At 60.8% G+C, this 54536-nt stretch carries 58 protein-coding genes and 1 pseudogene (1 of these 59 running past the window's edge); 41 read left to right on the forward strand and 18 right to left on the reverse strand.

Annotated elements, in window-relative coordinates; translation table 11 throughout:
• Positions 1–71: 71 nt before the first annotated feature.
• The 10 genes and pseudogenes from CWI66_RS04380 to CWI66_RS04435 all read left to right on the forward strand — a co-directional run bounded on the left by CWI66_RS04380 (position 72) and on the right by CWI66_RS04435 (position 5228).
• Entirely contained in the window at positions 72–329 is a 258-nt protein-coding gene (locus tag CWI66_RS04380) for a type II toxin-antitoxin system Phd/YefM family antitoxin (RefSeq protein ID WP_081136158.1), read from the forward strand.
• A complete protein-coding gene (locus CWI66_RS04385) occupies positions 317–619 on the forward strand; it encodes a type II toxin-antitoxin system RelE/ParE family toxin (RefSeq protein ID WP_081136157.1) in 303 nt (100 codons plus the stop codon). The genes CWI66_RS04380 and CWI66_RS04385 overlap by 13 nt, the downstream gene beginning before the upstream one ends.
• 126 nt (positions 620–745) lie before the next feature.
• Positions 746–1027, forward strand: a complete 282-nt coding sequence (locus tag CWI66_RS04390; protein ID WP_100731017.1) for a type II toxin-antitoxin system RelE/ParE family toxin — start codon at positions 746–748, stop codon at positions 1025–1027.
• 14 nt (positions 1028–1041) lie between these two features.
• Positions 1042–1356, forward strand: coding sequence for a HigA family addiction module antitoxin (locus CWI66_RS04395; protein ID WP_008174257.1), 315 nt, complete (start codon positions 1042–1044; stop codon positions 1354–1356).
• Positions 1357–1452: 96 nt separating this feature from the next.
• The gene (locus CWI66_RS04400; RefSeq protein WP_089676070.1) at positions 1453–1677 is read left to right on the forward strand and encodes a hypothetical protein; all 225 of its coding nucleotides are present in this window, start codon (positions 1453–1455) and stop codon (positions 1675–1677) included.
• A gap of 470 nt (positions 1678–2147) precedes the next feature.
• Positions 2148–2405, forward strand: coding sequence for a type II toxin-antitoxin system Phd/YefM family antitoxin (locus CWI66_RS04410; RefSeq protein WP_081136158.1), 258 nt, complete (start codon positions 2148–2150; stop codon positions 2403–2405).
• Positions 2393–2695, forward strand: coding sequence for a type II toxin-antitoxin system RelE/ParE family toxin (locus tag CWI66_RS04415; RefSeq protein ID WP_081136157.1), 303 nt, complete (start codon positions 2393–2395; stop codon positions 2693–2695). The genes CWI66_RS04410 and CWI66_RS04415 overlap by 13 nt, the downstream gene beginning before the upstream one ends.
• A 335-nt stretch (positions 2696–3030) precedes the next feature.
• On the forward strand, positions 3031–4206 hold the full coding sequence (locus tag CWI66_RS04425; protein WP_081192515.1) for an RNA-guided endonuclease InsQ/TnpB family protein: 1176 nt from the start codon (positions 3031–3033) through the stop codon (positions 4204–4206).
• 144 nt (positions 4207–4350) lie between these two features.
• A pseudogene (locus CWI66_RS04430) lies at positions 4351–4452 on the forward strand (IS5/IS1182 family transposase); the annotation flags it as partial.
• 125 nt (positions 4453–4577) lie between these two features.
• Entirely contained in the window at positions 4578–5228 is a 651-nt protein-coding gene (locus CWI66_RS04435) for a peroxiredoxin (RefSeq protein ID WP_081136178.1), read from the forward strand.
• 39 nt (positions 5229–5267) lie between these two features.
• Here the strand turns inward: CWI66_RS04435 and CWI66_RS04440 are convergent, their stop codons facing one another.
• Positions 5268–6536 (reverse strand): methyl-accepting chemotaxis protein, encoded by a 1269-nt coding sequence (locus CWI66_RS04440; protein WP_100731019.1) that lies wholly within the window; start codon positions 6534–6536, stop codon positions 5268–5270.
• A gap of 131 nt (positions 6537–6667) precedes the next feature.
• Positions 6668–7681, reverse strand: coding sequence for an isocitrate dehydrogenase (locus tag CWI66_RS04445; protein ID WP_100731020.1), 1014 nt, complete (start codon positions 7679–7681; stop codon positions 6668–6670).
• A gap of 475 nt (positions 7682–8156) precedes the next feature.
• On the opposite strand from CWI66_RS04445, the gene CWI66_RS04450 reads away from it, so the two are divergent.
• Both CWI66_RS04450 and CWI66_RS04455 read left to right on the forward strand, forming a co-directional pair.
• A complete protein-coding gene (locus CWI66_RS04450; RefSeq protein ID WP_100731021.1) occupies positions 8157–9647 on the forward strand; it encodes a SulP family inorganic anion transporter in 1491 nt (496 codons plus the stop codon).
• Between the two features lie 19 nt (positions 9648–9666).
• Positions 9667–10524 (forward strand): universal stress protein, encoded by an 858-nt coding sequence (locus tag CWI66_RS04455; protein ID WP_100731022.1) that lies wholly within the window; start codon positions 9667–9669, stop codon positions 10522–10524.
• 82 nt (positions 10525–10606) lie between these two features.
• Here CWI66_RS04455 and crcB (CWI66_RS04460) read toward each other — a convergent pair whose 3' ends face one another.
• The 3 genes from crcB (CWI66_RS04460) to CWI66_RS04470 form a co-directional block, all read right to left on the reverse strand.
• The gene (gene crcB, locus CWI66_RS04460) at positions 10607–10996 is read right to left on the reverse strand and encodes a fluoride efflux transporter CrcB (RefSeq protein ID WP_016916285.1); all 390 of its coding nucleotides are present in this window, start codon (positions 10994–10996) and stop codon (positions 10607–10609) included.
• Entirely contained in the window at positions 10993–11364 is a 372-nt protein-coding gene (crcB, locus tag CWI66_RS04465; RefSeq protein ID WP_100731023.1) for a fluoride efflux transporter CrcB, read from the reverse strand. Before crcB (CWI66_RS04465) ends, crcB (CWI66_RS04460) begins: the two co-directional genes overlap by 4 nt.
• 142 nt (positions 11365–11506) lie before the next feature.
• Complete coding sequence (locus CWI66_RS04470) at positions 11507–13201, reverse strand: 2-isopropylmalate synthase (RefSeq protein ID WP_100731024.1); 1695 nt, start codon at positions 13199–13201, stop codon at positions 11507–11509.
• A 219-nt stretch (positions 13202–13420) separates the two neighbouring features.
• Between CWI66_RS04470 and CWI66_RS04475 the strand changes: the two genes are divergently transcribed.
• Together CWI66_RS04475 and CWI66_RS04480 are read left to right on the forward strand one after the other, a co-directional pair.
• Positions 13421–13897, forward strand: coding sequence for an Lrp/AsnC family transcriptional regulator (locus tag CWI66_RS04475; RefSeq protein WP_081192497.1), 477 nt, complete (start codon positions 13421–13423; stop codon positions 13895–13897).
• Between the two features lie 99 nt (positions 13898–13996).
• Positions 13997–14356 (forward strand): RidA family protein, encoded by a 360-nt coding sequence (locus tag CWI66_RS04480; protein WP_039175573.1) that lies wholly within the window; start codon positions 13997–13999, stop codon positions 14354–14356.
• Positions 14357–14364: 8 nt separating this feature from the next.
• Here the strand turns inward: CWI66_RS04480 and CWI66_RS04485 are convergent, their stop codons facing one another.
• Together CWI66_RS04485 and CWI66_RS04490 are read right to left on the reverse strand one after the other, a co-directional pair.
• Positions 14365–15228 (reverse strand): MurR/RpiR family transcriptional regulator, encoded by an 864-nt coding sequence (locus CWI66_RS04485; protein ID WP_100731025.1) that lies wholly within the window; start codon positions 15226–15228, stop codon positions 14365–14367.
• 187 nt (positions 15229–15415) lie between these two features.
• The gene (locus CWI66_RS04490; RefSeq protein ID WP_100731026.1) at positions 15416–16771 is read right to left on the reverse strand and encodes an aldehyde dehydrogenase family protein; all 1356 of its coding nucleotides are present in this window, start codon (positions 16769–16771) and stop codon (positions 15416–15418) included.
• 144 nt (positions 16772–16915) lie between these two features.
• On the opposite strand from CWI66_RS04490, the gene CWI66_RS04495 reads away from it, so the two are divergent.
• The 12 genes from CWI66_RS04495 (at position 16916) to lpxL (ending at position 27551) form a co-directional block, all read left to right on the forward strand.
• Positions 16916–18088: a GNAT family N-acetyltransferase gene (locus CWI66_RS04495; protein WP_100731027.1), complete on the forward strand. Its 1173-nt coding sequence runs from the start codon at positions 16916–16918 to the stop codon at positions 18086–18088.
• Between the two features lie 44 nt (positions 18089–18132).
• Positions 18133–18498, forward strand: coding sequence for a cell division protein FtsB (gene ftsB / locus CWI66_RS04500; protein WP_016916293.1), 366 nt, complete (start codon positions 18133–18135; stop codon positions 18496–18498).
• The gene (ispD, locus tag CWI66_RS04505) at positions 18495–19220 is read left to right on the forward strand and encodes a 2-C-methyl-D-erythritol 4-phosphate cytidylyltransferase (RefSeq protein ID WP_100731028.1); all 726 of its coding nucleotides are present in this window, start codon (positions 18495–18497) and stop codon (positions 19218–19220) included. The genes ftsB and ispD overlap by 4 nt, the downstream gene beginning before the upstream one ends.
• Complete coding sequence (gene ispF, locus CWI66_RS04510) at positions 19220–19708, forward strand: 2-C-methyl-D-erythritol 2,4-cyclodiphosphate synthase (RefSeq protein WP_016916295.1); 489 nt, start codon at positions 19220–19222, stop codon at positions 19706–19708. Before ispD ends, ispF begins: the two co-directional genes overlap by 1 nt.
• Positions 19701–20741 (forward strand): tRNA pseudouridine(13) synthase TruD, encoded by a 1041-nt coding sequence (gene truD / locus CWI66_RS04515; RefSeq protein ID WP_100731029.1) that lies wholly within the window; start codon positions 19701–19703, stop codon positions 20739–20741. The genes ispF and truD overlap by 8 nt, the downstream gene beginning before the upstream one ends.
• 21 nt (positions 20742–20762) lie before the next feature.
• The gene (gene surE / locus CWI66_RS04520; RefSeq protein WP_100731030.1) at positions 20763–21509 is read left to right on the forward strand and encodes a 5'/3'-nucleotidase SurE; all 747 of its coding nucleotides are present in this window, start codon (positions 20763–20765) and stop codon (positions 21507–21509) included.
• Entirely contained in the window at positions 21496–22173 is a 678-nt protein-coding gene (locus tag CWI66_RS04525) for a protein-L-isoaspartate(D-aspartate) O-methyltransferase (protein ID WP_016916298.1), read from the forward strand. The genes surE and CWI66_RS04525 overlap by 14 nt, the downstream gene beginning before the upstream one ends.
• Positions 22174–22211: 38 nt before the next feature.
• Complete coding sequence (locus CWI66_RS04530; protein ID WP_446718678.1) at positions 22212–23123, forward strand: DUF368 domain-containing protein; 912 nt, start codon at positions 22212–22214, stop codon at positions 23121–23123.
• A gap of 56 nt (positions 23124–23179) precedes the next feature.
• Positions 23180–24199: a peptidoglycan DD-metalloendopeptidase family protein gene (locus CWI66_RS04535; protein ID WP_016916300.1), complete on the forward strand. Its 1020-nt coding sequence runs from the start codon at positions 23180–23182 to the stop codon at positions 24197–24199.
• A 152-nt stretch (positions 24200–24351) separates the two neighbouring features.
• The gene (gene rpoS, locus CWI66_RS04540; protein ID WP_081136430.1) at positions 24352–25326 is read left to right on the forward strand and encodes an RNA polymerase sigma factor RpoS; all 975 of its coding nucleotides are present in this window, start codon (positions 24352–24354) and stop codon (positions 25324–25326) included.
• Between the two features lie 200 nt (positions 25327–25526).
• Positions 25527–26627, forward strand: a complete 1101-nt coding sequence (gene alr, locus CWI66_RS04545; RefSeq protein ID WP_100731032.1) for an alanine racemase — start codon at positions 25527–25529, stop codon at positions 26625–26627.
• A gap of 12 nt (positions 26628–26639) precedes the next feature.
• Positions 26640–27551, forward strand: a complete 912-nt coding sequence (gene lpxL, locus CWI66_RS04550; protein WP_039175592.1) for an LpxL/LpxP family Kdo(2)-lipid IV(A) lauroyl/palmitoleoyl acyltransferase — start codon at positions 26640–26642, stop codon at positions 27549–27551.
• Positions 27552–27673: 122 nt separating this feature from the next.
• Here lpxL and speD read toward each other — a convergent pair whose 3' ends face one another.
• The 4 genes from speD to CWI66_RS04570 all read right to left on the reverse strand — a co-directional run bounded on the left by speD (position 27674) and on the right by CWI66_RS04570 (position 30890).
• Positions 27674–28468 carry an adenosylmethionine decarboxylase gene (speD, locus tag CWI66_RS04555; protein ID WP_081136133.1) on the reverse strand — a complete coding sequence of 265 codons (795 nt, stop codon included), beginning with the start codon at positions 28466–28468 and terminating at the stop codon, positions 27674–27676.
• Positions 28469–28696: 228 nt separating this feature from the next.
• Positions 28697–29116 (reverse strand): OsmC family protein, encoded by a 420-nt coding sequence (locus tag CWI66_RS04560; protein WP_016916305.1) that lies wholly within the window; start codon positions 29114–29116, stop codon positions 28697–28699.
• A 110-nt stretch (positions 29117–29226) separates the two neighbouring features.
• Positions 29227–29883 (reverse strand): N-acetylmuramate alpha-1-phosphate uridylyltransferase MurU, encoded by a 657-nt coding sequence (gene murU, locus CWI66_RS04565; protein ID WP_100731033.1) that lies wholly within the window; start codon positions 29881–29883, stop codon positions 29227–29229.
• Positions 29880–30890 carry an aminoglycoside phosphotransferase family protein gene (locus CWI66_RS04570; RefSeq protein ID WP_100731034.1) on the reverse strand — a complete coding sequence of 337 codons (1011 nt, stop codon included), beginning with the start codon at positions 30888–30890 and terminating at the stop codon, positions 29880–29882. The genes murU and CWI66_RS04570 overlap by 4 nt, the downstream gene beginning before the upstream one ends.
• Positions 30891–30960: 70 nt before the next feature.
• On the opposite strand from CWI66_RS04570, the gene CWI66_RS04575 reads away from it, so the two are divergent.
• The 7 genes from CWI66_RS04575 (at position 30961) to CWI66_RS04605 (ending at position 38772) form a co-directional block, all read left to right on the forward strand.
• Positions 30961–33408 carry an LPS-assembly protein LptD gene (locus CWI66_RS04575; RefSeq protein ID WP_100731035.1) on the forward strand — a complete coding sequence of 816 codons (2448 nt, stop codon included), beginning with the start codon at positions 30961–30963 and terminating at the stop codon, positions 33406–33408.
• 35 nt (positions 33409–33443) lie between these two features.
• Positions 33444–34481: a peptidylprolyl isomerase gene (locus CWI66_RS04580; RefSeq protein WP_100731036.1), complete on the forward strand. Its 1038-nt coding sequence runs from the start codon at positions 33444–33446 to the stop codon at positions 34479–34481.
• Entirely contained in the window at positions 34481–35524 is a 1044-nt protein-coding gene (gene pdxA / locus CWI66_RS04585; RefSeq protein ID WP_100731037.1) for a 4-hydroxythreonine-4-phosphate dehydrogenase PdxA, read from the forward strand. The genes CWI66_RS04580 and pdxA overlap by 1 nt, the downstream gene beginning before the upstream one ends.
• 26 nt (positions 35525–35550) lie before the next feature.
• On the forward strand, positions 35551–36378 hold the full coding sequence (gene rsmA / locus CWI66_RS04590) for a 16S rRNA (adenine(1518)-N(6)/adenine(1519)-N(6))-dimethyltransferase RsmA (RefSeq protein WP_100731038.1): 828 nt from the start codon (positions 35551–35553) through the stop codon (positions 36376–36378).
• Positions 36375–36752: a Co2+/Mg2+ efflux protein ApaG gene (gene apaG, locus CWI66_RS04595; protein ID WP_016916312.1), complete on the forward strand. Its 378-nt coding sequence runs from the start codon at positions 36375–36377 to the stop codon at positions 36750–36752. Before rsmA ends, apaG begins: the two co-directional genes overlap by 4 nt.
• An 86-nt stretch (positions 36753–36838) precedes the next feature.
• A complete protein-coding gene (locus CWI66_RS04600; RefSeq protein WP_100731039.1) occupies positions 36839–37654 on the forward strand; it encodes a symmetrical bis(5'-nucleosyl)-tetraphosphatase in 816 nt (271 codons plus the stop codon).
• Positions 37654–38772: a polynucleotide adenylyltransferase gene (locus CWI66_RS04605; protein WP_100731040.1), complete on the forward strand. Its 1119-nt coding sequence runs from the start codon at positions 37654–37656 to the stop codon at positions 38770–38772. The genes CWI66_RS04600 and CWI66_RS04605 overlap by 1 nt, the downstream gene beginning before the upstream one ends.
• Here the strand turns inward: CWI66_RS04605 and folK are convergent.
• Together folK and folB are read right to left on the reverse strand one after the other, a co-directional pair.
• On the reverse strand, positions 38769–39314 hold the full coding sequence (gene folK, locus CWI66_RS04610; RefSeq protein WP_100731041.1) for a 2-amino-4-hydroxy-6-hydroxymethyldihydropteridine diphosphokinase: 546 nt from the start codon (positions 39312–39314) through the stop codon (positions 38769–38771). The two genes, CWI66_RS04605 and folK, sit on opposite strands and share 4 nt — an antisense overlap.
• Complete coding sequence (folB, locus tag CWI66_RS04615) at positions 39311–39691, reverse strand: dihydroneopterin aldolase (RefSeq protein ID WP_100731042.1); 381 nt, start codon at positions 39689–39691, stop codon at positions 39311–39313. Before folB ends, folK begins: the two co-directional genes overlap by 4 nt.
• A gap of 103 nt (positions 39692–39794) precedes the next feature.
• Here folB and CWI66_RS04620 point away from each other — a divergent pair, with 103 nt between their 5' ends.
• The gene (locus CWI66_RS04620; protein ID WP_100731043.1) at positions 39795–40364 is read left to right on the forward strand and encodes a glycerol-3-phosphate acyltransferase; all 570 of its coding nucleotides are present in this window, start codon (positions 39795–39797) and stop codon (positions 40362–40364) included.
• A gap of 9 nt (positions 40365–40373) precedes the next feature.
• Here CWI66_RS04620 and tsaD read toward each other — a convergent pair whose 3' ends face one another.
• Positions 40374–41429, reverse strand: coding sequence for a tRNA (adenosine(37)-N6)-threonylcarbamoyltransferase complex transferase subunit TsaD (gene tsaD, locus CWI66_RS04625; protein ID WP_100731044.1), 1056 nt, complete (start codon positions 41427–41429; stop codon positions 40374–40376).
• A 200-nt stretch (positions 41430–41629) separates the two neighbouring features.
• On the opposite strand from tsaD, the gene rpsU reads away from it, so the two are divergent.
• The 3 genes from rpsU to rpoD all read left to right on the forward strand — a co-directional run bounded on the left by rpsU (position 41630) and on the right by rpoD (position 45967).
• The gene (rpsU, locus tag CWI66_RS04630) at positions 41630–41845 is read left to right on the forward strand and encodes a 30S ribosomal protein S21 (protein WP_016416934.1); all 216 of its coding nucleotides are present in this window, start codon (positions 41630–41632) and stop codon (positions 41843–41845) included.
• Positions 41846–42032: 187 nt separating this feature from the next.
• The gene (gene dnaG, locus CWI66_RS04635) at positions 42033–43880 is read left to right on the forward strand and encodes a DNA primase (protein ID WP_100731045.1); all 1848 of its coding nucleotides are present in this window, start codon (positions 42033–42035) and stop codon (positions 43878–43880) included.
• A 230-nt stretch (positions 43881–44110) separates the two neighbouring features.
• On the forward strand, positions 44111–45967 hold the full coding sequence (rpoD, locus tag CWI66_RS04640; protein ID WP_081192460.1) for an RNA polymerase sigma factor RpoD: 1857 nt from the start codon (positions 44111–44113) through the stop codon (positions 45965–45967).
• A gap of 101 nt (positions 45968–46068) precedes the next feature.
• Here rpoD and CWI66_RS04645 read toward each other — a convergent pair whose 3' ends face one another.
• Positions 46069–47640 carry an AbgT family transporter gene (locus tag CWI66_RS04645; RefSeq protein ID WP_100731046.1) on the reverse strand — a complete coding sequence of 524 codons (1572 nt, stop codon included), beginning with the start codon at positions 47638–47640 and terminating at the stop codon, positions 46069–46071.
• 179 nt (positions 47641–47819) lie between these two features.
• The gene (locus CWI66_RS04650) at positions 47820–48461 is read right to left on the reverse strand and encodes a hypothetical protein (protein ID WP_100731047.1); all 642 of its coding nucleotides are present in this window, start codon (positions 48459–48461) and stop codon (positions 47820–47822) included.
• Between the two features lie 183 nt (positions 48462–48644).
• Here CWI66_RS04650 and CWI66_RS04655 point away from each other — a divergent pair, with 183 nt between their 5' ends.
• Complete coding sequence (locus CWI66_RS04655) at positions 48645–50012, forward strand: L-serine ammonia-lyase (RefSeq protein WP_100731048.1); 1368 nt, start codon at positions 48645–48647, stop codon at positions 50010–50012.
• A 14-nt stretch (positions 50013–50026) separates the two neighbouring features.
• Here CWI66_RS04655 and CWI66_RS04660 read toward each other — a convergent pair whose 3' ends face one another.
• Positions 50027–50914, reverse strand: a complete 888-nt coding sequence (locus CWI66_RS04660; RefSeq protein ID WP_016916324.1) for a LysR family transcriptional regulator — start codon at positions 50912–50914, stop codon at positions 50027–50029.
• A 209-nt stretch (positions 50915–51123) separates the two neighbouring features.
• On the opposite strand from CWI66_RS04660, the gene CWI66_RS04665 reads away from it, so the two are divergent.
• The 3 genes from CWI66_RS04665 (at position 51124) to mtgA (ending at position 53889) form a co-directional block, all read left to right on the forward strand.
• Positions 51124–52233: an S-(hydroxymethyl)glutathione dehydrogenase/class III alcohol dehydrogenase gene (locus CWI66_RS04665; protein ID WP_100731049.1), complete on the forward strand. Its 1110-nt coding sequence runs from the start codon at positions 51124–51126 to the stop codon at positions 52231–52233.
• Between the two features lie 72 nt (positions 52234–52305).
• Complete coding sequence (gene fghA / locus CWI66_RS04670; RefSeq protein ID WP_016916326.1) at positions 52306–53160, forward strand: S-formylglutathione hydrolase; 855 nt, start codon at positions 52306–52308, stop codon at positions 53158–53160.
• A 12-nt stretch (positions 53161–53172) separates the two neighbouring features.
• Complete coding sequence (gene mtgA, locus CWI66_RS04675; RefSeq protein ID WP_039175641.1) at positions 53173–53889, forward strand: monofunctional biosynthetic peptidoglycan transglycosylase; 717 nt, start codon at positions 53173–53175, stop codon at positions 53887–53889.
• A 7-nt stretch (positions 53890–53896) separates the two neighbouring features.
• Here the strand turns inward: mtgA and CWI66_RS04680 are convergent, their stop codons facing one another.
• On the reverse strand, positions 53897–54536 hold the 3' portion of the coding sequence (locus tag CWI66_RS04680) for an EAL domain-containing protein (protein ID WP_446718679.1). 128 nt of this gene lie beyond the right edge of the window; the window shows 640 of its 768 coding nt (coding positions 129–768); its start codon lies off the right edge, out of view; it ends in the stop codon at positions 53897–53899.

Raw genomic sequence — 54536 nt, forward strand, 5'->3', positions numbered from 1 at the left:
GCGTTAGCTGTGATTGCCCTACCTGAAAAGTGATACTATAGTGTCACTATTAGTCGATTCGGGGTGAGCCCATGAAAGTTGAGCTTGTTACGAACCTCAAGCGCCAAGCCACAAAGATTTTGGCAGATCTGCACTTGTCTAAAGAGCCGGTACTGATCACGGAGCATGGTCAGCCATCCGCATACCTTGTTGATGTGCAGGATTACGAGTTCATGCAGCGCCGACTTGAGCTGCTTGAGGGACTCTCACGGGGAGAGCGTGCTGTACTTGAGGGAAGAACTTACAGCCAGAGTGAGGTCAGGGAGAAAATGAGTAAATGGCTGAAGTAATCTGGACGGAGCCCGCCATTCAGGAACTGGATGCCATCGCTGAGTACATTGCTCTGGATAATCCTGTTGCCGCAAGTCATCTGGTCCAGGAAGTTTTCGATAAGATCGAGCGTTTGGAAAATTTTCCCCAATCTGGGCGGTTTCCTCCAGAGCTCCCTGATTCGGTATACAGGGAGGTAGTGGTTCCACCGTGTCGCATTTTTTATCGTGAGGACGGGCAGCGGGTTTTCGTTCTCTATGTCATGCGAGAGGAGCGGCAGCTTCGTGCGTACATGCTTGGGAACAGCTAACCAGGCGCGTCACTCGGACGCCCTTGTCTCCGCTTCGCTGCGTCAAGGTCGCCGGTGCGCTCTGCGTTATGCAGTCACATCCAGGCCGCATTGACAAGTGTCACGTGACGCGATACGCTCTTCTTCATGATTAAATCCTTCGCTGACAAACGGACCCAAGAGCTCTACTCCAAGGGCAAGTCAAAGAAATTTCCTGCGGATGTTGCTCCGAGAGCCGCTAGAAAACTTGAATACGTGGATCTGGCCTTACAGCTTGAGGATTTGAAAGTGCCGCCCGGCAACCGCCTTCACCCACTGTCGGGAAACAGGCAGGGGCAGCACGCAATTTCAATCAATGATCAGTGGCGTATCTGTTTTCGTTTTGAAGGTGGTGATGCGTATGAAGTCGAAGTGTGTGACTACCACTGAGTGAGGTGATGACTATGGCTATTCTTAATACTGCCGGTATGCAGCGCAAACCGACTCATCCTGGTGAAATGCTGAGGGAAGACTTTCTTCCGGACTATGGCCTTACCGTTTCGGGGTTGGCTGAATCTCTGGGCGTCTCTCGTCAGTCAGTTAATGAGTTACTGCGCGAGCGTCGTGCTGTGAGTCCTGAAATGGCGCTCCGGCTTGCGCGTTTGTTTGGTAATTCGCCGGAGTTCTGGCTGAACGCACAGCGGTCTGTTGATCTTTGGACTGCCGCGCAGTCGGTCAAGGAAGAAGTGGATCGAATCAAGCCGCTACATGCTGCATAACCAGGCCGTGCACCGGATGCCAAAACCTCCGCTTCGCTCTGGCTTTGTCACCGGTGACGGCAGGCGTTATGTTCACAAAGAGTCAGGTTTCGTCATATGAAACTCGAGAATATTGAACTGCTGATTGATGGCTCAGGCGAAATCACTATTGGTAGGGTTGGCCCGGTTAGCTGTGCGGCGACTGCATCTGATGAAGATCAATGCCTTGCAATGTTAGTCCGCCGGCCTGAAGAGTCATTCGAAGATTTGCTTACACGATTGGATCGCGCCATTGCAGATGCCGTAGAGGACCAGATATTTGTGGATGAAATAAATGGATAGCCTGTCAAATCTCATACACTGTTGTGACGAGATGCCGAGTGATGGCGTTTCAATCTGTTGGGGGCCAGCCCGTTTTGGCTCTGAAGACCTTGGTTGGTGTTTGGTTATTGAGCGGGTAGCAACAGAGGATGACTTACAGGAAAATCAATATCTTGAGGAAGTGGGTGATACGCTCTGGACTACAGCAGTCGAAATTAAGTGCTGTCCGTATTGTGGTGTTGGGCTCACTGATGCGCGATCCGTCATGTCCTCTGAGGACTTCGGTTATTTTATCCACATTGATTCTTCGGGGTGGCTGGGTAGGCGCTGCTAACACGAAGAAGAACATAACCAGTGCAGGCACGGCGACACCCACTACATTGCGCCTTCGGCTCCATTTCATGGGCGCGCATGCTGCAAGCGTTAGCTGTGATTGCCCTACCTGAAAAGTGATACTATAGTGTCACTATTAGTCGATTCGGGGTGAGCCCATGAAAGTTGAGCTTGTTACGAACCTCAAGCGCCAAGCCACAAAGATTTTGGCAGATCTGCACTTGTCTAAAGAGCCGGTACTGATCACGGAGCATGGTCAGCCATCCGCATACCTTGTTGATGTGCAGGATTACGAGTTCATGCAGCGCCGACTTGAGCTGCTTGAGGGACTCTCACGGGGAGAGCGTGCTGTACTTGAGGGAAGAACTTACAGCCAGAGTGAGGTCAGGGAGAAAATGAGTAAATGGCTGAAGTAATCTGGACGGAGCCCGCCATTCAGGAACTGGATGCCATCGCTGAGTACATTGCTCTGGATAATCCTGTTGCCGCAAGTCATCTGGTCCAGGAAGTTTTCGATAAGATCGAGCGTTTGGAAAATTTTCCCCAATCTGGGCGGTTTCCTCCAGAGCTCCCTGATTCGGTATACAGGGAGGTAGTGGTTCCACCGTGTCGCATTTTTTATCGTGAGGACGGGCAGCGGGTTTTCGTTCTCTATGTCATGCGAGAGGAGCGGCAGCTTCGTGCGTACATGCTTGGGAACAGCTAACCAGGCGCGTCACTCGGACGCCCTTGTCTCCGCTTCGCTGCGTCAAGGTCGCCGGTGCGCTTTGCGTTATGTTTTAGCAAAAAATCCGCGTAAACCTCCGCCCAATGCGGGCGGAGATACAAGCGGGAACGGCGCTAGCCGTTCTTCTTTTCCATGTATGCCTTTAGCACAGTCTCGACCAAGTTCGACAGGTTTCGATTCTGTCTTTCCGCCTCATCTTGCAAAGCTTTCTTTAACTCGCCGTCGATCTTCATGTGGAGGATGTCTTTCTTCATTGTGTTGCCGCCATGTTTTTGCTGGTATATATTGGCTACATTGTAGCAAGGAACACTGGCATGCTGAAAGCCACCAAGGTACGCATCTATCCCACGTCCGAGCAGGCGGAGTTTCTGAACCGCCAGTTCGGCGCGGTGCGGTTTGCGTATAACACTGGCCTTCGGATCATGTCCCATCGCTACAAGCGTCACGGCCAGTCGTTGAGCGCCAAGCACGACATCAAGAAGCTGCTGCCGATTGCCAAGAGGTCTCGAAAGTATGGCTGGCTGAAAGAAGCTGATTCCGTTGCGCTAGCCCAGGCGTGTATCAACCTAGACAAAGCCTTCCAGCGATTCTTCGATCCCAAGCAGAAAGCCGGCTACCCGCGCTTCAAGAGCAAGCGTGGCAAGCAGTCGAGCTACCACTGCATGAGCGTCAAGGCCGGCGAGAACTGGATCAAGATTCCCAAGCTCGACCCCATCAAGGCCAAGGTTCACCGCCCGGTAGAAGGCAAGCTCAAGAGCATCACGCTGTCACGCACCGTCACCGGCAAGCACTACGCCTCGCTGCTGTATGAAACAGAGCAAGCGACCCTAGCGCCGCTGGTGAATGTGGACGCGGCCAATATCGTCGGCCTCGATATGGGGCTGTCGCATCTAGCGATTGATTCCACCGGGCGCAAGACCGCCAACCCGCGCTTTCTCAAGCAGGCGCAGAAGAACCTCAAGCGCAAACAACAGGCGTTGTCACGCAAGACGAAAGGCAGCGCCAATCGAGCCAAAGCACGCTTGCTCGTCGCTAAGGCTCACGAGCGGGTAGCCAATGCCCGCAACGACTTCCAGCACAAACTGTCCCGACAGATCGTTGACGACAACCAAGCGGTGATCGTCGAGACGCTGAAAGTCAAAAACATGATGAAGAATGCCAAGCTCGCCAAACACATCGGCGATGCGTCCTGGCATGCCTTGATCACCAAGCTGGAATACAAGGCCAAAGAGCAAGGCAAACATCTGGTCAAGATCGACCCGTGGTTTGCCAGCTCCAAGACGTGCCATGTCTGCCAGCACAGACTGGGTGGGATGACGCTGAGCGTCCGAGAGTGGACGTGTACCTCTTGCGGGTCTCACCACGATCGCGACATCAACGCGGCGCTGAACATCAAGCATCAAGGAATTTTGAAGTTGAAGGCGGAAGGGCTGTCCGTCTCTGCCCATCGAGGCTCGCGTAAATCCGGCATGTCGCCGGTTGCTGCCTGAGAAGTGGGAAGCTCCGTCCGATAGGGCGGAGAGCAGTCACGAGGCTTAGGGAAACGCTGCATAAATCCCGTCGGAGCTGCCTCATAGCCACCGACGAGGTAAAATCTGACCTGTCGTCCAACACCCGCTGACAGAGCCACTCCGATGAAACAGATCTCATTCGCCCAGGCTGAGCACCAGAACAAGAAGAAGGTCACCCGCCGCGAGCGGTTTCTTGCCAGGATGGAGAAGCTGGTGCCGTGGCAACCGCGGGCATTTGTGTGTTTCCATCATGAACGCCGTTTACCTGCTTAGCTCAAAAAGTTCTATAGTGAAGGGCGGTAAAGTCATATAAGGTATGAAAACCGGATACCCTTACTTGAGGAGCCACCATGTCACTACGTATCAATGCCGTTGTACCTGACTTCGAAGCGGAAACCAGCCAGGGGCCGATTCGCTTTCATGAATGGATAGGCGACAGCTGGGCGATTCTGTTTTCCCACCCCAAGGATTTCACTCCTGTCTGCACCACCGAGTTTGGCGCGGTGGCTACCCTGAGCGCTGAATGGGAAAAGCGTGGCACCAAGGTGATCGGGGTGTCCGTGGACGGTGTCGAGGATCACAAGCGCTGGGCGGGCGATATCGAGACCGTCAGCGGCAGTGCCGTGAGCTTCCCTATCATCGCCGATGAAGGGCTCAAGGTCTCCAAACTGTTCGACATGCTGCCGGAAGACGCCTACTTGCCCGATGGCCGCACGCCTGCCGATAGCGCGACGGTGCGCTCGGTTTTCATCATTGGCCCGGACAAGCAGCTGAAGCTCTCGATGACCTACCCGATGACCGTCGGACGCAATTTTGCCGAGATCCTGCGCGCGCTGGATGCTCTGCAAACCACCGCCAAGCACGGCGTGGCCACGCCTGCGGATTGGAGTGTAGGGCAGGATGTCATCATTCCTCCCAGCGTTTCCAATGAAGATGCTCAGCAGAAATTTGGTGAATTCGACGCGGTACTGCCGTACCTGCGTAAAACCAAACTGCGCTAAACCGTAGCACGCCCCGCCAGCCTGAGCTGGCGGGGTAGCTCAGCTCGCTTCGAGCGCGAGTCGCTCGATCGAGTGAGATACGCTTTGCGCTCCCTGCAATATCTCGTTAACGATCGCCTCGATCTCCTTCACGCTGTTCTGGCTATTCTGGCCCTGTTCCACCACCTGCTGCATGGCTTGTGTCGTCTTGCTCACTAGGGCGTTGTTCTCCTTGAGCACTCGGGTAATCTCACTCACGGCATCGCTGGAGCCCTTGGCCAGTTGGCGCACCTCGTTGGCCACTACGGCAAAACCTCGCCCCTGTTCACCGGCACGTGCGGCCTCCACGGCGGCATTTAGCGACAACAAGTTGGTCTGGCTGGCAATCCGAGCGATGGAGCTGGTGATGCTATTGATCTGGGCAGCCTGCTGGTTGAGGGCGTTGATTAGTTGCTGTGCGTCGACCAGCGTCGAGGCGGCCTGCTGCGAGTCGGCAAGCACCTTCTGCAGATGCGATAGTCCTTCCTGAGCGATGCGCTCGGTTTGGCTGGATGACGTTCTGGCGCTGCCGACGGTCGCCCTCGCGGCCTCGGTGGCAGTCATTTCTGCCGTGATGTCGGTGGCGAACTTGACCACTTTAACCACGCGCCCTTCGGCATCGAAGATGGGGTTGTAGGTCGCTTCCAGCCAGACCACCTGCCCTTGGGCATTGAGCCGGACGAACTTGCCCTGCTTGAACTCGCCGCGGGCCAGCTCTTGCCAGAAGTGGGGGTGCTGTTGATAAAACTGGGGCTCACAAAACAGGCGATGGTGTTCACCGCGAATGCGGCTCAGCGGATAGCCCATGGCCTGCTCGAAATTGTGGTTGGCTTCCAGAATGTAGCCATCAGGGGTGAACTCGATGACCGCCATGGAGCTGTCGAGCGCTGCCAGAATGGCCCGCTCCCGTGCCGCCCTCTGGTGTTTCTCGGTCACGTCGCTGGCTACCTTGAACACCTGCACCACCTTGCCACGGCGGTTCTTGATCGGCAGGTAAGTGGCTTCCAGCCAGACCTCTTCCCCTTGTGCATTTACCCGCCGAAAGCGCCCCTGCTGGCTCTCTCCTGCGGCCAGCGCTTGCCAGAAAGCCTGGTACTCCTGGCGGTTGGCATCTTCGGGAAAGCAGAACATTCGGTGGTGCTGCCCTTTAACCTGCGCCAGTGAATAACCTACCGTACTCAGAAACAGATGGCTGGCATCTTGAATCACGCCCTCAGGAGTAAAGTAGATGCAAGCGGTGTGTTGTGACAGTGCACTACGCAGCTGGTCAGATTTCAGGGAGGTAAGCATGGCCGTAAAATTCCGGGAGCGTTGTTATAAACGCTCCTAGAATAGACCAGTTGCTTATAAAAAACACTGTTTTGTATCTTTATGGCACAAAATGTCAAATTGGTAATATAAGGTATCTATTTTAATAATTATCAATGATTGACCTGCTCCACCAAGGCTTGAGCAAAGGTCGACGTCGTGCCAGTGCCGCCCATGTCGGGGGTGATCATGTCTCGGCGGGTTTCGAGTACCGCACGGATGCCGTTGCGAATGGCGTCTCCTTTTTGCTGCATGCCCAGGTGGTCCAGCATTTGTGCTGCTGCCAGCAGCAGCGCACAGGGGTTGGCCATATTCTTGCCCGCAATGTCGGGAGCTGAGCCGTGTACGGCTTCGAAGATAGCGGCCTTTTCACCGATGTTGGCGCCCGGGGCAAGGCCAAGACCGCCCACGAGCCCGGCGCACAGGTCCGAGAGAATGTCGCCGAACAGGTTGGTGGTCACCACTACATCGAACTGATGCGGGTTCATGACCAGCTGCATGCAGGCGTTATCCACGATCATTTCCTGAAATTCGATCTCCGGATACTCACTGGCGACTTCTCGGGCCACGTCCAGAAACAGGCCGGAGCTGGTCTTGATGATGTTGGCCTTGTGGACAGCCGTCACCTTTTTACGCCCGTTCTGCTTGGCCAGCTCGAAAGCGTAACGCACGATGCGCTCGGAGCCCTGGCGGGTCACCTTGATCACGGAAAGCCCGGTATTGCCGTCGTCCACCATTTCCTGGCCATCGGAGAGGTAGGCACCTTCGGTATTTTCCCGCACGGTGATCATGTCGATGCCATCGTAGCGTGAGCGAGTGCCGGGAAAACTGATGGCCGGGCGAACGTTGGCATAAAGGTCAAAATGACGGCGCAACTGAACGTTGATGGAGGAGAAGCCCTTGCCAATCGGCGTTGTCAGCGGCCCTTTCAGAGCAACACCGTGTTTCTCGATGGCATCCAGCGATGCTTGAGGCACCAGCGTGCCGTGCTTCTCGAGCGCGACCAGTCCTGCATCGATAAACTCATAGGCCAGCCCGCACTCGAGGGCCTCCAGCACCTTCAGGGTGGCGTCCATGATTTCGGGGCCGATGCCGTCGCCTTTGATCACTGCTACTGTCTGGCTCATGTGCGGATCCTCTCGTGACGTGGTTGAAAAGTGATGGAGAGCAGGCGATGGGCCCGCTATTTGAGTGCCATGGTAAGCGATACTTAGGGGGCGGGGCATCGTCTAAACGTCCAGGGAGATGGGTGCGAAGGCCCCTGTTTACTGATAAAATGCCGCGCTCATGGCGGCTTCTCCCTCGCCGGACACGATAAAGCAGCAAGGTTTCTGTGTAATGAACAACACCATGGCAGCCATCGTCCTGCCGATATCAGGGCTGATGACTCCACCCTAGGTTCTCCCTCCTTTTCGGCGCCATGACGCGCTTCGCGTCATCTCGGTGCCGTGGCATTCCGTTGCCGTTATTTGGCTATCGGCGCGCCAGCGTCTTCGTTTGGTAGTCTTCCTTCAACAAACTTTGACAACGCTATGCCCACATGCTGCCTCCGTGCGGTCCTGGTGTGCATTGTCGATCACCCTCAAACCATGGATTCCCTGAATGGCACTTTTCAGCAAGCAAGAATGGTTCTCCAATATCAAGGGCGATACGCTCTCAGGTATTGTCGTCGCGCTGGCGCTAATTCCTGAAGCCATCGCATTTTCGATCATTGCTGGCGTCGACCCCAAGGTGGGGCTGTATGCCTCGTTCTGTATTGCCGTCATCATCGCCTTTACCGGTGGTCGCCCCGGCATGATTTCTGCCGCCACCGGAGCGATGGCGCTGCTGATGGTGACGTTGGTGAGAGAGCATGGCCTGGAGTATCTGCTGGCGGCCACGCTATTGACGGGTGTATTACAAATCATCGCGGGCTACCTGAAGCTGGCGGAGCTGATGCGCTTCGTCTCCCGCTCGGTGGTCACCGGGTTTGTGAACGCGCTGGCGATTCTGATTTTCATGGCCCAGTTGCCGGAGCTTACCAACGTGACCTGGCATGTTTATGCCATGACAGCCGCAGGGCTGGGCATCATCTATCTGTTTCCCTATTTACCGGTGGTGGGTAAGTCGATTCCGTCACCGCTGGTGTGCATCGTGGTATTGACCGTAGTGTACATGGTCAGCGGTATGGAAATTCGCAGCGTCGGCGATATGGGCGAACTGCCGGATACGCTGCCCGTTTTCCTGTGGCCGAACGTGCCGCTGACTCTTGAAACGCTGATGATCATTTTCCCTTATGCGGTCATGCTGGCGGTCGTGGGCCTGCTGGAATCGATGATGACGGCCACGATCGTGGATGACCTCACCGATACCTCCAGCGATAAGAATCGCGAGTGTAAAGGCCAGGGCGCCGCCAACATTGGTGCCGGACTGATGGGCGGTATGGCGGGCTGTGCCATGATTGGCCAATCGGTGATCAACATCAAATCCGGTGGTCGTACGCGCTTATCCACGCTGATTGCCGGTGTCGTGCTGCTGCTGATGGTGGTGTTTCTGTCGGAATGGGTGTCGCAAATCCCCATGGCCGCGCTGGTGGCGGTGATGATCATGGTGTCGATTGGTACCTTTAGCTGGGAGTCCATTCGCGATCTGAAGAAACACCCGATGAGCACCAATATCGTCATGCTGGCAACCGTCGCCGTTACGGTGAGCACTCATAACCTGGCGATGGGTGTCTTTGTGGGTGTACTGCTGGCGGCCATGTTCTTCGCCAATAAAGTCGGCAACATCATGTACGTGGGCTCCAAAGAGCTCGTGCCTGGAGAGAAGCGCGAATATCAAGTGGTCGGGCAAGTGTTCTTTGCGTCGTCCGAGCGCTTCATGGCTGCGTTCGATTTCAAAGAGAGCGTCGACAAGGTCACCATTGATCTATCGAAAGCGCACTTCTGGGATGTGACCGCCGTGCAGGCCCTCGATCGCGTGGTGATCAAATTCCGCCGTGAAGGCACCGAGGTCGAGCTGGTAGGCCTGAACGAAGCTAGCGCCACCGTGGTAGACCGCTACGCGGTGCATAACGACCCGGAAGCGGTTGAAAAGCTGATGGGCGGCCACTGAGCACGGTAAGGAGAACAACATGACTGAACAGGTAATCGCCGCCATTGACGGCTCCCAATTTGCCGAAGGCGTTTGTGACTATGCCGCCTGGGCCAGCCTGGCCCTGGAAGCACCTTTGACGCTTGTGCACATCGTGGATAACCACGCAGGCGCACCCGAAGCGCAGGATTTGTCCGGCAGCCTGCGTTTTGGTGCCCGCGAAAAGTTGATGGAAGAGCTTTCGGCGCTGGATGAGCAGCGTGCCAGGGTAAACCGAGAGCAAGGCAAGCTGATGCTTGAAGCTGCCAGTGCCAGAGCGGTAGAAGGCGGTGTGAGTGCGCCCACTCTCCGCCAACTGAATGGCACGCTGGTGGAAACGCTGGTGGCGTTGGAGAAAGAGATGCGCTTGCTGGTAGTGGGCAAGCGTGGTGAAACCGACCATCAGGCAAGCGGGCATCTGGGCGCCCACCTGGAGCGTATGGTGCGTGAAATGCACCGTCCGATTTTGATGGTGCCCAGAGCCTTCAAGCGTCCAGAGCAGGTGCTGATAGCCTTCGACGGCAGCAAAACGGCCAAAAAGGGTATCGAGATGTTGGCCCGCTCCCCGCTGTTCGTGGGGGTCACCTGCCATGTGCTGATTGTCGGGTCATACACGGCGGAACATCGCAGCGAGCTGGCATGGGCGCTTGGCACCTTACGCGATGCGGGACATCATGTGCAGGGAGAAGTTCGTGCCGGGGAAGTGGATGACGTTTTACAGGCGTATGAGCAAGAAAACGCCATCGACCTGCTGGTCATGGGCGCTTACGGGCACTCGCGAATTCGTCATTTGTTGGTCGGCAGCACAACCACGACCATGCTGCGCAATAGCCGAATTCCGGTACTGATTCTGCGCTGACCTACCATCTGCCGTCAGGAGTGCCATGCACGCCAGTCTTTATTCGAGACTGGCGTGTGCCTGTGCGCTTGGCACACAGACGTCACGGTGTGGGCGAGGAGGCAAGCGCCCAGCGCTCTCCGGCCCAGGCGGCCAGCAGCCATAGCGGGACGCTGACCAGCACGTAGAGCGGTGCCAACCACCACTGGGGCTGTTGGGCGAGGTAGAGCGTTTCCAGGCTGAACAGTGAAAAGGTGGTGAAGCCGCCACAAAAGCCTGCTACCAGCAGAGGTTGGTGGCGTGCCAGCGCTCGGTGAGGAAAGCGCGAGGCGGTGGCTGCCAGCCAGCCGATCAGCAGCGAGCCCACGATATTGACCAGTAGCGTGCCCCAGGGGAAGTAGCTGCCAAGCGCTGACAGGGAGGCCAGTGACACCCCGTAACGCAGCAGGCTGCCTACGGCGCTGCCGAGCCCAACGGCCAGATAGGCGTTCATGACAACCCCCCGCCCAGCCACCAGCCCAGGGTAGCCATCAAAAGCCCCAAACCTAACGTACTGGCAACGTTAAGTGCCGCCCGAGCGGCTTGGCCCGACTGGTAAAGCTCCAGGGTTTGCAGGCTGAAGGAGGAGACGGTGGTATAGCCGCCCAGCAGGCCGATGATGGCGAATATCCAGGTGGGGTCGTGATGCTGCAAGCCATAACGTGCCAGCAGCCAGCCCGCCACGAGCGCGCCGCTGGCATTGACCATGAGCGTACCCCAGGGGAAGGCTTTGCCTAGCCGTTTCGCGGCGGCATTGGACACGGCAAAGCGGCCCATGCCGCCAAGCGCGCCTCCCAGCGCAATCAGAAAAAGACTGGCCATGCAGTGTCCATGGTGGCCTCGTGTGGAGAGCAGAATCAAGGCCGGAAAGTGTAGCATGTTCGGCAAGGCCCTGAGGGCGGGCCTTGCTCACTTTCATGCCTCAATCTTCATATCTCAGCCGTCATGTCTCAACTGGCGAAGATCAAGCGGTGGCCATGGAGGAGTGCTCGACGGGGGCCTCGCTGGATGCTGCCATGCTGGCCATATTGATGCCTGACAGCACGGCCTTGAGCGAGGCACTCACCGTGTCGCTGTCCTCTGCCACGGCACATACCCGTTGGCCGTCGATATTCAACTGCACGAAGGCAATGGCATTGGCCTCGCTGCTGCCCCCCAGGGAGTGCTCGCTGTAGTCCAGAATGGCCACGTGGCTGCCGGTATGCTGTTTCCAGGCGTCGGTGAACGATGACATGGCCCCGTTACCCGTGCCGGAAAGGCGCAGCGTTTCAGTACCGTGCCGCAGGGTGATGTCGATGCCTTCCTGATGGCCTTTGGAGAGCCGGTAATCCGCCAGGGAGAGCGGGGCATCCAGGGCAAACTGATCGAACATCACCTGGCGGACCATGGCGCTGGAGAGTTCGCTGTTGCGCCGCTCGCTCTCTTTCTGCACGTGGGGGGCCAGTGCCAGCATCATCCAGCGGGGCAGGTGAATGCCGTAGTCCCGCTCCAGCAAAAAGGCCATGCCGCCTTTGCCTGACTGGCTGTTGACCCGGATCACTGCCTGGTAGTCGCGGCCGATGTCATGGGGGTCAATGGGCAGATAGGCCACTTGCCACGGCTCATCGGGCTTCTGATGCTTGAGCGATTTACGAATGGCATCCTGGTGGCTGCCGGAAAACGCGGTGTAGACCATCTCGCCCACCCAGGGGTGGCGGGGGTGAATGGCAATGCCGGTGCACTCATGCACGACCTGGATGATCTCGTCGGGGTTGGAGAGATCCAGCGCCGGGTCGATGCCCTGGCTGTACAGGTTCATGGCCAGCGTCACGATATCCATGTTGCCGGTACGCTCGCCGTTGCCCAGCAGCGTGCCCTCGACGCGATCGGCACCCGCCAGCAGGGCCAGCTCGGCAGAAGCCACTGCGCCGCCCCGGTCGTTATGGGTGTGTACCGAAATGATCACGCTATCCCGACGGCTGATATGCTGGCAGAAGTACTCGATCTGGTCGGCGTGATGGTGCGGGCCTGCCACTTCTACGGTGGTGGGCAAGTTGAGAATGCACGGGTTGTCCGGCGTGGGCTGCCACACATCCATGACCGCTTCGCAGATGGCCAGTGAAAAATCGATCTCCGTGCTGGAGAAGCTTTCAGGGGAGTACTGGAAACGCCAATCGACGTTGGGGTACTGCGCGGCATGAGTCTTGACCCAGGTCGCCCCTTGAACGGCGATGTCGGTAATACCCTCGCGATCCATCTCGAAGACCCGTTCGCGCTGAATGGTCGACGTGGAGTTGTACAGGTGGATGATGGCGCGCTTGACGCCCACCAGCGAGGCAAAGGTTTTCTCGATCAAATGCTCTCGGCACTGCACCAGCACGGCAATGGTGACGTCATCGGGAATCTGATCCTCTTCGATCAACCAGCGCACGAAGTCGTAATCCGGCTGGCTGGCGGAGGGAAAGCCGACCATCACTTCCTTGATACCGACCTTGATGATCTGGTGCCAAAAGCGCTGCTTCTGCTCGACGGTCATCGGCTCCAGTAGCGCCTGGTTGCCATCGCGCAGGTCCTCGCTCACCCAGATGGGAGCGTGGGTCAGTTCCCGGTCGGGCCACTGGCGATTGAACGCGGGTACCCGCGGGGCAGGGCGATACTTGCGATGATCGAAGGCAGACATGGTGAGTTTCCTGAAAGCATGAGGTTGTTTGAGGCGGCCGCTTGTGGCGTGAGCCGCTGACCAGGCCTCCGGGTAAGAGGCCCTGGGAGCAGCTGCTTTTGGCAGCCATGCTAGTGTAACCATAACGCCGCGAAAGGTTATTGCGAAAATAGGTCAGTAGGCAAAAAAAGTGGCAGAATATGGCGGGTTTATGGATTTCATTAGTAGAGGCTGTCGAGTATGTCGGTGACTCCCCTTACGCTGGATCGTTATGACCGTCGTATCCTGGCTATCCTTCAGCAGGAAGGGCGCATCAGTAACCAGGAGCTGGCCGAACGCATAGGCCTCTCGCCATCCCCCTGCCTGCGCCGGGTTCGGGCGCTGGAAACCCATGGGCTGATTACTCAGTACCGGGCCGTGGTGGACGCTCGGCCGCTGGGCTATCAGCTGATGGCGCTGCTGCATATTTCCATGGACCAACACACCCCCGAGCGCTTCGATAACTTCGAGCGCCACGTGCGTGACATCCCCAACGTGGTGGAGTGCTTGATCATCACGGGTCAAGCCGCCGACTTTCAGCTCAAGATTCTGGTCAAGGACATGGATGACTACCAGCATCTGCTGCTGCATGTCATCAATCGGATCGAAGGGGTCACGGGGGCGCATACCAGCTTTGTGTTGCGCCGCGTCTTCGAGCACCGCCCGGTACCTACCTGAGACGGGCTGTTCGATATGACCGGGCAGTTCGATATGGCATAGGCAGTGGCTTGCTGGCGGTTTACACTGCTTTTTTTAATCGATACAGGAGATTGAACCATGAGTATTCAGCGTCATGATACAAAAGCCCGTATGAGCCGTGCCGTGATCCATGGTGGCGTGGCGTATCTGTGTGGCCAGGTGGCGGGGCCCGAGGCGCGCCATGGCGATATCAAGGAGCAGACCGAGAGCATGCTGGCGCGAGTGGATGCGCTGTTGAAGGAGATCGGCTCCAGCCGCGAGCAGTTGCTCAGCGCGACGATCTACCTCAAGGAGGGCAGTGATTTTGCGGCCATGAACGAGGTTTGGGATGCCTGGGTGCCGGAAGGCCATGCACCGGCACGCACCTGCGTGTGTGCACCGATGCCAGCCGATGAGTTGAAAGTCGAGATTACCGTGACCACGGCAGTGGATGCGTAGTCGCCGCGTTACTTGGCTGGCTTTTCGGCCGGAAAACGGGTATCGCGCAGGCTGTCCTTGATCTTCTTCAGGTGCGGCAAGAAGTCTTCGCCGCGCCTGAGGGTGACCCCCGTGGCCAGCGCATCGATCAAGGTGAGCTGAATCATTCGGGAGGTCATGGGCATGTAGTGGTCGGTATCTTCGGGGGTGGCGACTTCCAGGGTCGCGGTGCACTCTCGTGAGAGCGGAGAGTCCGGTGCGGTAATCCCCAGCACCACGGCGCCTGCTTCGCGTGCCACCCTGGCGATATCGACCAACTCCCGCGTGCGGCCCGTGTAGGAAATGATCACCACCACATCGCCCGTATGGCAGGCGGCAGCCACCATGCGTTGCATCAGCACATCCACATATGCCATGACCGGCAAGTTGAAGCGGAAGAACTTGTGCTGCGCATCCTGGGCCACGGCACCGGAGGCACCCAAGCCAAAAAAGTGAATCTGCTTGGCCTGGGTCAGGTAATCCACCATGCGCTCGACGGCGGCCATGTCCACCTCGCGCTGGGCTTCGTCCAGGGCGGCAATGGTGGCTCCGAAAATCTTGTGCGTGTACTGGGTGGCCGTATCGCCGGGCTCGACGGCACGGGTCACGTAAGGCGTTCCGCCGGCCAGGCTCTGCGCCAGCTTGATCTTGAAATCGGGATAACCCTTGGCGCCGAAGTTGCGGCAAAACCGGTTCACGGTAGGCTCGCTGACGCTGGCCGCCTGGGCGAGGCTGGCAATGCTCAGGCTGGTGGCGGCTGCCGGGTCGTCGAGGATCACGTTCGCCACCTTGCGCTCCGAACGATTCAGCTCTTCGAGACGTTCCCTTAGGCGGTCTAGCAGGTCATGCGCCATTGACTGACTCCGTGGCAGGCGTTGAGGGTAAACGAGGCGTCCACTGGCTGCACCAGTGATAAAACTCATCTGCAGGCAGTGGACGAGCATAGTAATACCCTTGCGCCGCTTCGCAACCTATCCCTGAGTGTGTGAGCGTATCCAATCAAAGTATATTAGATAAATATCGGGCGTTGGCCTGTAATCTTTAACCGAGCCTGAGCAATTTCAGCAGCCAGCGGCGATAAGGCGGTCGCAGCCAGCGGCTGTTGGCGCGTTTGGATTGATAGAACTCCCCCCGCAAGTGGCTGAAACGTTCGAAGCCGTGGCGGCCGTGGTACGCCCCTGTGCCGCTTTCACCGACGCCCCCAAAAGGCAGCGAGGGTACGGCGTGGTGCAGCAATGTTTCGTTGAACACCAGCGCGCCCGAGCGAGTGCCCTCAAGCAGCCGCTGCTGCAGCGCCTTGTCATGGGTAAAGGCATACAGCACCAGCGGCGCTGGGCGAGCGTTGATGAAGCGCAGCGCGTCCTCCTGATGCTGTACGCTGATGATCGGCAAGGCACGGCCAAAGATCTCCTCTTGCATGAGAGCAAGCCCCTGATGGGGGTCGATCACCAGCGCGGGAGCATGCGAGCCGTGATCGATCACGCGGCAGCCTTGATCACGCGCTTGCTCGATCAGGCGCTCACTGCGTGTGGCGAAGTGTTCACTGACATGGCCGGTGGCTTCCCTGGCATTGGGGCGCTGCTGGCGTATGGCCTGCTCCAGTGCCTTGATCAGCGCTTCCAGGCGGCTGGCTTCTACAAGAACATAATCGGGAGCCAGGCAGGTTTGGCCGTTGTTGAATCCTTTGCCGAACACGATGGCTTCGGCAGCGCTCCCCATCTCCGCATCGCTGGCAACCAGCGCAGGCGACTTGCCGCCCAGCTCCAGCGTCACCGGGGTCAAGTTGGTCGCAGCGGCGGCTGCGACCAGACGGCCCACGCGGCTCGAGCCGGTAAAGACCAGGTGGTCGAACGGCAGTGCGCTGAAGGCGGCGGCAACGTCCTCGCCTCCCTCGATCACCACGAACTCGTCATCGGTAAAGTATTGCGGCACCAGCTGGGCCAGCAGCGCGCTGGTATGCGGCGCCTGCTCGCTGGGCTTGAGGAGCACGGTATTACCCGCGGCCAGCGCGTCCACGATGGGCATTAGCGCCAGGCACCAGGGGTAGTTCCAGGCAGACATGACGCCCACCACCCCCAGCGGCTGGGGCGAGATGCGCGCGCGCGCTGGCCACAGCCGCCAAGGCATGGTGGCGACTTGCGGGCGCATCCAGTGCCACAAATGCAAGCGGGCGTGGCGAATGGCATGCAGCACCGAGCTGATCTCGGCCAGGCGAATTTCCACTTCACTGCGCTGACCAAAATCCGCCTGAATCGCTTGGATGATCGCCCGTTGATGGCGCCGTGTCATGAGTGCCAAGCGTGCCAGCCGCTCGCGCCGAATGGCGAGGGTCGGGTAGGGCGCGGTGGCGGCGGTTTCCCGCTGCGCGGTCAATAGGGACGTGAGATCACGCTTCATGGCCACTCCTTGGAATCGTTCGACATTGACCATACTGGCAGGTTGTTGCAGGTGGAACCATCGCCGCCAGACATTGACAATTGTTCACATCGTTAATGGTAAAGTAAGCCATCCACGGCGTCTGCCCGTGCCCTGGGAGCTGTCATGCCTTCACTGTCGTTGACCATTCTACCTGCCATCGAGGCCGTTTCGGCAAGCCAGTGGGATGCATTGGCGGCACCGGGCCAGCCGTTTCTGCGTTATGCGTTTCTCCAGGCGCTGGAGCAGAGCGGCTCGGTCAGTGCCGCCACGGGATGGCAGCCCAGCCACCTGTGCGTCTGGCAAGGGCAGCAGCTCGTCGGGGCGCTGCCGCTGTATCGCAAATACCACTCCTACGGTGAGTACGTGTTCGACTGGGGCTGGGCCGACGCGCTGGAACGGGCGGGAGGGCAGTATTACCCCAAGGCGCTGAGTGCGGTGCCGTTTACCCCCGTGCCTGGGCCACGCACTCTGATCGCTGTGGAGGCACCTGCTGCTGAGGTATACGCCTGTCTGGCCCAGGGCATCGAGCAGCTGTGTGAAGCCCGGGAGCTCTCCAGCTGGCATCTGCTGTTTGCCCATGAGCAGGAGGTGGGTGCCTGGCAACGCCAGTGGCCGCAACTTATCACTCGTGAAGGCGTACAGTTTCAGTGGCGTGACCAGGGGTTTGGGGATTTCGAAGGCTTTCTGGCCTCGCTGGCCTCCAAGCGCCGCAAGATGATCAAACGTGAGCGCCGATTGGTGGCCGAGCAGGGGATTACCCTGACGCGTTTGGTGGGCAGTGAGATCAGTGACGCAGACATGGCACACTTCTACCGCTGCTACACCATTACCTACCATGAGCGTGGTCGCCCACCGTATTTGAATCGCGCCTTTTTCGAGCGCCTGCGTCATACCATGAGCGAGTCGCTGGTGCTGATCCAGGCCCGGTTGGAAGACCGCCCGGTGGCAGCGGCGCTCTGTTTTCAGGATGCCACGACCCTCTATGGCCGTTACTGGGGAAGCGAAGTGGTCGCCGACTGCCTGCACTTCGAAGCTTGCTACTATCAAGGTATCGAGTACTGCCTGGAAGCCGGGTTGACGCTGTTCGACCCCGGCACGCAGGGAGAGCACAAACTGGTGCGCGGCTTTGCCCCGCAGCGCGTGCGTTCGCTGCACTACATCGTTCACCCCGGGTTGGCTGCCGGAGTAGGGCAGTTTTGCCAGCAGGAAGCCGAGCATGTTCAGGCGTATCGGCAGGCGGCCAGCCAGTCTTTACCCTATAAGTCGTCTCTGGCGTCGCAGGACCCTGCGGCTTGATGGCATAATGCGCGCCGCTCTGGCTTTTATACAGGAACACTCTCATGCACAGATGGCTCTTGGTGATACTGCTGGCAGTGCTTGGCCTGATGCAGTACCAGTTGTGGCTGGGCAACGGCGGCTGGCGCGACCTTCAGCGGGTCGAAGAGCGTGTGGCTGAACAGGAAGCGGCCAATCAGCCCCTGCGCGAGCGTAACGCCCGACTGGCGGCCGAGGTCACGGATTTGAAAACCGGGCTGGCCGCCATCGAAGAGCGTGCACGCAGCGATATGGGCATGGTGCGTTCCGACGAGCAATTTTTCTGGGTGCCTGGTGTCGCCATCGAAAACGAGCTGCTGGGGATTCATGCGGGGTTGATCGCCCAGCCGGGAGTCATTCCACCGCGTGAGCGCGAAGGCGGTGAGCCATGAGTGAAACGCTCTGGCTGGTGGTGCCCGCCGCAGGGCAGGGCAAGCGCATGGGGGCTGATCGGCCCAAGCAGTATTTGTCGCTTGATGGGCAGCCGATCCTGGCCCATACCCTGGCCAGGCTAGCCCAGGCTTTTCCCGAGGCCCATCTGGTACTCTGCCTGGATCGCGACGACGGCTGGTTCGACCCGCATAGCGTACCGTTCAAGCGCTGGCAGCGGGTCGATGGCGGCCAGGAGCGCATGCATAGTGTGCTCAACGCGCTGCGTGCCATTCCCGCTCGTGCGGATGACATCGTCATGGTTCATGACGTGGCGCGCCCCTGTATCACCCAGCAGGATTTGCTGGCGCTGCATGCGGCCATCCAGCGCCACTCGGCCGGTGCGCTGTTGGCCATGCCGGTGGCCGACACCATGAAGCGTGACCGAGGTGATCAGTGCAGCCTGCGCACCGAACCCCGCGACGGGCTGTGGCATGCGCTGACTCCGCAAGGCTTTCGTTACGCGCTGCTGCTGCGCGCCCTGGAGCAGGCTGTAGAGCACGGTACGCTGGTCACCGACGAAGCCTCTGCCGTCGAAGCATTGGGAGAAGCCCCGCGGCTGGTCAACGGTCGTCGCGACAACCTGAAAGTGACCCACCCCGGCGATCTGGCGCTGGCGGGTGCCATCTTACACACTCAACAAGCCGCCGCGTCGATGGCGGATAACGGCAACAGGAGCGCCTAATGCGAATTGGCCATGGATTTGACGTGCATCGCTTTGGTCCCGGCGACCATCTCATGATTGGAGGCGTCGTGCTGCCCTTCGAGCAGGGGTTCGTGGCGCACTCCGATGGTGATGTGCTGCTGCATGCCATCAGCGATGCGCTGCTGGGTGCCTGCGCGCTGGGCGATATCGGCCATCATTTCCCGGATACCGACCCCGCCTGGAAAGGCGCCGACAGCCGTGGCCTGCTGCGTCACGTCATGTCGCTGGTGCGCCATGCCGGCTACGAGGTGGGCAATCTCGATGCCACTTTGATGGCACAGGCCCCTAAAATGGCGCCTCATATCCAGGCCATGCGAACCGTCATTGCCCAGGATCTGGAAATCGCCCTGGGCCAGGTGAACGTCAAAGCCACCACTACCGAACGGTTGGGCTTTACCGGGCGGGGTGAAGGTATCGCTGCCGAGGCCGTGGTGCTGCTGACCCCGCGAGCGTCAGCAGATGCTTGAACTTCCTGATTGGCAGCGCAGCCTGACGGCCGATTTCGGCCTGCCCGCCCCAGGCCACTACCGCACCGCGCCGGAAGATTTTCGGGTCGACGAGCAGCTCGACTTCATCCCCGAAGGGCAGGGTGAGCATCTCTGGCTGCGGGTGGAGAAGCGCAACCTGACCACGCTGGAGGTGGTCAGACAGCTCAGCCGACTATGCAGCGTGGGGCAGCGCGACATCGGCTACTCAGGAATGAAAGACCGGGTCGCCGTCACGCGGCAGTGGCTCAGCGTACATCTGCCGGGGCGCCAAGCGCCTGAAGGGCTGGCAGGTGCCCTGGCCGAGCTGGGCATTCAGGTGCTGGAGCAGGCGCGCCACCCGCGCAAGCTGAAGCGCGGCGTGCATCGCACCAACCATTTTCAACTGCGGCTCAGTGGCGACGCCGTGCAGCGGGAAGACTTTACCGCGCGTTGGGAAGCACTGTGCCGTCACGGCGTCCCCAACTATTTTGGCCATCAGCGCTTTGGCGCGGGTGCCCGCAACTTGCAGCGAGCCCAGGCGGTGCTGGCCAAGGGCTGGCGCAAACGCGATGACCGTCAGGGCATGATGCTCTCCACCGCCCGCAGCTTTCTGTTCAACGAACTGCTCAGCGTGCGCTTGCAGGACGGCAGTTGGTGCTGCCCGCTGGCAGGCGACACGCTGATGCTGGAAGGCACCCAGAGCGTGTTTGCCGTCGATTCAGTGGATAAGACGCTGATCGAGCGGGCCGCCGCGATGGACCTTCACCCCACCGGGGTGTTGTGGGGCGTTGGTGAGTTGGCGCAGGGGGCGGCGGCGAAGTATGAAACTCTGCTTCGACAGCGGCATCCAGCGCTGTGTGAAGGGCTTGAAAAAAGTGGCGTCAAGCGAGCCCAGCGGGCCCTGCGCGCCTGCCTGATATCACCCAGCATCACCCATGAAGACAACGCTGTGCTACTCTCATTTGCCCTGCCGCGAGGCAGCTTTGCCACGGCGGTGATCGGCGAGCTGATCCACCACCCCGACACCGCCTGATGCACGTGTAAGGAGACCAACATGCGGCGACTGCTGCTTTCCAATGACGATGGCGTTCACGCCCCCGGCCTGAAGGCGCTGCATGATGCGCTCACGGCCCATGCGCACTTGCGCGTGGTTGCCCCTGACCGCGATCGTAGCGGGGCCAGCAATTCGCTGACCCTGTCTCGGCCGCTGTCGCTGACCGCACTGGACAGCGGTTTCTATAGCGTCGATGGCACCCCGGCCGACTGCGTCTATCTGGGGGTGAACGGGCTGTGGGACGAACGGCCAGACCTGGTCATCTCCGGCATCAATCATGGCAGCAACCTGGGCGATGACGTGCTCTACTCCGGGACGGTAGCCGCCGCCATGGAGGGCCGTAACCTGGGCATGACGGCCATCGCCATGTCGCTGTGCGGCACCCAGCACTTCGCTACGGCCGCGCACGTGGCGGCCAGCCTGGTGGGGGCCTCTGATCGACTGTCGCTGCCGCCGCGTACACTGCTCAACGTCAATGTGCCCGATTTGCCCTGGGAAGCCATCAAAGGCGTCAAGGTCACCCGGCTGGGATATCGCGGCCCCGCTGAAAAGCCCGTGCCGGTGCAAGACCCCCGTGGCCGCACGCGCTACTGGATTGCCCCGGTGGCGGCCAACGCCGATGATGGCGAGGATACCGATTTTGCGGCGGTCGAGGCGGGCTATGTCTCGATTACCCCGCTGCAAACTGACCTGACGCGCCACCCGGCGCGCCGTGATGTACAGGACTGGTTGGATGCCTTTGCCTGATCTATCGCCTGGCGAGTTGAGAGGGCGTGGTATGACCTCTCAGCGCACCCGAGATCGCATGATCGAACGGCTGCAGCAGCAGGGCGTACAGGATACGCGGGTGCTGGAGGTCATGGCCCGTGAGCCACGCCACTTGTTCGTGGACGAAGCACTGGCGCACCGCGCCTATGAAGACACCGCGCTGCCGATTGGTTTTGGACAGACCCTGTCGCAACCCCTGACCGTAGCGCGCATGACCGAGCTGGTCTTGAAGGCGTCGCCCCGGCGTGTGCTGGAGGTCGGAACGGGTTCCGGCTACCAAACGCTGATTCTGTCGCGCCTGGTCGACACTCTCTACTCCGTAGAGCGCATCCACGCGCTGCACGCGCGTGCGGCAGAGCGGCTGTGGCGGCTGGATGCTCCGGCGACTCTCGCCGTGGCCGATGGGGGCGAAGGGTGGCCGGAAGCCGCCCCTTTCGATGTGATTTTGCTCACTGCCTGTGCGCAAACGCTACCCCAGGCATTGCTTGAGCAGTTGACGCCAGAAGGCGCATTGATTGCGCCGCTGGAAGAGTCCGACGGCAGCCAATGGCTGACCCAGGTCAAGCGCATTGGCTGTGCATTTGAAAAGCGCCGGCTCGAACCCGTGCGCTTTGTTCCCCTGTTGCAAGGAGTTGTGGATTGAAGCGTCGAGCGATAGAACTTTTTTTCAAAGGCACTGGCATGGGAGCCGCCGATGCCGTTCCCGGGGTGTCCGGTGGCACCATTGCGTTCATTACCGGTATCTATGAAGAGCTGATCAACACCATCAAACAGTTTGGCCCCAGCGCCCTGGGGGCCTGGCGTCATGGTGGGCTGCGCGGGCTTTATATCCACCTCAACCTGGCCTTCCTGACGCCTCTGCTGGCCGGTGTCGCCATCAGCCTGTTCAGCGTCGCGCACTTGGCGCTTTGGCTCATGGAGGCCCATCCACTGCTGCTGCAGGGCTTCTTTTTCGGGCTGGTGGCGGCCTCGGGGCTGGTCGTCGGCCAGGCGGGGGAGCGCTGGAAAATAGCCTATCTGCTGCCGCTCGCCCTGGGGTTGCTGCTGGCTCAACTGCTGCCGGGCATGATGCCGCTGGTGTTGATGATCGGTAATGAAGCCATGGTCGTGGTGGTCGCAGGCGCCATCGCCATCAGTGCCATGCTGCTGCCGGGCGTGTCGGGGAGTTTTCTATTGCTCACCATGGGCCTCTACGGCACCATCATGGGCGCGATTCGCAGCTTCGACCTGGGGATCATCATCCTGTTCGGCATGGGTTGCCTGCTGGGTCTTGCCCTGTCCTCACGGCTACTGTCATGGCTATTGAAGCGCTATCATGGGGCAACTCTGCAGCTGCTACTAGGGTTTATCGTCGGTTCGTTGCCGGTTCTCTGGCCCTGGCGTGAGCTGTTACGCTACCAGCTGGGCTCGGAGGGGCAAATGATTCCGCTGGCCTATCGCTATCTGTTACCCAGCGACTACGCCGTGCTGACCGGCGAGTCCGCGCAGGTCGCTGGTGTCGTATCGTTGATGGTCTTTGGAGCGCTGCTGGTCGTACTATTGAATCGTCGCGCAGTGACGCACTCCTCACGCTCAACGACCCCGAGCCATTGAGCGGGAATCGAATCAGTGAGTGTGAGCGCACGGCATTGAAAAGGAGTAGGGATTGCATGCGTAAGGTTTTTATCGTGTCGGTGTTGGCGCTGGCGATCAGCGGCTGTGCCAACCAACAGCAGGGTACGCCACAGGTACGCGATTTGAGTGAAGCACGTCGCGTGGTTGAAAATACCCCTCAATACACCGTCAAGGCAGGCGATACCCTGTATGGCATTGCCTGGCAGCACAACCTGGATTATCGCCAGTTGGCGGCCCTGAACAACATCAGCCCTCCTTATCAAATTCACCCGGGACAAACCATCGCCCTGCGGGAAGGCGCGGGTGCCAGCACGGCCCCCAGTCAGGCACCTGCCACGGCGTCGCGGGGTGTGGTGGCCACTGGGTTACAGCCTCAGGCCACGGCCGTTGCCAGTAACGAGCAGGAACTGGACTGGCTGTTGCCCGATGAGAGCGCCATCGAGCGTAACCAGCGCCTGACGGCGGAGCCTCGCGCCGTGGAAGCTGCGCAGCAGGTGGCTGCCAATACAGCGCCGTCAGAACCGCCTGCATCGGCTGCTGCTGAGCCGCCGTCTGAACCTGCCGCCGAGCCCGAGCCGGCTCCCGAGCCCGCGCCCGCCGCAACGCCAGAGCCAACGCCTGCGGCGCAGCCTGCTCAGGCCGCTCGCCCGGATCGCTCCTCGCGTACCTTCACGCCTGTCGATAATGTCGACTGGCGCTGGCCTACCGATGGAGAGATTACCGGTGAGTTTGGTCAGGGTGGGAGCATTACTGCCGGGATTGATATCGCGGGGCAAAAGGGGCAACCTGTGCGAGCGGCAGGCCCCGGTATCGTGGTGTACGCGGGCAGCGGTGTGCGTGGCTACGGTAACCTGATATTGTTGAAGCACAACGATCAATACCTCAGCGCCTACGCACACAACGACAGTTTAAGTGTCAAAGAGAACGATGTCGTCGAGGCCGGTGAGGTCATTGCCACCATGGGCGATAGCGACGCAGATAGTGTCAAGCTGCATTTTGAGGTGCGCCGCGATGGCCAGCCACAGAATCCACTCGACTATTTGCCCGCTCGCTAGGCACCACGCTCTGAAGGTAACGTATTAGCTCGATCAAGGTAACCCGGACAGCTAACTAAGGCGTCATATAACAATAAGGTGCACGCGCACAGGGAGTGCGACCACCCGGACTTTTTCGAATGGCGGATAGGTGAGACAACGGGGGTATGACCATGAGTATGCTGGAGAAGGACCTACAGGAAATCGACCTCGACGAGGTTGAGGAAGCGCTGGATGAGGCCGATGACGATGCCACGGCTGAGGAGGCAGAGTTCGAGAAAGCGCTGGGTCGGGACGACCGCCAATCCACTCAGAGCCTCGACGCTACCCAGATCTACCTCAATGAAATAGGCTTTTCGCCGCTACTGACGCCGGAAGAAGAGGTCTATTACGGACGCCTGGCGCGCAAGGGTGATGCCCTGGGGCGCTCACGGATGATCGAGTCCAACCTGCGTTTGGTGGTCAAGATTGCTCGGCGTTATTTGAACCGTGGCTTGACGCTGCTGGATTTGATCGAAGAAGGTAATCTCGGGTTGATTCGCGCGGTGGAAAAGTTCGACCCTGAGCGCGGCTTTCGCTTTTCCACTTATGCCACCTGGTGGATTCGTCAAACCATCGAACGCGCCTTGATGAACCAGACACGCACCATTCGTCTGCCGATTCATGTGGTCAAGGAACTGAACATCTACCTGCGCGCGGCCCGTGAGTTGACCCAAAAACTCGACCACGAAGCCACCGCAGAAGAGATTGCCGAGCATCTCGACAAGCCGGTGGAGACCGTCAAGAAGATGTTGGGGCTCAACGAACGTGTGTCTTCGGTGGACTACCCGATGGGCGGTGAAAGTGACAAGCCTCTCATCGATACTCTCACCGATGATGACGTGCAAGGACCTGAGGCGTGCCTCGTGGATGGCGACGTGCGTGAGCATGTCGACCACTGGCTGGACGAGCTCAGCGAGAAACAGCGTGAGGTGGTGGTGCGCCGCTTTGGCCTGCGAGGGCATGAAGCCGCCACGCTGGAAGAAGTGGGCGCCGAAATTGGCTTGACCCGTGAGCGCGTTCGTCAGATCCAGGTGGAAGCGTTAAAGAAGCTACGACGCTCGCTGGAAAAACAGGGCCTGTCTCTGGATTCGATTTTCGAGGCGTAGCCTCGTCGAAGCCACTTGCCCCGGCCAGCACGTTCGACATGCTAGTCTACAGCGCACCGAGCATTTCACTCGGTGCGCTGTTTTTGATAGCCAGTTTGTCTGGCAACCGGGTAACACCCGCTAAACCCATATCCGTTCGCTAGCCGTGCGGATTATCAGCATCGCGCTGTCGTACGAGCGCTCTGATAAGTGAGATAGCCATGCGCCCGTTAGTGGCCCATATCGATCTGGACGCGCTGCGTCACAATTACCAATTAGCCTGCCGCTGTGCGCCTCAGAGCCGCTCGGTAGCCGTCATCAAGGCCGATGCCTATGGTCACGGTGCGCTGGCCTGTGCCAACGCCCTGGAAGCCGAGGTGCCCGCGTTTGCGGTGGCCTGTATCGAAGAGGCGTTGAGCCTGCGTGAAGGCGGCATCAAGGCCCCCATCATCCTGTTGGAAGGTATCTTTAGCGCTGACGAGCTGGCGCTGGTCGACTGCCATGGTCTGTGGATCAGCGTGCACAGCCACTGGCAGGTAGAGGCGCTTTTGGCCTACTCCCCGCAGCGGCCGATTCCCGTCTGGTTGAAGGTCGATTCCGGCATGCACCGACTGGGGTTCTCTCCTCAGGAGGCGCCTGCGGTATGGCAGCGTCTGCACAGTGCCCCACAGGTCACCGCGCTGCACCTGATGAGCCACTTCGCCAACGCCGATGCCCAGGATGCCAGCTACTTCGAGCATCAGATGGGCGTGTTGCAGACCCTGGCGGCCACGTTGAAGGCACCGCTTTGTCTGGCCAACTCACCTGCCACCCTGGCCCGGCCAACGGCCCATGGCGACTGGAACCGGCCGGGTATCATGCTGTATGGCAGCGACCCCTTGGAAGTCGCCAGCGAGCTGACCCGGCAGCTGCGCCCGGTAATGACGCTGCGCTCGGAAATCATCGCCCTGCGTGAGCTGGCCGTCGGCGAACCAGTGGGCTATAGCGGACGCTGGAAGGCGCCGCGCCCCTCGAAGATTGCCGTCGTCGCCGCAGGCTATGGGGATGGTTATGATCGCCATGCCGTGGATGGCACCCCGGTACTGGTCAACGGCCAGCGCTGTCCCATCGCCGGTAAGGTCTCCATGGACATGCTCACGGTGGATGTCACCGAGGTGCCCGACGCCGCCATTGGTAGCGAGGTCGTGCTGTGGGGGCGCGCCTCCCAGGGCAGCGTGCTGTCGGTGGACGAAGTGGCCCGCCACTGCGATACCATCAGCTATACCTTGCTGACCGGCGTGCTGCCCAGAGCGCCTCGGCAGTACCATGGTGCCAACGTCTAAACGGTTATTCGTATGTCGAAATCTTATCCGCGCTCCTTTGCGCACCCCCGCTACTGGCCTACCTGGCTGGCCATTGGTGCCATGTACGTGGCGGCCTGGTTACCCTGGCGGGTCAAGCTTTGGGTAGGCAAGATGATAGGCCTGCTGGCGTGGCGGCTTGCCAAGCGTCGGCGGCACATCACGGCCACCAATCTGGCGCTCTGCTTTCCCGAGAAAAGCGCCGAGCAGCAGCGCCAGCTGGTCAAGGAGACCTTCATTGCCAACGGTATCGGGCTGGTGGAAACCGCTACCGGCTGGTGTCGCGATGCCGAAGGCCTGCGTCATCGCGTGGCCTATCATGGCCAGGAGCATCTGGCCCATGCCAAAGCTCAGGGCAAGGGCGTGCTGGTGGTCGGTATTCACTTCTCGACGCTGGATCTGGGTGGCGCGCTGCACTCGCTGTTTTTCCCGGCGGACGTGGTCTATCGCCCCCATAACAACCCGCTGTTCGAACGCTTCATGACCCGGGCACGCTCGCGCATTTTTGGCCAGGCCATCGACCGTCACGACCTGCGTGGCGTGGTGCGGCGGATCAAGGCGGGGCATATCGTATGGTACTCCCCGGACCAGGATTTCGGTCGCGATGTCAGCGTCTTCGCTCCGCTGTTTGGTCAGCAGGCGGCCACCATTCGCCTGACGGCCAAGATCGCCCGCATGACCGGAGCGCCGGTGGTACCGCTGATGTTTCACCGCAACCCGGACAACCGTACCTACACCATCGAATGCCTGCCCGCCTTCGAAGGCTTCCCCAGCGGCGACGAAGTGGCCGATGCCACCCGGGTGAACGAATTCATCGAGCGGGCCATTCGCAAGCACCCCGAGCAGTACCTGTGGCTGCACCGGCGCTTCAAGACGCGCCCTGAAGGCGACGCCGGGTTTTATTAGCGCGACCCCGGGTGTCGAGTACTGATGTCGAGTACTGATGTCGAGCACTGAACAAGCATGAAAAAAGCCGCCCGGAAGAGGGCGGCTTTGCGTTGTGCCAGCGGAATCTTTTGCCAGCAACCTCAGTCGAGGTTGCGCGAGTAGAAGATTTCCAGCATCTCTTTGCGCAGACGGCCTTCGATATCGCGGGCTTCTTCGAAGGTGATGTCGCGGCGCGACGTGCCGAACAGGTAGTTGTCCAGCTCGAAGTCCTTGAGCAGCATCTTGGTGTGGAACATGTTTTCCTGATACACGTTCACGTCGATCATCTGGTAGGCCTGCTTGGTATCTTCTGCCAGATAGTCCTGAATCGAGGTGATGTCGTGATCGATGAACAGCTTCTTGCCATCGACGTCACGGGTGAAACCGCGCACGCGGTAGTCCATGGTGACGATGTCGGAGTCGAAGCTGTGGATCAGGTAGTTCAACGCTTTCAATGGGCTGATATGCCCACAGGTGGATACATCGATATCCAGCCGGAAGGTACTGATGCCGTTGTCGGGATGCGACTCGGGGTAGCTGTGTACCGTCACATGGCTTTTGTCCAGGTGGGCCACGACCGTTTCCGGAAGTGGGCCAGGTCCTGGCTCGGTTTGCCCTGGCGTCGGTTCATCCAGCTCGTGCTCGGCAATCAGAATGGTCACACTCGCGCCATGGGGCTCATAATCCTGACGCGAGATGTTCAGTACATGAGCGCCAATGATGTTGGTGACGTCTTTCAGGATCTGCGTCAAACGTTCGGCGTTGTAAAGCTCATCGATATAGTCGATATAAGCCGCACGCTGCTCTTCGGTTTTGGCGTAACAGATGTCGTAAATATTGAAGCTCAAAGAGCTGGTCAGGTTGTTGAACCCGTGGAGTCGGAGATTATCTGACACTTCCGAACCTCCCTATGGCAGATGAGGACACCCCGACGAGCCAGCGCCGGAACCGATAAACACTTGTCACCGTGCTAACGCAGCCGCCTTGTAAGCGACCCCGCACTACGCAGTAAAGGGAAAAACAAGCGGGCGTATTATGCCCGCCCAGGGCGTGGCTTGCATCCAGCCACGCCATTTTTTTTGATGCTGCAGCGTCACCCGCGTGGTCAGCCGACCTGTGACGGCTCAAGCTTCGCGGATCTCATAGGAGTGAGTGATGTCGACACCGCCTTTGACCAGCATGATCGACGCGCTGCAATACTTCTCGGCAGAAAGCTCCACGGCGCGCTGGACCTGCTTCTCTTTCAAGCCGCGACCAGTGACCACGAAGTGGACGTGGATTTTGGTGAAGACGGCGGGAACTTCATCGGCGCGCTCGGCATCCAGCTCGGCCACGCAGTCGGTGACCTCTGCCCGTGCCTTGTCGAGAATGTTGAGAATATCAAAAGCGGTACAGCTGCCCATGCCCATCAGCAGCATTTCCATGGGGCGAGGCCCCGTATTACGGCCACCGTGGTCAGGTGGGCCGTCGATCACAACGCTGTGTCCGCTTCCAGACTCCGCCACGAACTGGCGTCCATCGGTCCATGCTACCCGTGCTTTCACGTTGCTCTCCTCATGCTGGCGACGAAAGGTAAGTCGCGCAGCATAACATTTCCAGGCGCAGACGCACGGCTTCTCTCCATGTCGCCTGCACGTCCTCTATCGCAAACCCGTCAGGCAAGGTGGCGTTCCAGCACCGCAAGGCGCTCTGGCGTGCCCACGTCTACCCAGTGGCCAGCGAAATGCTCGCCCGAGACACGCCCTGCGTCCATGGCCCGGCGCAGCAGCGGCGCCAGGGCAAACGCCCCAGGCGGCTCGCTGGCCACCAGAGCGGGGCGCAGCAGGCTGATGCCCGCAAAGGTCAGGCGTGACGCTCCAGCGCTCGCCACCCGGCCCTGATGCAGCGCGAAGTCGCCCTCAGGGTGTTGCACCGGGTTGTCCACCAGCACCAGATGCGCCAGATCCTCGGCGGCCAGCGCGGCAGCGTCCGGCAGGTAGTCGCACCACACATCGCCGTTGATCAACAGAAAAGGCGCCTCGCCCAGCAGCGGCAGTGCCTGGCGAATACCGCCGCCGGTTTCTAGCGGAGATGGCTCGTGGCTCCACTGGATGGATACCTGATGGGCGCTGCCGTCGCCCAGCGCGGCCATGATCTGCTCGGCACGATAGCTGACATTGATGACCAACTCATGAATGCCCGCCTGCCGCAGGCGCTCGATGTGATGCACGATCAGCGGCTTGCCCGCGACGGGCAGCAGCGGCTTGGGGCAGTGGTCGGTGAGCGGGCGCATGCGCTTGCCAAGGCCTGCGGCCAGGATCATGGCCTTCATGCGCTCTGCTCCGCCAGGCGCTGCATGATGGCGGGGCGCAGTACGCTGCTGGCCCACTCGGCAAACGTGCGATGTTCAGGCAGGGCCGCCAGGCTATCTTCCAGGTGATCGAGGAAGTGGGGCAGGCGGGCCAGGTAGCCCTGCTTGGCGTCGCGTAGCGTCAACCGACAAAAAATGCCCAGTACCTTGAGCGAACGTTGGGCTGCCATGGCATGGCACTGGACCAGAAAGTCCGCTTCCGAGGTGGTGCGGAGCAGTCGCCCCTCCTGGCGAGCCTGCTGGTAGAATAGCGATACCAGCTCGGCAAACTGGCTGGCGCTGAAACGGCAGTAACGCCCCCGCAGCAGCGAGATCAGGTCGTAGCTGAGCGGACCAGCCACGGCATCCTGAAAGTCGATCATCGTCAGCTGCTGAGCCTGGCACATGAGGTTCATGGCATCGAAGTCCCGATGCACGCTGACCACGGGCTGTGCCAGCGCGCTATGGATCAACGCCTGACGCAGCGCGGGCCACGACTCGGGGGCGGCCAGCCCTAGCCAGTGTTCCAGGCACCATTCGGGGAACAGGTCGAGTTCACGCCCCAGTAGGGCTTCATCGTAGGCGGGTAGCGCCGCAGGGTCGGCACGATTCTGCAGCTGAGCAATCAGCGCCATGGCTTCCAGGTGGCGCTGACGAGTGCTGTCAGGGTCCGTGAAAGTGTCCTGAAGCGGGGTGTCGCCCAAGTCCTCCAGCAGCAGGAATCCTTCGTCGAGGTCGCTGGCGTGGATGTAGGGAACCGCTAGCCCGGCGGCATGCCAGCGTTTGCCGATGGCTACGAAAGGCGCCGAGTCCTCCTGGGCGGGCGGCGCGTCCATGACGATACGCGTGCTGCCATCGGGAAGCGTGAGGCGAAAATAGCGCCGAAAACTGGCGTCACCGCCCGCCGGTGCTAATTGAATATGCGCGGGCTCAAGGCCATGATGCTGCGCTGCCCACTGGGTGAGGGCGTCAATCCTGGAAGAGGACATGCAAGCTCCTTGCTGGTCGGGCATGATGCGGGCTGTATAATACCGATTCTGGATGCCAAGGATAACGAACATGGGCAAGCGAATCTCGCGCACCACTCCGGTTGCGCAAACGCTGTTGGGCAGTGTGCTCGCCGGTGCCTCGCTGTCAGCGGTGGCGCAGGGTCAGCCATTGCCTGCTGACGCGCTGGACTGGCAGCCCTGGGGGCAGGACGAAGCACGCCAACAGCTGTGCCGTGGGCGCTATGTGATGCCCGACTATCGTTTGCCTGCGCAAGAGAACCCGGAAACGCTCTTGGTGGAAACCGATGAAGCGGATTATGCCGCGGATGGCGAAGCGCTGCTGCGCGGCGATGTGGTCTTGCGTCGCGGCAATACCGAGCTGCAGGCCGATCAGGTCTTTGTTCCGGCGGACCGCCAACGCGTCGATGCCGAAGGTGACCTGGTCATCCGTGACGGTCAGGCCATGGTGCGTGGTGAGCAGGCCACGCTGATGCTCAACGAGGATCGTGCCTCGCTGCGCAATAGCCATTACGTGCTCTATGAGCAGCACCTGCGCGGCCAGGCCAGCCAGCTGGAGCAAACCGGAGAGGAGCAGTATCGCCTGCGCGATGCCACTTTCACTACCTGTGATCCGGGTGCCAACAGCTGGCAACTGGTGGGTAGCGATATCCAGTTGAACCAGGCCACCGGATTCGGCACGGCACGCCACGCGCGCCTGCAGGTCAAGGACGTACCGATTTTTTACTGGCCCTGGCTGCGTTTTCCCATCGATGACCGCCGCCACACGGGGCTGCTGTCGCCCACGCTGAGCTTCTCCAGTGACGGCTTTGACTATGCTCAGCCGTTTTACTGGAACATTGCGCCTAACCATGACGCCACCATTACACCGCGCTGGATGTCGGACCGTGGGCTGCTGCTCAATGGCGAGTATCGCTACCTGTTCGAGCAAAGCCAGGGGATCGTGGAGGGTGGTTTCCTGGGCAGCGATGGTGGCAGCAGCACCGGAGACAATCGCTTCGAAGGCGAAGAGCGCTGGTACATCGATGCGCAGCACGCCGGTGCCTTGGCCCCGCGCAGCGACTATCAATTGCGCTACGGAGCGGCCAGCGATGGGCGCTATTTCGACGACTTTGGTGGTGAGTTCGGCAGCGGTGATCGGGTCAGCATGGAGCGTCTGGCGCAGGTGGACTACCGCGGCGAGCGCTGGCAGCTGGACGCCAGGGCCCAGGGGTTTCAGCGCCTGGAAGACCCGCTCAGCGATACCGATCGCCCTTTCTACCGCCTGCCCAGCCTGACCGCCAACTCGGACTGGCAGTTGGGCAGCGGGTTTTATACCCAGTGGCGCTCCAACGCGACCTATTTCTGGCGTGACGTGGACGAACGGCGGGTCCCCGAGCGGGAAGCCGCCATTGGTACCCGCCTGCACCTGACCCCCAGCGTGGGCTGGCGCTATGAGCAGCCCTGGGGCTATATCGAACCGCGCAGCGAGCTGTGGCATACCGCCTACGAACTGGATTACGGCGACCGTATCACGGACCGCGATACGTCGCCCTCGCGTAGCGTCGCCATCACCTCCATCGACGGTGGGCTGGTCTTCGAGCGTGAGCTTGAGCTGGGCGGGCGTGACTATCGCCAGACTCTCGAGCCCCGTATCAACTACGCCTACGTGCCGCGTACCAACCAGACCCAACTGCCGGACTTCGATAGCCGTGAACGGGCATTCTCCTGGGATCAGCTCTGGTCCCCGCACCGCTTCTCGGGGGCTGACCGGGTCGGTGATCTGAATCGCGTCTCGTTGGGCGTGCAGTCTCGGTTGATCGAAGACAGCGCCGGGCGTGATCGCTTGACGCTGGGCGTTGGCCAGAGCCTCTACTTTGCCGAGCGGCGCATCGACAGTGACGGTGACCCGAGCACGCTGCCGCCGCGTCCGGAAGATGCCCCCGACGCCAATCCGCTGAGCCGCTATCAGGCCACGCGGGATCGCTCGCCGCTGGTGACACGGCTGGAGTGGCAGATCAATGACCGTTGGAGTACGGGCTATGAATGGCTCTATGACGACGAGCGTGAGCAGACCGAACGCTCCAGCGTCGACCTGCGTTATCGTCATCCTGATGGCCACGTAGTGAACCTTGGCTACCGCTGGGAGATCGAAGGGTTCGATCCTTCCGTGGTGCCCGGTGACGACGGCTTCCGCGACTACAGTCGTGAAGAGTGGGACCTGTCGCTGGCCTGGAAAGCCAGCCCAAGGATTGATTTGATTGGCCGCTACCTGCACGATCAAACCAACGATCGTCCTCTGGAGCAGTTGGCGGGCTTGCAGTGGAACGACTGCTGCTACGGCGTACAGCTTGTCTGGCGGGAGTGGATAGACGACAACGATACCGCCAGAGTGGAAGACGACTTTAGCGACCGTGGCCTGTTCCTGCGCTTTGTCTTCCGTGGTCTTGGCGGTGTTGGCCAGGAAGCCGACAGCTACTTTGAACAGGCGATCCCAGGCTACCGCCCCACACCCCTTTAACGATCACCTTGAATGGCGACTGAAAGAGACTTTTTATGACGATCAGAAAGACCCTGCGGACCCGCAAGCTCACCCAGCGGGCAAGACAGCTTTCAGCGGGCACCATGATGACGCTTTGCCTGGGCGCTGGCGCTGCCCTGGTACCCTTGACCGTTCAGGCCCAGAGCTTCGAGTCCACACAGCGTCAGCCGCTGGATAGCGTCGTGGCCGTGGTCAACGATGGTGTCATCATGCGCAGCGAGTTGAACGAACGCATCGCGGAAATCGAGCAGCAGGCGGCCGCTCAAGGCGGCCAACTGCCGCCCCGCAGCCAGCTGGCCCGGCAGGTGCTGGAGCGCATGGTGATGGACGAAATTCAGCTGCAGATGGCCAGCCGTGCCAACCTGAGCGTGGACGACACCGAGCTGAATCGTCAGCTGCGTAGCATTGCCGAGTCCAATGGCATGAGCCTGGATCAGTTTGCCGATGCCGTGGAAGCCGATGGCATGAGCCTGGCCAGCGTGCGTGAGGAAGTGCGGCGCGAAATGTTGATGCGTCAGGTGCAGCAGCGTCAGATCAGCCAGCGGGTTTCCGTGTCGGACCGGGAAGTGGAGCGCTTTCTCGAGCAGCAGCCCTCTCAGCAGGGCCAGTCGTTCATCGAAGAGACCCGTGCGCGCCACGTGCTGGTCGAGCTGACGCCCACCCGTGGCGAAGCGCAAGCACGTAGCCGTGCAGAGCAGGCTCGCCAGCGCCTGCAGCAGGGCGAAGACTTTGCCACCGTTGCCCGTGAACTCAGCGATGACCGGGGAAGCGGCATGAACGGCGGCGACCTGGGCTGGGTGCGCCCCGGCCAGACGGTGCCTGCCTTCGAAGAGGCCATGAACTCGCTTGGCCCCAACCAGCTGTCCGAGCCGGTGCGCTCGCAGTTTGGCTACCACGTGATCGAAGTGCTGGAGCGTCGTCGTCAGGACGTGACCGAAGAGAGCCGTCGCGAGCAGGTGCGCCAGGCCATCTTCCAGCGTCGAGCCAATGAAGAGCTGGAAGTATGGCGGCGTGAAATTCGCGAACAGGCCTTCGTGGACATTCGCCTGTAATGGCGCTGCCGCTGCTGATCACCACCGGAGAGCCCGCCGGTATCGGCCCCGAGCTGACGCTGATGCTGGCGGCCCAGGGGCGTCTGAACAACACCGTGGCGGTAGGCGACCCGACGCTGCTCGCCCAGCGGGCGGCGTTGCTCGCGCTCACGGTGGAGATCGTGGTCGCCGCGCCGGGCAGCCAGCAGGTCTCCTCGCCAGGGCGCCTGGTGGTATGGCCGGTCGCCTTGCGCGCACCGGCCACACCCGGCGTGCTGGACCCTGCCAATGCAGGCTATGTGCTGGACACCCTGCAGACGGCAGTGGATGCCTGCCTGGCCGGACACGCGGCGGCCATGGTGACTGCCCCGCTGCACAAGGGGGTGATCATCGAAGGCGGCTACCCGCACTTCACGGGCCACACCGAGTGGCTGCGGGACGCCTGCGGCGTGGATGAGGTGGTCATGCTGTTGGCCACGGACGCTGCGCTGCACGCCACGTCGCCACAGTGGCAGGGCGAAAGCGACCTGCGGGTTGCTCTGGTGACCACCCATCTTCCGCTGCGCGATGTGGCGGATGCCATCACCGGCGAGCGCATTGCGCGCATCAGCCGCCTGCTGGTGGCGGACCTGCAGCGTCAATTTGGTATCGCCCAGCCCAGGGTGGCGGTGTGTGGGCTCAACCCCCATGCGGGTGAAGATGGTCACCTGGGCCGCGAAGAGCTGGAAATCATCACGCCCACCCTGCAGGCGCTGCGTGCCGAGGGCCTGAACGTGGAAGGCCCGTTCCCGGCCGATACCCTGTTTACCCCACGCCATCTGGCGGGGGTCGATGCGGTACTGGCGATGTACCACGACCAGGGCCTGGCAGTGCTAAAATACGCGGGCTTTGGTCAGGCTGCCAACATCACCCTGGGGCTGCCGCTGGTACGCACCTCGGTAGACCATGGCACGGCGCTGGACCTGGCAGGCCGCGGCATTGCCAACCCCTCCAGCCTGGGCGTGGCGGTGGCACTCGCCCAGCGGCTGGCCACCCAGCGTGCCTCCTCTCAGGCCGCCCCATGAATCAACCCTCCAAGGAACCCTGTTAGATGTCTCAAGTGCCCCAGCAGCACCGTGCTCGTAAACGCTTCGGTCAAAACTTTCTCCGTGATCTCGGGATCATTTCACGGATTGTCCGTGCCATCGGGCCGCGTGAAGGCGATCGGCTGGTCGAAATCGGTCCCGGCCAGGGCGCGCTCACTGCTCCCTTGCTGGAAGCTACCGGCAAGCTGGAAGTCATCGAGCTGGATAGAGATCTGATTCCGGGGTTGCGGGTGCAGTTTTTCAACTACCCCGAATTCGTGATTCACGAAGGCGACGCACTGAAGTTCGATTTTGCCGCCCTCAAGGGCGACGGTCAGCCGCTGCGCGTGGTGGGGAATCTGCCTTACAACATTTCGACGCCGCTGATCGTGCACCTGCTGACCATGGGGCCAGCCATCGCCGATATGCACTTCATGCTGCAAAAAGAGGTGGTGGAGCGCCTGGCGGCCGAGCCCGGCAGCACCGATTGGGGGCGGCTCTCGGTGATGGCGCAGTATTACTGTCAGGTGGACCAGCTGTTCATCGTGCCACCGGAAGCCTTCGTGCCCCGTCCCAAGGTCGATTCCGCCATCGTGCGGCTGACGCCCCATGCATCGCTACCCCAGGTGGCCGATGATCCGGCCCTGCTTTTCGAGCTGGTCAAGCTGGCCTTTGGGCAGCGCCGCAAGACGCTGCGCAACAACCTGAAGGGGCGGGTCAGTGCAGAGGCCCTGGAAGCGTTGGGCATCGACCCTGCCCGGCGCCCGCAAACCCTGACCGTGGCGGAATACGTGACCATCGCCAATCATGTGGCCGCCAATGAGGACGTGGAACAGCGGAGTGGTGACGCGTGAGCGGGCTGGAGATCGAGGTCAGCGTCACGCCAGAGTTTCAGGACGCCGAGTCGAGTGCCAGCGAGGCCCGCTACGTGTTCAGCTACACCGTGACGGTGCACAACCAAAGCCCCCATAGCGTGCAGCTGATGGCACGCTACTGGAAAATCACCCAGGGCAATGGCGACAGCCAGGAAGTGCGCGGCAAGGGCGTGGTGGGTCAGCAGCCGCTGATTGGCCCGGGGCAACGGTTCCGCTATACCAGCCGAGCGATACTGCAAACCCCGGTAGGTGTCATGGAGGGGGCTTACACCTTGTTGAACACCTACACCCAGCGGGCGTTCGATGTGCCCGTCTCGCCCTTTCGGTTAGCGGTGCCCCGCCAGCTGCATTGAGGCGGGAGCCTTCGTCGGCGGTTTTCCATGCTCGGCAAGCCGCCCACGCCAGCCAACTCCGTCAATGCGTTAACAGGCCTTTACCCATGAGCACTTATGTCATTGGCGACCTGCATGGATGTCATGCCGAGTTTGTCGCCTTGCTGGATAAAATCAGCTTTGATCCCGCCCGCGATACGCTCTGGCTGGTGGGCGATTTGATCAACCGAGGGCCTGGCTCCCTGGCCTGCCTGCAGGAAGTGAAAGCGCTGGGCAGCGCCGCACGCAGCGTGCTGGGGAACCACGATTTCCACCTGCTGGTGGTGGCACGGGGGGGCGGCAAGCTCAAGCGCCACGACACGCTGGACGACATTCTGTCTTCGCCCCACCGTGACGATTTGCTGGACTGGCTGCAAAGCCTTCCTCTTGCGGTACAGGCCGATAACACGCTGATGACCCACGCCGGGCTGCTGCCCAGTTGGAGCGCTGAACGGGCGCTGGCACTGAGCGGAGAAGTACAAGCGGCACTGGGCAGCGAGCAGGCGGGAGCTTTCCTGAGTCAACTGTTCGGCAATCAGCCTGACCGCTTTCACGACCAGCTCGAAGGCATGGACAGGCTGCGCTGCATCGTCAATGTGTTTACTCGGATGCGCTTCATCGATGCCCAGGAGCGGCTCGATTTTGCTGCCAAGGAGGGGCTGGAGAGCGCGCCTGCGGGCTTTGCGCCCTGGTTCCAGTTTCCCCGTGCCGACGACCTGCGCCTGCTGTTTGGCCATTGGGCGGCGCTAGAGGGGTGCACCCCTGGCGCGAAGGTGGATGTGCACGGGATCGATACCGGGTGCGTGTGGGGTGGTTCGCTGAGCGCGCTGGTGCTGGAGAGCGGCCAGCGTGTCAGCGTGCCCAGCCAGCAGGGAGGCCGCTGATGTTTCAGCTGGATGCATACACCCAAGGGCTGGAGGTCTACCGCGTGGGTGGGGCCGTGCGGGACGAGCTGTTGGGGTGGCCCGTGGTGGATCACGACTGGGTGGTGGTGGGGGCAACCCCCGACATGATGCAGCAGCGTGGATTCAAACCTGTAGGGCGCGATTTTCCGGTGTTCCTGCACCCGGCTACCCAGGAGGAGTACGCGCTGGCGCGTACCGAGCGCAAGTCGGGCCATGGGTATGGCGGGTTCGAGGTGCACGCCAGCCCCGACGTGACGCTGGAAGAGGATCTCTCCCGTCGGGATCTGACCATCAATGCCATCGCCCAGGCGGCGGATGGGCATTTGACCGACCCTTATCACGGACAGCGGGACATCGAGCAACGCTGGCTTCGCCATGTCTCCCCCGCCTTCAGTGAAGACCCCTTGCGCGTACTGCGGACTGCGCGTTTTTTAGCCCGCTATGCCTCCATGGGGTTTGCCGTTGCGCCGGACACTCTGGACTTGATGCGCGCGGTCAGCCGCAGCGGAGAGCTGGCGCATCTGGCAGCCGAGCGCGTGTGGGTCGAGACCGAAAAAGCGCTGGCCGAACCCAGCCCCGAGTGCTATTTCACGACCCTGGCCGCGTGTGATGCGTTGGCGGCGTGGTGGCCTGAGCTGGCAGCGAAAGCGTGTCTGGCTCAGGCCCTGGAGGCCATGCAGGCAGCTCCCGAACAGCGCGAGCCGCCGCTGGCGCACTGGCGCTATGCGCTGCTGGTGTCGGTGCTGAGCGAGTCACAGCGCGAGGCCCTGACCGTGCGTTTGAAGCTGCCCAATAGCGTTGCGCAGCTGGCACGCCATGCCGCCTCGACCAAGGCGCTGCTGGCAGCCCCACTGGAAGCCGAGAAAGTGCTGTGCTGGCTGGAGCGTCTGGATGGCTGGCGCAAGCCTACCCAGGTCAGCGCGCAACTGCAGTTGCTGGAGCGGCTTTCGCCTGGCTTGCGCCCCGTGCTGGAGGCGGCCTGGCAAGCCGCCTGCGCGGTCAGCCCTCAGGTGTTGATGGGCGAAGGCTACCGAGGGGCAGCCTTGGGAGAAGCGCTGCGTCAACGGCGGCGCGAGGCCGTGGCGGCAGCGCTTTAGCGGGCGTGGACCTTGCGCGGCAAGGGGTCGGCCTGGGAAACGAAGCGCCCTTGCCAATGAAAGTCGATGGCCCACAGTCGCTGATGGCCCAGGGAAAAGCGTTGCCACAGCGTGGCGTAAGGCGTATCGCAGCGAGGGTGTCGCTCGTCGGGCAGCAGCTCTGCCAGCGGTTGCAGTACGAAAGCGTTCTGGGTGATTTCAGCCCGGGGCAGGGCTACGTCATCGACCACACCACAGGCATTTCCCACGGTCAGCAGGTCGATATCCAGGGCGCGCGGGCTACACTTGACCATGTCAGGCGTCCGCCCATGGGCCATTTCCAATGCCTTGGCCCAGGCCTGTAGTCTGGCCACAGACCAGTCGCTGTGGAACGCCACCACCAGATTGTAAAAATTGCGGCTATCCTTGAATCCGACCGGCTCGCTCTCGAAAATGCGCGATATCTGCAGTTCGCCAAACGTCTCTGCCAGGGCGTCCAGGCACAGGCGGATGTGTTTTTCCGGGTCGATATTGCTGCCCAGGCTAAGCGTGACCAGGTTCATGGGTCGCTATCCTTGCTAGCCTTTGGCAGGCTGCCGCGGGTGATTTCCAGTCCGACGCTGGTCGCCTGGGGCACTGCACCGGGCTTGCGCACACGCAGCTGCAGCCAGCTAATCGGAAACTCGTGCTGTAAACAGGCGGCCAGCCGCTCGGCAAAGGTTTCGACCAGCGCAAACTGGTGCTCATCGGCGAACTGCTGGATTCGCTGGCAGATCGCGGCATAATCGAGGGTCAGACGCAAATCATCGGTGACGGCGGCAGGCCGGATATCGGTGGCCAGCGAGAGATCCAGGCTCAGCGATTGCGTGATGGTGCGCTCCCAATCGTATACGCCAATCACGGTATCTACGGTGAGTGCTTCAATCAATATGCGGTCCACAGGCCATTCCCCAGCGTCGACAAGCGGGCGATTGTACTTGAGGACGACCATAAACGACAGTCAGGCGGCGGCGCTGGCTGATGAGAGGCAGGGTGAGCAGGGGATGCTGTGGATCGTCTTGGGGTACTTGAGCGGCAGTTGGCTGGCGGCAGTGAGTGTCTGTCGCTGGGCAGGCGTGGCCGACCCGCGCTTTTGCGGTTCCTGTAACCCCGGATTTTCCAACGTGTTACGGCTGTATGGCCCCCGGCTGGCGGCGGCCACCCTGGCGCTGGATGCCTTGAAGGCGGTGCCGGTGGTCTTGGCCGCCAAGTGGCTGGCCTTGCCGATTATGTGGCAGGGGCTGGTAGGGCTGGCGGTGCTGCTGGGCCACAGTTTCCCGCTCTGGTATGGGTTTCGAGGTGGCAAGGCCGTCGCCAGCGCCTTCGGGGTGTTGCTGGTGCTGGTGCCCAGCGTTGCGCTGCTCAGCGCCCTTTCCTGGGCGCTGATGGCGTGGCGGTTGGGTACCGCCGCGCTGGCGTCGGTTGCGAGCGCGCTGTTGGCGCCCCTGCTGTGCGCTTGGCTGGCGCCAGCCTACACCGGCGTGGTGGGCGGGTTCAGCTTGCTGGTACTGACCCGCCACGTGCTCAATATTCGTCGCTGGCGGCAGGGGAAAGAGCCTCCGCTGCGCAAATAGGCCAACGGCTTATCGGGTGGTACTGAGGGGCGCTGTCAGCGTGTCCAGTGGCCAGCGCGGGGTGGCCTGCATGATACCGCTTTCGTCGCGCTCTCCTGCCGCCAGACGCTGGGCGCCCACGTAGGCAATCATGGCGCCATTGTCGGTACAGAAGCGCCCACGGGGGTAGTAGGCACGGGCCTGGCGCTTTTGGGTCTCCAGGGCCAGACGCTCGCGCAGCCGCGTATTGGCACTCACACCCCCCGCCATCACGATGCGTTTCAGGCCGGTCTCGTCCAGGGCTCGGCGGCATTTGATGACCAGCGTGTCCACGACGGCCTCTTCGAAGGCGCGTGCCACGTCGGCTTTGGCCTGTTCGTCCAGCTCGCCTGCGGCTTCCAGCTGGCGAATCGTCGTCAAGGTGTGGGTCTTCAGGCCTGAAAAGCTGAAATCGAGCCCGGGGCGGTCGGTCATGGGGCGCGGGAAGCGAAAGCGTTTAGGGTCGCCCTGTTCGGCCAGTTTGGCCACCAGCGGGCCGCCTGGGTACGCCAGGCCCAGCATCTTGGCGGCCTTGTCGAAGGCCTCACCGGCCGCATCGTCTACCGATTCGCCCAGGAGTCGATAGCAACCCAGCCCCTGTACTTCCACCAGCTGGGTGTGGCCGCCGGAGACCAGCAGGGCCACGAAGGGAAAGGCAGGAGCCTCCTCCTCCAGCATGGGGGCCAGCAGGTGGCCTTCCATGTGATGCACCCCCAATACGGGGATGTTCAGCGCCCTGGCCATGCCATGGGCGGTGCTGGCACCGACCATCAGCGCCCCCACCAATCCCGGGCCCGCCGTATAGGCGATGCCGTCCAGGTCGTGGCGGGAAAGGTTGGCCTCTTTCAATACCTGTTCGATGAGCGGCAGCAGCTTGCGTGTGTGATCCCGAGAGGCCAGTTCGGGCACTACGCCGCCATATTCGGCGTGCATGGCGATCTGGCTATACAGGGCATCGGCCAGCAGACCCTGACCGCCGGTGTAGGCCGTGTCGTAAATGGCGACGCCGGTTTCGTCGCAGGATGTCTCGATGCCCAGTACACGCATGGCAAAAGCACTCATCTGATTGAAAAGGCAGGTACCCGAAACCGGCTAGTCTAGCATTGTCGTGCCCGCTGGGCGTAAGCATTTGCAAAGATGGCCAACCACGACTAGACTACTGTGCGCTGTAAAACTGGGTCGTACACCGTCTTGTTCGGTGTGCGTACTATCCGAACTCAAGACTCCTTAAGGTAGGTGAGTGCTTAATGCCTTCTGTAAAAGTACGTGATAACGAGCCGTTTGACGTCGCCCTGCGTCGCTTCAAGCGTTCTTGCGAAAAAGCTGGCGTTCTGTCTGAAGTACGTCGTCGCGAGCACTACGAGAAGCCGACTGCTGAGCGCAAGCGCAAAGCGGCAGCTGCCGTAAAGCGTCACGCCAAGAAGTTGCAGCGTGAGCGTAAGCGTTTCGAACGGCTCTATTGATCCGTACCTGGAGAGAGCCAGAGCAGTTGGCTGGTTGTCTCAAGAGGGATGCCAAGCGGCCGCCACCAGGTGGCCGTTTGTTTTTCGTTTCGTGTTGTCTGTTTTGCGCGGTTTAAGGTGATCAGGCGCGTGGCCTGATGACGTTAGACCCGCCCACAAGCGTGTTACGCGAGGATGCCCTCAGCCCATGGCAGGTCAAATTCCACAGCGATTTATCGACGATCTGCTTGGCCGCGTCGACGTGGTCGAGGTGGTGGGGGAGCGCGTACAGCTCAAGAAAGCGGGCCGTAATTTTTCCGGCCTGTGTCCTTTTCATCAGGAAAAAACACCTTCGTTTACCGTTAGTGCCGACAAGCAGTTTTATCACTGCTTTGGCTGTGGTGCCCACGGTAATGCGCTACGCTTTTTGATGGAATACGACAAGCTGCCCTTTCCCGAGGCAGTCGAGCAACTGGCCGGACGGCTGGGGCTGGACGTGCCCAGGGAAGGGGCGGACGACCCGCGTGCCCAGCAGCGGGAGAAAAAGCGCAAGGAAGGGGTCAATCTTCTCGAGGTGGCGGCCAGCTTCTATCGCGAGCGATTGAAGATGCAGGAGGGCCAGGCGGCCCAGCGCTACTTGCAGGGGCGCGGCCTCTCGCCAGATGTGATGACCACCTACGGGATTGGTTATGCCCCCGGCGGGTGGGAGGCGCTGAAGCAGCATCTGAGCGCCAAGGGCATCGGTGAGCCGGTGCAGATCGAGTACGGTCTGCTGATTCATCGCGAGGACACCGGGCGTACCTATGATCGCTTCCGCGACCGGGTGATGTTCCCGATACGCGATTTGCGCGGTCGGACCATCGCCTTTGGCGGTCGGGTCATGGGGGATGAGCAGCCCAAATACCTCAACTCGCCGGAGACGCCTGTCTTTCACAAGGGGCGCGAGCTCTACGGCCTGTACGAGGCGCGTCAGGCGACCAGCAAGCTGGAACAGCTGGTGATGGTCGAGGGCTACATGGACGTGGTGGCGCTGGCGCAGTACGGCATTCACAACGCCGTGGCCACGCTGGGCACCGCCACCACCGAAGATCATCTGTTGCGGCTGTTTCGTCTGGTCAGTCGCGTGGTGTTCTGTTTCGACGGTGACCGCGCCGGGCGTCAGGCGGCCAGCCGTGCGCTGGAAACCGCGCTGCCGCAGATGATCGATGGCCGCGAGGCGCGGTTTCTGTTTTTGCCGGAAGGGGACGACCCGGACTCGCTGGTGCGCCGCGAGGGTCGCGAGGCCTTCGAAGACCGCGTGACCTGTGCCATGCCGCTGTCGGAGTTTCTGTTCGAACAGGCTGCCCAGGGGCGCGACTTGCAGACGGTGGAAGGGCGCGAGCGCTTCGCCAGTCACGTGCTGGAGGCGCTGCAGAAGGTCCCGGAAGGCATACTGAAGTCGCTGCTGCTGGAGACGCTCGCCAAGCGAAGTGGGTTGGCCCAGGCGCAGTTGCAGGGGTTGCTGGACAAACGCGTGGCGGCGGCCTCCAGGGCGTCGCCGCAGTGGGAACCGGTCGATGCGCAGGCGATGCCGGAAGAGCAGGCCCGCCCGCGCGGCGGTCGGCCATCGCGACAGGCGAGCACCTCGCGGACGCTCTCCACCGTGGGACGCATCGTGCAGCTGTTGCTGCATGAGCCGACGCTGGTGGCCGTTCTGCCGGAAACGCAGGATTGGCTGCCTGGTCAGGATCCGCAGGCATCGCTGTGCCGCGACCTGATTGCCCTGCTGCGCGCCGGACGCTACCGCAGCCCGCAAGTGGTGCTGGCGCACTTTCAGGGCAGTGATGAGGGGCGTGTGCTGGCAGAGTTGGCCGCGCGTGAGCTGCTGATTCCCAGGGCGACCCGTGAAGCCGAGCTGACCGGGCTGGTCGAACACTTGGTCGAGCAGCAGCGCAAGCGTTCGCCTCAGGAAGAGTACGATGCCTTGCTGGCGCTGGAGCGCTCAGGGCAAAAACTGGATAAGGAGCAGCGGCAGCGGTTGGCCGGGTTGGTGATGGAGTTGACCCAGGGCCGCTAATGCACAAGGTGGTTGCAAGAGGTGAGGGGTTGAAATCTCGAACTTCAGGGCCACATAGAGGTTATGCCGCCAAGTATTGGCTAACCGAACAACCTAACACACCTGAATGACCGCGCAAATACGTTTCGCTGGAAAAAATCCCGCTATTTACGCTATACTGTTCGGCTTGTTGAGTTTAATCGATTCAGCGCCCCAGGTGTTTCATTCTTCTTCGTCGAGATAGGGTTTCTATGGCTGGAAATGCGCAGCAGCAGTCACGTCTGAAGGAGTTGATCGCGCGCGGCAAGGAACAGGGCTACCTGACCTATGCCGAGGTCAACGACCATCTACCCGAGGATATCGCCGACCCGGATCAAGTGGAAGACATCATTGGCATGATCAACGACATGGGTATCAGTGTCGTTGAAGAAGCGCCAGATGAAGACACTTTGATGATGTCGGATCACTCCACGGACGAATCCGCTGCGGAAGAGGCCGTTGCGGCACTCGCCGCCGTGGAAAGCGACGTCGGTCGCACTACCGACCCGGTCCGCATGTACATGCGCGAGATGGGCACGGTGGAGCTGCTGACCCGTGAAGGCGAAATCGAAATCGCCAAGCGGATCGAAGAGGGCACGCGGGAGGTCATGTCGGCGCTTGCGTACCTGCCCGGTGCCGTTGCCTCCATCCTCGAAGCCTACGACGCAACCCAGGACGAGGAAGCGCCAGGGCGCCTTTCCGACCTGTTCTCTGGCTTCATCGACCCCGATGAAGGCATTCCTGGGGTGGCCGAAGCGGAAACCCCCGAGCCGGAAGTCGATGCCGAGCTGAGCGATGACGATGATATCGACAGCGACGATGACGACGATGACGAGGACACCAACGCCAGCGAAGGTGGCCCGGACCCGGAAGAAGCCAAGGCGCGTTTCGAGCAGATCCGTGAGCAGAACGCCGCCGTCGAAGCGGCGCTGGCCAAGTTTGGCCGTGGCAGTAGCGAGCTGAAAGCCGAGCAGGCACGTCTGGCCGAGCTGTTCTCACCCATCAAACTGGTGCCCAAGCACTTCGAGCGCCTGGTGGGGCAGATCCGCATCAGCGTGGAGCAGGTGCGTGCCCAGGAAAAGGCGGTCATGCAGCTGTGCGTCAAGAAAGCCAAGGTGCCGCGCAAGACCTTCATCAAGTCCTTTCCGGGGCATGAGTCGGATTCGTCGTGGCTGGACGCTTTCCAGGAAGCGCAGCCCAAGTATGCCGACCGTCTTGAGCCACTGCGTGCCGACATCGCACGCTCTCAGCGCAAAATTGCGTTCGAGGAAGACATGGTGCAGCTGACGGTGGCGGACCTGAAGGAAGTCAACCGCAAGCTCTCCATCGGTGAAGCGAAGGCGCGCCGGGCCAAGAAAGAGATGGTCGAGGCCAACCTGCGTCTGGTGATCTCGATCGCCAAGAAGTACACCAACCGTGGCCTGCAGTTCCTGGATCTGATTCAGGAAGGCAATATCGGTCTGATGAAAGCGGTGGACAAGTTCGAGTATCGCCGTGGCTACAAGTTCTCCACCTACGCGACATGGTGGATTCGTCAGGCCATTACGCGCTCCATCGCGGATCAGGCGCGTACCATTCGTATTCCGGTCCACATGATCGAGACCATCAACAAGCTCAATCGTGTGTCGCGTCAGATGCTGCAGGAAATGGGCCGCGAGCCGACCCCTGAAGAGCTGGGCGAGCGTCTTGAAATGCCGGAAGACAAGGTGCGCAAGGTGCTCAAGATCGCCAAGGAACCGATCTCCATGGAGACGCCGATTGGTGACGACGACGACTCTCACCTGGGTGACTTCATCGAGGACAGCACCATGCTGCTGCCCATCGATATGGCGACCGGCGAAGGCCTGATCGAAGCGACCCGTAACGTCCTCGGTGGTTTGACCGCTCGCGAAGCGAAGGTGCTGCGCATGCGTTTCGGTATCGACATGAATACCGATCACACCCTGGAAGAAGTCGGCAAGCAGTTCGACGTGACCCGCGAGCGGATCCGTCAGATCGAAGCCAAGGCGCTTCGCAAGCTGCGTCATCCCAGCCGTTCCGAGCCGCTGCGCTCCTTCCTGGACGAGTAAGCGTCGCTCGAAAAAGCCCGCCGTGGAAACACGGCGGGCTTTTTTGTGGGCAGCTGTTGGGCAAGGTGCCAATAGCACCTTGCCGCCTTTTGTTGAAGCCTTTACAGGGTGTAGTGAGTCGCGGAGCCCGGTCCTACGGGCAGACCCAGTACGAACACCCAGAGGAAGAACAGAAGGCTCCAGCCGATCAGCATGAACAGGGTATAAGGCAGCATGAGCGCTACCAGGGTGCCAATGCCCATATCCTTGCGGTAGCGGGTCGCTACGGCCAGAATCAGCCCGAAATAGCTCATCATCGGGGTGATCAGGTTGGTGACCGAGTCGCCGATCCGGTAGGCGGCCTGAATCACTTCCGGGGCGTAGCCCATCAGCATCAGCATGGGCACGAAGATGGGGGCCGTCACGGCCCACTGCGCCGATGCGCTGCCCAGCGACAGGTTGATGAAGGCGCACATGATGATGAACAGCGCAAATAGTCCAGGCCCGCGCAGCCCCAGGGACTCCAGCAGGTCGGCCCCGGCAATGGCGGTCACCGTGCCAAAGTTGCTCCAGTTGAACAGCGCCACGAACTGAGCGGCAAAAAAGACCAGCACGATATAGAGGCCCAGGCTGCTCATGCTCTTGGCCATGGCGTCCACCACGTCGCGGTCATTGTGCATGGTGCCTGCCAAGCGACCATAGATGAAGCCCAGCACACTGAACGAAACGGCCACGATCACCACGATGCCGCGCAGGAAGGGGGAGCCGCTGATCAGCCCGGTCTCGGGGTCGCGCAGAATGCCGCCTTCAGGCACCACCATGATGGCCACCAGGGCGATGAGTGCCAGAGTGGCCAGGCCGGTGCCCTTCAGTGCCCGCTTTTCGGTGTCGGACAGGCCCTCCATGCGCTGCTGATCGATATCGCTGTCGGCATAGGCCGTATCGAACTTGCCCAGCTTCGGCTCGACGATACGTTCCGTGACCAGGCCGCCAATCAGAGTGACGAAAAAGGTGCTGGCAAACATGAAGAACCAGTTGGCTTCGGCCCCGACGATGTACGCCGGGTCCAGCAGGCGAGCGGCTTCCTGGGTGATGCCCGAGAGCAGCGGGTCGACGGTACCGATCAAGAGGTTGGCGCTGTAGCCGCCGGAGACGCCACAAAACGCGGCTGCCAGACCGGCCAGCGGATGTCTGCCCAGCGAATGAAAGATCATCGCCGCCAGCGGAATCAGCACCACATAGCCAAGCTCGGCTGCCATGTTCGACATGATGCCCGCAAATACCACGGCATAGGTGACGATGCGCGGTGAGCGGTTGAGTACCAGCGCGCGCATGCTGGCCGACAGCAGGCCCGAGTGCTCGGCCACACCCACCCCCAGCATGGCCACCAGTACGGTACCCAAGGGCGCAAAACTGGTGAAGTTGGTCACCATTTCGGTGACAAGACGGCGCAGGCCCTCGGCGTTGAGCAATGAATTGACGGCAATCCACTCGCCTTCATTGGCTGGGCGTGGGTCGGCTACCGATACCCCTAGCGCCCCCGCAATGCCGCTGCCGACCACCACCAGCACACACAGGATGGCGAACAGTGTCACCGGGTGAGGCAGCAAGTTGCCCAGCCATTCGACGCTATCCAGGAAGCGAGTGAACGCCCCGCGTTTTAGCGTATTTTCACGATTGTTTGGTGTATTCATAACGTTTGTGTCGTCAGTTGGTTGTTTTTTAGCAAAATTGCCCAAAGCAGTGTGGGGGACGACACTACGTGGATGGTCAAGGGGGCGCAAATGGCTTTACGTATAGCGGGATGTAAAAAATGAAATGCCGTCCCTGGCGGTGCTCCCAAAGACGGCAAAAAGAACCGATTGGCAGGGTGTCAGGCGCTTTTCTGGCGAGCAAGGTGCAGGCGTCGGGCCAGCAGGAGCAGCTCGATCATGGCAAACAGAATCAGGCTATAGCCCAGCAGCTCGACCACTTCTTCTGCCGCATCCTTGAAAACCCGGACGTACTGCTCCTCCAATACGGCGCGCCAAAACACTTGCCTGCCATATAGGCGTGAAAATACATAAGTAACCAGTACGCCGCCTGCAAACAGCCCAAAGGCAAAGCTATTGCTGAAGTGGCGAAACTCCTCCAGAAAACGCTGGCGCTGGTACACGACCCAGGCCAGTGAGGGGAGGATGATCATGGCGACCAGGATTTTCCAGATATGCCGTGCGACGTACTCATCGAGAAAGTAGTCCTGCTCACGTACCAGCGAGGCAGCGAGGAAGGCCAGCAGCAGCAGGGTCACCGTGGGCCATACTTTCAGTACATGGCGTACGTAGAGGAGCAGGGTACAGCAACTGATCAGAATGAAGGTCTGGGTCAGCTCGGTGAACCCCAGCTCGGTAAAGCGCACGGTAGGCAGATACAACGCTTCCAGATACGCGCCCTGGGCGATGCCTCCGATGAAGAGTATATAGAGTGTCGCGCGCAGCAGCGCAGTGCGAAAATCAATAGGCCAGGAGGGTGGCATCACGGTTCCTCTACGTCAGGCGAAATCAGTCAAACAACAAACATACATGAATGCATGTTCATTATATCGTCACTTTTCTGTGCTGACACGTCGAACGTGCCAGGAATATCTCGACGAATGGCGAGCAACACTGCAAAGTAACCACATGAAAGCAATAACGACCGTTGAGGGGCGGATGTCACCATGGCCATTAGCGTCTTTGATCTGTTTCGGATAGGCATTGGCCCGTCCAGCTCGCATACCGTGGGGCCCATGCGCGCGGCGCGGGATTTCGTGATGGCGTTGCCGGAAGCGCCCGTGTCACGGCTGGTGGTGCGGCTGCACGGGTCGTTGGCCGCGACTGGGGTAGGCCACGGCACCGACAATGCGGTGGTGATGGGCCTGATGGGTGAAATGCCCGAGTCCATCGAGCCCGACAGCATTGCCGGACGCCTGGCGGCGCTGGACGGCGGGACGCCACTGACGCTGCCCAATGGGCATTCGCTGCCCTTCGACCGTGCGCGAGACATCGAGTGGGACGAGACCTGTCTGGCCTTTCATCCCAATGCCATGGTGATCACGGCCTACCAGCAAGAGCGGGTCATCGCGACCAACACTTACTACTCGCTGGGCGGCGGCTTCTATGTGGACCAGGCCTGTGCCGATCAGGGCGGGCTGGATGAGGACAAGACGGCGCTGCCTTATCCGTTCGAATCGGGTAACGAGCTATTGGCACTGTGCCAGGCGAATGATTTGCGTATCAGCCAGCTGATGCTGGCAAACGAGAAAGCCTGGCGCAGCGAAGACACCATCCGTACCGAACTGCTGAAGATCTGGCACGCCATGCGTGACAGTATCGAGAACGGATTGAAAGCCACCGGTCGTTTGCCCGGCGGGCTGAACGTGCGCCGTCGCGCCAACGCCCTGCATCAGCAACTGCTTTCGCCGCCCGCCCAGCAGCGCCTGATCGTCAGCAGTTTCAGCGTGATGGATTGGGTCAACCTGTTTGCGCTGGCCGTCAATGAAGAGAACGCGGCCGGCAAGCGGATGGTCACGGCGCCCACCAATGGGGCTGCCGGTATCGTTCCGGCGGTGCTGGCCTATTACCTGAAGTTCGAACCCGACGCCTGCGATGCCGACGTGGTCGATTTTCTGTTGGCGGCGGGCGCCATGGGCATACTGTGCAAGAAGAATGCCTCGATCTCCGGGGCGGAGGTAGGCTGCCAGGGGGAGGTCGGCTCTGCCTGCGCCATGGCGGCGGCCGGGCTGGCCGAAGTGCTGGGCGGTACGCCGCGGCAGGTAGAAAACGCTGCGGAAATTGGCCTGGAGCATAACCTGGGGCTGACCTGTGACCCGGTGGCGGGGCTGGTGCAGGTCCCCTGTATCGAGCGCAATGCCATTGCGTCGGTCAAGGCCATCAATGCCGCCCGTATGGCGCTGCATGGTGATGGCGACCACTTCGTCTCGCTGGATAAAGTGATCAAGACCATGCGCGATACCGGACGCGACATGCAGGACAAATACAAGGAGACCTCCAAGGGAGGGCTCGCGGTCAATGCCATCGAGTGTTAATCCAGCAGCGCGTGTCAGGCCTGGGGCAGGGTACGGCCGATATTGGCCACCAGATAGTCCACCAGTTGACGAATCTTGGGTGACAAGTGGCGGTGGCGCGGGTAGACCGCCCACACCGCTGTATCGTGGTGCTGGAAGGGTTCCAGCACCGAGATCAGTTCACCATTGGCCAGGTGCGGAGCGACGTAGTAATCCGGCAACTGAGCCAGGCCCAGCCCTTTCAGGGCCGCATCCAGCAGGGCAGGCCCCGAGTTGCCGCTCCAGCACCCCTCTACCTTGACCTCTCGCCGCTGGCCGTTCACTTCGAACAGCCAGTTGGGGCGTGAGCCCAGCAGGCAGCGGTGCTGGCTCAGTTCGCCCAGCGTGTGGGGGCGGGGTGCCTGACGAAAATAGGCCTGTGAGCCCACCACGTATTCGCGGCGCTCGCACAGCCGCCGGGCAATCAGGCTGGAGTCTTTCAGCACCCCCATGCGAATGGCGATGTCGAAACCCTCTTCGATCAACTCCACCGGGCGATTGGTGAAGTGCATGTGTACTTCGAGCTGAGGGTGCAGGCGCTGGAAATCATTGACCAGCGGGGCAACGTAGCGCTCGCCGAAGGTCGTTGCCGAGGTCAGTTTCAGTAGTCCATGGGGTTTGGCCTGCAGCTCGCTGATCGCCTGCTCGGCATCACGCAGCCCATCGAACAAGTGGCGGCAGTGCTCCACGTACAAGGCCCCGGCATCGGTCAGCCGAATCTGCCGTGTGGTGCGATACAGCAGCTGAACGCCCAGCTGATTCTCCAACTGGCTGACCAGCCGACTGATATGCGAGGTGGACACCTTCAAGTGGCGAGCCGCGGCCGAAAAGGTGCCGAGCCGTACGACTTCCACGAACGCTTCGATACGATCCCAGCGCTGCATGGCGCTCCTCATGTCCGTCTGGCGGTGAAGGGTGGTAGCGAATGAGCAACGCGATTGTTGCTCAGTGGCAATAATCTTGTGAGTGTATCCCGCTTTATCCCTTTCGCCTAGCTGGCCTACACTGCAACCACGTTTATCCATCCACTTTATCGAGCGCTGTTGCGCGCAGGCAGTGGAACGTCGCTGCGCAACACCTCGGGGAGATTTGCATGAAATCACGTGCTGCGGTTGCACTCGAAGCGGGCAAGCCGCTCGAATTGGTCGACATCGATGTGGAAGGCCCCAAGGCGGGCGAGGTGCTGGTGAAGATGGCGGCCACCAGCGTCTGCCATACCGATGCCTACACCTTGTCGGGCGCCGACCCGGAAGGCAACTTCCCGGCGGTACTGGGTCACGAAGGTGCGGGTATCGTGCAGGAAGTGGGCGAAGGCGTGACCAGCCTGAAGCCGGGCGACCACGTCATTCCGCTGTATACCGCTGAGTGCGGCAAGTGCAAATTCTGCCTGTCCGGCAAGACCAACCTGTGTGGCAGCGTGCGCGCTACCCAAGGTAAAGGGGTCATGCCCGATGGCACGTCGCGCTTCTCGCTGGAAGGCAAGATGCTGCACCACTACATGGGTACTTCCACCTTCAGTGAGTACACCGTGCTGCCGGAAGTCTCGCTGGCCGTGGTTTCCAGGGAAGCGCCGCTGGACAAGATCTGCCTGCTGGGCTGCGGTGTCACCACCGGGATTGGTGCCGTGTTGAACACGGCCAAGGTCGAGCCGGGCTCCACCATCGCCGTGTTTGGCCTCGGGGCGATCGGTCTGGCGGTGATCCAGGGTGCCGTGATGGCCAAGGCCACCAGGATCATCGCCATTGATGTCAATCCGGACAAATTCGAGCTGGCCAAGCAGTTCGGCGCGACGGACTTCGTCAACCCGAAAGACTACAGCGACCCGATCCAGCAAGTGATCGTCGACATGACCGACGGTGGCGTGGACTACTCCTTCGAGTGCATCGGCAATGTCAACGTGATGCGTTCCGCCCTCGAGTGCTGCCACAAGGGCTGGGGTGAGTCGATCGTCATTGGCGTGGCGAGTGCCGGTGAAGAGGTCTCCACGCGCCCCTTCCAACTGGTCACCGGCCGGGTATGGAAAGGCTCTGCGTTTGGCGGCGTGAAAGGGCGTAGCGAGCTGCCGGGTTATGTAGACCGTTATATGAACGGCGAGCTGAACATCGACGACTTCATTACCCATGACATGCCCTTCGAGAAGATCAACGAAGCCTTCGATCTGCTCCATGCCGGCAAGAGCATTCGTACCGTTCTGCATTACTGAGTATGATGAAAGCAGCCTGAAAGAACGCGGCCGGGGCAACCCGCCGCGTTTCACTGTTTAAGGAGCCTGCCCATGAGCATGAGTGAAACGTTGGAGTTGGTGTCGGCAAACCGCAGTTTTGGCGGTTGGCACAAGCGCTACCGCCACTACTCCCGAGCCCTGGACTGCGACATGGTCTTTGCGGTGTACCTGCCGCCACAAGCCGAAAACGAGCGGGTGCCCCTGCTGTGGTGGCTGTCGGGGTTGACCTGCAATGACGAAAACTTCATGCAGAAAGCCGGCGCGCATCGCATTGCGGCAGAGCTGGGCGTGGCGATCGTATGTCCGGATACCAGCCCGCGCGGCACGGAGTTGCCCGGCGAGCATGAAAGCTACGATCTGGGGTCCGGCGCAGGTTTCTACGTGAACGCCACCCAGGCGCCCTGGAAGCCTCACTACCGCATGTACGATTACGTGGTCGAAGAGCTGCCGTCCGTGGTGCGTCAGCATTTTCCGGTCAATGGCCGCGAGTCGATCAGCGGGCACTCCATGGGAGGGCATGGTGCATTGATTCTGGCGCTGCGTCATCCGGGGCGTTTCCGTTCGGTATCGGCCTTTGCGCCGATCGTGAACCCGATGAACTGCCCCTGGGGGCAAAAAGCCTTCACCAGCTACCTTGGGGAAGATCAGACCCGCTGGCGCCAGTACGATGCCTGCGAGCTGGTGGCCAATGGCGCTTCCCGGCAGCGGTTGTTCATCGATCAAGGGGAAGCCGATCAGTTCCTGGAAGAGCAGCTGATGCCCGAGCGTCTGGAAGCCGTCTGCGCCGAGCATGATCACCCGCTAACGCTGCGCCGTCAGCCAGGCTACGATCATAGTTACTTCTTCATCGCCTCGTTCATCGAGGACCATTTGCGCTATCATGCGGAACACCTCATGAAACGTTAAGGGTACCGAGACATGGTCAATCGCGCGCTGCGCCGAGTTCTTCGTCTGCTTTGGCGTCTTGTTTGGCGTGGCGCGCTGGCCTTTGTGCTGCTCTCGGTGGCGCTGGTGTGGCTGTTTCGCTTCGTGCCGCCGCCGGGTTCCATGGTGATGGTGGAACGCAAGGTACAAAGCTGGGTCCATCGCGAACCCATCACCATCCAGCGCCAGTGGCGTAGCTGGGACAATCTCTCGAATAACGCCAAGCTGGCGGTGATTGCCGCCGAGGACCAACGCTTCCCGATTCATCGTGGTTTCGATGTGGTGGAGCTGCGTCGTGCCTGGGAGGCCAGCCGCGATGGCTCGAGGCTGCGGGGAGCCAGTACGCTCAGCCAGCAAACGGCCAAGAACGTTTTCCTATGGAGTGGGCGCAGCTGGCTGCGCAAAGGGCTGGAAGCGTGGTTCACCCTGCTGATCGAAACCTTCTGGAGCAAGCAGCGGATTCTGGAGGTGTACCTGAACGTGGCCGAGTGGGATACCGGGGTGTTTGGGCTGGAAGCTGCCGCCGACCACTACTTTGGTGCTTCCGGAAGTGCCTTGACCGAGCGCCAGGCCAGTTTGCTGGCGGCCATCCTGCCTAGCCCGCGCACTCGCAGCGCATCGCGACCCGACGCCCAGGTCGAGCGCCGCGGCCAGTGGATCCGCCAACAGATGCGCAATCTGGGCGGCACGGCTTACCTCGAACGGCTTTGAACCTTCTTCAATCGTATTGCTCGTCAGCCACGCTGGCCAGCACACCTACCTGTGGCCTGGCGAAATAGTACCCCTGCTGTACCGAAATGCCCAAGGCCAGCAGGCAGCGTGACTCTGCCCGTGTCTCGACCCCTTCGGCCACCAGTTGGGTGCCCAGCGTGCGCGCCAGGGCGACCAGGCTTTTGAGAATGGCCTGCCGCCGTGGATTGCCGTCGCAGCCCATGACCAATTCCCGGTCTATCTTCAGCGTATCCGGTCGCAAATCGGTCAACAGGTCCAGGTTGGCATAGCCGTTGCCGAAATCATCCAACGACGTGGTGAACCCCATGCGGCGATAGCTATCGATGATGGTGCGCAAATGCGCGCGGTCAACCACCCGTTCGGTTTCGGTGATTTCGAAGTTCAGCCGCTCGGTGGGCCAGCCCACCCGGCGTGATGTCTCCAGGGTGGATTGAATACAGGCTTCGGGTTCGTAAACGGCATTGGGTAGAAAGTTGATCGAGAGGCGCGCCTCCATCCCCAGCGCACTGGCCAATTCGATGGCTTTGACCCGACACGCCTGGTCAAAGCGATACAGCAGGTCGTCGGTCACCTGCTCAAGAATGGAAAAAGCGGACTCACCGTTGACGCCTCGTACCAACGCCTCG

The sequence above is a fragment of the Halomonas sp. 141 genome, from assembly GCF_002810305.1.
In the GTDB taxonomy this organism is placed as follows: Bacteria; Pseudomonadota; Gammaproteobacteria; order Pseudomonadales; family Halomonadaceae; genus Vreelandella; species Vreelandella stevensii.

Coding starts and splice junctions, on each gene's coding strand:
- CWI66_RS04535 (WP_016916300.1), top strand. CDS start 23,180: ATGCGTAAGGTTTTTATCGTGTCGGTGTTGGCGCTGGCGATCAGCGGC.
- CWI66_RS04455 (WP_100731022.1), top strand. CDS start 9,667: ATGACTGAACAGGTAATCGCCGCCATTGACGGCTCCCAATTTGCCGAA.
- CWI66_RS04605 (WP_100731040.1), top strand. CDS start 37,654: ATGTTTCAGCTGGATGCATACACCCAAGGGCTGGAGGTCTACCGCGTG.
- CWI66_RS04470 (WP_100731024.1), bottom strand. CDS start 13,201: ATGTCTGCCTTCGATCATCGCAAGTATCGCCCTGCCCCGCGGGTACCC.
- ispD (WP_100731028.1), top strand. CDS start 18,495: ATGAGTGAAACGCTCTGGCTGGTGGTGCCCGCCGCAGGGCAGGGCAAG.
- rpoS (WP_081136430.1), top strand. CDS start 24,352: ATGAGTATGCTGGAGAAGGACCTACAGGAAATCGACCTCGACGAGGTT.
- CWI66_RS04425 (WP_081192515.1), top strand. CDS start 3,031: ATGCTGAAAGCCACCAAGGTACGCATCTATCCCACGTCCGAGCAGGCG.
- truD (WP_100731029.1), top strand. CDS start 19,701: ATGCTTGAACTTCCTGATTGGCAGCGCAGCCTGACGGCCGATTTCGGC.
- pdxA (WP_100731037.1), top strand. CDS start 34,481: ATGGCGCTGCCGCTGCTGATCACCACCGGAGAGCCCGCCGGTATCGGC.
- CWI66_RS04580 (WP_100731036.1), top strand. CDS start 33,444: ATGACGATCAGAAAGACCCTGCGGACCCGCAAGCTCACCCAGCGGGCA.
- rpsU (WP_016416934.1), top strand. CDS start 41,630: ATGCCTTCTGTAAAAGTACGTGATAACGAGCCGTTTGACGTCGCCCTG.
- fghA (WP_016916326.1), top strand. CDS start 52,306: ATGAGCATGAGTGAAACGTTGGAGTTGGTGTCGGCAAACCGCAGTTTT.
- CWI66_RS04390 (WP_100731017.1), top strand. CDS start 746: ATGATTAAATCCTTCGCTGACAAACGGACCCAAGAGCTCTACTCCAAG.
- folK (WP_100731041.1), bottom strand. CDS start 39,314: ATGAACCTGGTCACGCTTAGCCTGGGCAGCAATATCGACCCGGAAAAA.
- CWI66_RS04400 (WP_089676070.1), top strand. CDS start 1,453: ATGAAACTCGAGAATATTGAACTGCTGATTGATGGCTCAGGCGAAATC.
- murU (WP_100731033.1), bottom strand. CDS start 29,883: ATGAAGGCCATGATCCTGGCCGCAGGCCTTGGCAAGCGCATGCGCCCG.
- ispF (WP_016916295.1), top strand. CDS start 19,220: ATGCGAATTGGCCATGGATTTGACGTGCATCGCTTTGGTCCCGGCGAC.
- CWI66_RS04450 (WP_100731021.1), top strand. CDS start 8,157: ATGGCACTTTTCAGCAAGCAAGAATGGTTCTCCAATATCAAGGGCGAT.
- rsmA (WP_100731038.1), top strand. CDS start 35,551: ATGTCTCAAGTGCCCCAGCAGCACCGTGCTCGTAAACGCTTCGGTCAA.
- CWI66_RS04415 (WP_081136157.1), top strand. CDS start 2,393: ATGGCTGAAGTAATCTGGACGGAGCCCGCCATTCAGGAACTGGATGCC.
- CWI66_RS04495 (WP_100731027.1), top strand. CDS start 16,916: ATGCCTTCACTGTCGTTGACCATTCTACCTGCCATCGAGGCCGTTTCG.
- alr (WP_100731032.1), top strand. CDS start 25,527: ATGCGCCCGTTAGTGGCCCATATCGATCTGGACGCGCTGCGTCACAAT.
- CWI66_RS04475 (WP_081192497.1), top strand. CDS start 13,421: ATGTCGGTGACTCCCCTTACGCTGGATCGTTATGACCGTCGTATCCTG.
- CWI66_RS04620 (WP_100731043.1), top strand. CDS start 39,795: ATGCTGTGGATCGTCTTGGGGTACTTGAGCGGCAGTTGGCTGGCGGCA.
- tsaD (WP_100731044.1), bottom strand. CDS start 41,429: ATGCGTGTACTGGGCATCGAGACATCCTGCGACGAAACCGGCGTCGCC.
- CWI66_RS04575 (WP_100731035.1), top strand. CDS start 30,961: ATGGGCAAGCGAATCTCGCGCACCACTCCGGTTGCGCAAACGCTGTTG.
- CWI66_RS04410 (WP_081136158.1), top strand. CDS start 2,148: ATGAAAGTTGAGCTTGTTACGAACCTCAAGCGCCAAGCCACAAAGATT.
- CWI66_RS04435 (WP_081136178.1), top strand. CDS start 4,578: ATGTCACTACGTATCAATGCCGTTGTACCTGACTTCGAAGCGGAAACC.
- CWI66_RS04645 (WP_100731046.1), bottom strand. CDS start 47,640: ATGAATACACCAAACAATCGTGAAAATACGCTAAAACGCGGGGCGTTC.
- CWI66_RS04650 (WP_100731047.1), bottom strand. CDS start 48,461: ATGCCACCCTCCTGGCCTATTGATTTTCGCACTGCGCTGCTGCGCGCG.
- CWI66_RS04530 (WP_446718678.1), top strand. CDS start 22,212: ATGGGAGCCGCCGATGCCGTTCCCGGGGTGTCCGGTGGCACCATTGCG.
- CWI66_RS04525 (WP_016916298.1), top strand. CDS start 21,496: ATGCCTTTGCCTGATCTATCGCCTGGCGAGTTGAGAGGGCGTGGTATG.
- CWI66_RS04395 (WP_008174257.1), top strand. CDS start 1,042: ATGGCTATTCTTAATACTGCCGGTATGCAGCGCAAACCGACTCATCCT.
- CWI66_RS04490 (WP_100731026.1), bottom strand. CDS start 16,771: ATGAAGCGTGATCTCACGTCCCTATTGACCGCGCAGCGGGAAACCGCC.
- mtgA (WP_039175641.1), top strand. CDS start 53,173: ATGGTCAATCGCGCGCTGCGCCGAGTTCTTCGTCTGCTTTGGCGTCTT.
- surE (WP_100731030.1), top strand. CDS start 20,763: ATGCGGCGACTGCTGCTTTCCAATGACGATGGCGTTCACGCCCCCGGC.
- CWI66_RS04385 (WP_081136157.1), top strand. CDS start 317: ATGGCTGAAGTAATCTGGACGGAGCCCGCCATTCAGGAACTGGATGCC.
- CWI66_RS04485 (WP_100731025.1), bottom strand. CDS start 15,228: ATGGCGCATGACCTGCTAGACCGCCTAAGGGAACGTCTCGAAGAGCTG.
- CWI66_RS04445 (WP_100731020.1), bottom strand. CDS start 7,681: ATGAGCCAGACAGTAGCAGTGATCAAAGGCGACGGCATCGGCCCCGAA.
- lpxL (WP_039175592.1), top strand. CDS start 26,640: ATGTCGAAATCTTATCCGCGCTCCTTTGCGCACCCCCGCTACTGGCCT.
- crcB (WP_100731023.1), bottom strand. CDS start 11,364: ATGGCCAGTCTTTTTCTGATTGCGCTGGGAGGCGCGCTTGGCGGCATG.
- dnaG (WP_100731045.1), top strand. CDS start 42,033: ATGGCAGGTCAAATTCCACAGCGATTTATCGACGATCTGCTTGGCCGC.
- CWI66_RS04480 (WP_039175573.1), top strand. CDS start 13,997: ATGAGTATTCAGCGTCATGATACAAAAGCCCGTATGAGCCGTGCCGTG.
- ftsB (WP_016916293.1), top strand. CDS start 18,133: ATGCACAGATGGCTCTTGGTGATACTGCTGGCAGTGCTTGGCCTGATG.
- crcB (WP_016916285.1), bottom strand. CDS start 10,996: ATGAACGCCTATCTGGCCGTTGGGCTCGGCAGCGCCGTAGGCAGCCTG.
- CWI66_RS04440 (WP_100731019.1), bottom strand. CDS start 6,536: ATGCTTACCTCCCTGAAATCTGACCAGCTGCGTAGTGCACTGTCACAA.
- CWI66_RS04660 (WP_016916324.1), bottom strand. CDS start 50,914: ATGCAGCGCTGGGATCGTATCGAAGCGTTCGTGGAAGTCGTACGGCTC.
- CWI66_RS04380 (WP_081136158.1), top strand. CDS start 72: ATGAAAGTTGAGCTTGTTACGAACCTCAAGCGCCAAGCCACAAAGATT.
- CWI66_RS04665 (WP_100731049.1), top strand. CDS start 51,124: ATGAAATCACGTGCTGCGGTTGCACTCGAAGCGGGCAAGCCGCTCGAA.
- rpoD (WP_081192460.1), top strand. CDS start 44,111: ATGGCTGGAAATGCGCAGCAGCAGTCACGTCTGAAGGAGTTGATCGCG.
- CWI66_RS04570 (WP_100731034.1), bottom strand. CDS start 30,890: ATGTCCTCTTCCAGGATTGACGCCCTCACCCAGTGGGCAGCGCAGCAT.
- CWI66_RS04655 (WP_100731048.1), top strand. CDS start 48,645: ATGGCCATTAGCGTCTTTGATCTGTTTCGGATAGGCATTGGCCCGTCC.
- CWI66_RS04600 (WP_100731039.1), top strand. CDS start 36,839: ATGAGCACTTATGTCATTGGCGACCTGCATGGATGTCATGCCGAGTTT.